This is a genomic window from Microscilla marina ATCC 23134, from assembly GCF_000169175.1.
Classification (GTDB): Bacteria; Bacteroidota; Bacteroidia; order Cytophagales; family Microscillaceae; genus Microscilla; species Microscilla marina.
In genome coordinates, this window is the sequence record NZ_AAWS01000026.1 from 57,672 (window position 1) to 115,342 (window position 57,671).

Annotated in this window: 40 protein-coding genes (2 of these 40 cut by a window edge); 22 read left to right on the plus strand and 18 right to left on the minus strand. The window is 41.2% G+C overall.

Annotated elements, in window-relative coordinates; translation table 11 throughout:
• Window positions 1-514, minus strand: partial view of a 3-deoxy-manno-octulosonate cytidylyltransferase gene (gene kdsB / locus M23134_RS22055; RefSeq protein ID WP_004156197.1) — the 5' portion only. The gene continues 227 nt to the left of window position 1, outside the view; only the first 514 of its 741 coding nucleotides appear in the window; the start codon lies at window positions 512-514; its stop codon lies off the left edge, out of view.
• Between the two features lie 153 nt (window positions 515-667).
• Window positions 668-1,411, minus strand: coding sequence for an SDR family oxidoreductase (locus tag M23134_RS22060; RefSeq protein ID WP_004156199.1), 744 nt, complete (start codon window positions 1,409-1,411; stop codon window positions 668-670).
• Window positions 1,412-1,800: 389 nt separating this feature from the next.
• On the opposite strand from M23134_RS22060, the gene M23134_RS22065 reads away from it, so the two are divergent.
• The 5 genes from M23134_RS22065 (at window position 1,801) to M23134_RS22085 (ending at window position 18,591) form a co-directional block, all read left to right on the plus strand.
• Window positions 1,801-3,336, plus strand: coding sequence for a S41 family peptidase (locus M23134_RS22065; RefSeq protein WP_004156203.1), 1,536 nt, complete (start codon window positions 1,801-1,803; stop codon window positions 3,334-3,336).
• 466 nt (window positions 3,337-3,802) lie between these two features.
• Window positions 3,803-14,176: an Ig-like domain-containing protein gene (locus M23134_RS22070; protein WP_198145072.1), complete on the plus strand. Its 10,374-nt coding sequence runs from the start codon at window positions 3,803-3,805 to the stop codon at window positions 14,174-14,176.
• A 173-nt stretch (window positions 14,177-14,349) separates the two neighbouring features.
• Window positions 14,350-16,995, plus strand: coding sequence for a S8 family serine peptidase (locus M23134_RS22075; protein WP_045114097.1), 2,646 nt, complete (start codon window positions 14,350-14,352; stop codon window positions 16,993-16,995).
• 133 nt (window positions 16,996-17,128) lie between these two features.
• Window positions 17,129-18,016 carry an ankyrin repeat domain-containing protein gene (locus M23134_RS22080; RefSeq protein ID WP_004156208.1) on the plus strand — a complete coding sequence of 296 codons (888 nt, stop codon included), beginning with the start codon at window positions 17,129-17,131 and terminating at the stop codon, window positions 18,014-18,016.
• A 374-nt stretch (window positions 18,017-18,390) separates the two neighbouring features.
• Complete coding sequence (locus M23134_RS22085; protein WP_004156210.1) at window positions 18,391-18,591, plus strand: hypothetical protein; 201 nt, start codon at window positions 18,391-18,393, stop codon at window positions 18,589-18,591.
• Between the two features lie 109 nt (window positions 18,592-18,700).
• On the opposite strand, the gene M23134_RS22090 is transcribed toward M23134_RS22085, so the two are convergent.
• The 3 genes from M23134_RS22090 to M23134_RS22100 are packed head-to-tail and all read right to left on the minus strand — an operon-like array spanning window position 18,701 to window position 21,195.
• Window positions 18,701-19,483 (minus strand): ABC transporter permease, encoded by a 783-nt coding sequence (locus M23134_RS22090; protein WP_004156212.1) that lies wholly within the window; start codon window positions 19,481-19,483, stop codon window positions 18,701-18,703.
• Between the two features lie 13 nt (window positions 19,484-19,496).
• Complete coding sequence (locus M23134_RS22095) at window positions 19,497-20,279, minus strand: ABC transporter permease (RefSeq protein ID WP_004156214.1); 783 nt, start codon at window positions 20,277-20,279, stop codon at window positions 19,497-19,499.
• Window position 20,280: 1 nt separating this feature from the next.
• Window positions 20,281-21,195 (minus strand): ABC transporter ATP-binding protein, encoded by a 915-nt coding sequence (locus M23134_RS22100; RefSeq protein WP_004156217.1) that lies wholly within the window; start codon window positions 21,193-21,195, stop codon window positions 20,281-20,283.
• A gap of 543 nt (window positions 21,196-21,738) precedes the next feature.
• Between M23134_RS22100 and M23134_RS22105 the strand changes: the two genes are divergently transcribed.
• Complete coding sequence (locus tag M23134_RS22105; RefSeq protein WP_157558588.1) at window positions 21,739-22,815, plus strand: sensor histidine kinase; 1,077 nt, start codon at window positions 21,739-21,741, stop codon at window positions 22,813-22,815.
• Window positions 22,816-23,127: 312 nt separating this feature from the next.
• Here the strand turns inward: M23134_RS22105 and M23134_RS22110 are convergent, their stop codons facing one another.
• The 3 genes from M23134_RS22110 to M23134_RS22120 form a co-directional block, all read right to left on the minus strand.
• Window positions 23,128-25,164 (minus strand): tetratricopeptide repeat protein, encoded by a 2,037-nt coding sequence (locus tag M23134_RS22110; RefSeq protein ID WP_045114098.1) that lies wholly within the window; start codon window positions 25,162-25,164, stop codon window positions 23,128-23,130.
• Window positions 25,165-25,346: 182 nt separating this feature from the next.
• Window positions 25,347-26,834, minus strand: a complete 1,488-nt coding sequence (locus M23134_RS22115; protein WP_045114099.1) for a M28 family peptidase — start codon at window positions 26,832-26,834, stop codon at window positions 25,347-25,349.
• Between the two features lie 106 nt (window positions 26,835-26,940).
• Window positions 26,941-28,056, minus strand: coding sequence for a glycosyltransferase family 4 protein (locus M23134_RS22120; protein WP_004156224.1), 1,116 nt, complete (start codon window positions 28,054-28,056; stop codon window positions 26,941-26,943).
• A gap of 138 nt (window positions 28,057-28,194) precedes the next feature.
• Between M23134_RS22120 and M23134_RS22125 the strand changes: the two genes are divergently transcribed.
• A complete protein-coding gene (locus M23134_RS22125; protein WP_004156225.1) occupies window positions 28,195-29,241 on the plus strand; it encodes a hypothetical protein in 1,047 nt (348 codons plus the stop codon).
• Between the two features lie 51 nt (window positions 29,242-29,292).
• Here the strand turns inward: M23134_RS22125 and M23134_RS22130 are convergent, their stop codons facing one another.
• Window positions 29,293-30,132 carry a glycosyltransferase family 17 protein gene (locus M23134_RS22130; protein WP_004156226.1) on the minus strand — a complete coding sequence of 280 codons (840 nt, stop codon included), beginning with the start codon at window positions 30,130-30,132 and terminating at the stop codon, window positions 29,293-29,295.
• A 145-nt stretch (window positions 30,133-30,277) separates the two neighbouring features.
• Between M23134_RS22130 and M23134_RS22135 the strand changes: the two genes are divergently transcribed.
• Entirely contained in the window at window positions 30,278-31,039 is a 762-nt protein-coding gene (locus M23134_RS22135; protein ID WP_004156228.1) for an FkbM family methyltransferase, read from the plus strand.
• Window positions 31,040-31,094: 55 nt separating this feature from the next.
• Here M23134_RS22135 and M23134_RS22140 read toward each other — a convergent pair whose 3' ends face one another.
• From M23134_RS22140 to M23134_RS22155, 4 genes are read right to left on the minus strand one after another with little or no spacing between them, the layout of a single operon-like run.
• The gene (locus tag M23134_RS22140; RefSeq protein WP_004156229.1) at window positions 31,095-32,171 is read right to left on the minus strand and encodes a glycosyltransferase family 4 protein; all 1,077 of its coding nucleotides are present in this window, start codon (window positions 32,169-32,171) and stop codon (window positions 31,095-31,097) included.
• A 27-nt stretch (window positions 32,172-32,198) separates the two neighbouring features.
• Window positions 32,199-33,215 carry a glycosyltransferase family 9 protein gene (locus M23134_RS22145; protein ID WP_004156231.1) on the minus strand — a complete coding sequence of 339 codons (1,017 nt, stop codon included), beginning with the start codon at window positions 33,213-33,215 and terminating at the stop codon, window positions 32,199-32,201.
• A gap of 42 nt (window positions 33,216-33,257) precedes the next feature.
• Window positions 33,258-34,277, minus strand: coding sequence for a glycosyltransferase family 9 protein (locus M23134_RS22150; RefSeq protein WP_004156232.1), 1,020 nt, complete (start codon window positions 34,275-34,277; stop codon window positions 33,258-33,260).
• Between the two features lie 48 nt (window positions 34,278-34,325).
• Window positions 34,326-35,090: a glycosyltransferase family 2 protein gene (locus M23134_RS22155; RefSeq protein WP_004156233.1), complete on the minus strand. Its 765-nt coding sequence runs from the start codon at window positions 35,088-35,090 to the stop codon at window positions 34,326-34,328.
• A gap of 200 nt (window positions 35,091-35,290) precedes the next feature.
• Here M23134_RS22155 and M23134_RS22160 point away from each other — a divergent pair, with 200 nt between their 5' ends.
• The 4 genes from M23134_RS22160 (at window position 35,291) to nadD (ending at window position 37,781) form a co-directional block, all read left to right on the plus strand.
• The gene (locus tag M23134_RS22160) at window positions 35,291-35,893 is read left to right on the plus strand and encodes a sigma-70 family RNA polymerase sigma factor (RefSeq protein WP_045114100.1); all 603 of its coding nucleotides are present in this window, start codon (window positions 35,291-35,293) and stop codon (window positions 35,891-35,893) included.
• Between the two features lie 122 nt (window positions 35,894-36,015).
• On the plus strand, window positions 36,016-36,312 hold the full coding sequence (locus tag M23134_RS22165; RefSeq protein ID WP_045114101.1) for a hypothetical protein: 297 nt from the start codon (window positions 36,016-36,018) through the stop codon (window positions 36,310-36,312).
• Between the two features lie 54 nt (window positions 36,313-36,366).
• Window positions 36,367-36,999, plus strand: coding sequence for a guanylate kinase (gmk, locus tag M23134_RS22170; protein ID WP_004156236.1), 633 nt, complete (start codon window positions 36,367-36,369; stop codon window positions 36,997-36,999).
• A gap of 209 nt (window positions 37,000-37,208) precedes the next feature.
• A complete protein-coding gene (gene nadD, locus M23134_RS22175) occupies window positions 37,209-37,781 on the plus strand; it encodes a nicotinate (nicotinamide) nucleotide adenylyltransferase (RefSeq protein WP_004156241.1) in 573 nt (190 codons plus the stop codon).
• Window positions 37,782-37,870: 89 nt separating this feature from the next.
• On the opposite strand, the gene M23134_RS22180 is transcribed toward nadD, so the two are convergent.
• Complete coding sequence (locus M23134_RS22180; protein WP_004156243.1) at window positions 37,871-38,107, minus strand: hypothetical protein; 237 nt, start codon at window positions 38,105-38,107, stop codon at window positions 37,871-37,873.
• Window positions 38,108-38,148: 41 nt separating this feature from the next.
• On the minus strand, window positions 38,149-38,358 hold the full coding sequence (locus tag M23134_RS22185) for a hypothetical protein (RefSeq protein WP_004156244.1): 210 nt from the start codon (window positions 38,356-38,358) through the stop codon (window positions 38,149-38,151).
• 295 nt (window positions 38,359-38,653) lie between these two features.
• On the opposite strand from M23134_RS22185, the gene carA reads away from it, so the two are divergent.
• A complete protein-coding gene (carA, locus tag M23134_RS22190; protein WP_045114113.1) occupies window positions 38,654-39,787 on the plus strand; it encodes a glutamine-hydrolyzing carbamoyl-phosphate synthase small subunit in 1,134 nt (377 codons plus the stop codon).
• A gap of 265 nt (window positions 39,788-40,052) precedes the next feature.
• On the opposite strand, the gene M23134_RS22195 is transcribed toward carA, so the two are convergent.
• The 3 genes from M23134_RS22195 to fusA all read right to left on the minus strand — a co-directional run bounded on the left by M23134_RS22195 (window position 40,053) and on the right by fusA (window position 45,341).
• Window positions 40,053-41,702: an IS1634 family transposase gene (locus tag M23134_RS22195; protein ID WP_002695583.1), complete on the minus strand. Its 1,650-nt coding sequence runs from the start codon at window positions 41,700-41,702 to the stop codon at window positions 40,053-40,055.
• Between the two features lie 140 nt (window positions 41,703-41,842).
• The gene (locus M23134_RS22200) at window positions 41,843-42,904 is read right to left on the minus strand and encodes a Fic family protein (RefSeq protein WP_004156252.1); all 1,062 of its coding nucleotides are present in this window, start codon (window positions 42,902-42,904) and stop codon (window positions 41,843-41,845) included.
• A gap of 343 nt (window positions 42,905-43,247) precedes the next feature.
• A complete protein-coding gene (gene fusA, locus M23134_RS22205) occupies window positions 43,248-45,341 on the minus strand; it encodes an elongation factor G (RefSeq protein WP_004156254.1) in 2,094 nt (697 codons plus the stop codon).
• Window positions 45,342-46,211: 870 nt separating this feature from the next.
• On the opposite strand from fusA, the gene M23134_RS22210 reads away from it, so the two are divergent.
• The 9 genes from M23134_RS22210 to M23134_RS22250 all read left to right on the plus strand — a co-directional run.
• The gene (locus tag M23134_RS22210) at window positions 46,212-46,613 is read left to right on the plus strand and encodes a hypothetical protein (RefSeq protein ID WP_045114102.1); all 402 of its coding nucleotides are present in this window, start codon (window positions 46,212-46,214) and stop codon (window positions 46,611-46,613) included.
• Between the two features lie 96 nt (window positions 46,614-46,709).
• A complete protein-coding gene (locus M23134_RS22215) occupies window positions 46,710-47,336 on the plus strand; it encodes a DUF1684 domain-containing protein (protein WP_004156258.1) in 627 nt (208 codons plus the stop codon).
• A gap of 107 nt (window positions 47,337-47,443) precedes the next feature.
• On the plus strand, window positions 47,444-48,328 hold the full coding sequence (locus M23134_RS22220) for a hypothetical protein (protein WP_004156262.1): 885 nt from the start codon (window positions 47,444-47,446) through the stop codon (window positions 48,326-48,328).
• A gap of 252 nt (window positions 48,329-48,580) precedes the next feature.
• On the plus strand, window positions 48,581-49,657 hold the full coding sequence (locus M23134_RS22225; RefSeq protein ID WP_004156264.1) for an NAD(P)/FAD-dependent oxidoreductase: 1,077 nt from the start codon (window positions 48,581-48,583) through the stop codon (window positions 49,655-49,657).
• Between the two features lie 103 nt (window positions 49,658-49,760).
• Entirely contained in the window at window positions 49,761-53,018 is a 3,258-nt protein-coding gene (locus M23134_RS22230) for a PD40 domain-containing protein (protein ID WP_157558589.1), read from the plus strand.
• 226 nt (window positions 53,019-53,244) lie between these two features.
• Window positions 53,245-53,775 carry an RNA methyltransferase gene (locus tag M23134_RS22235; RefSeq protein WP_004156276.1) on the plus strand — a complete coding sequence of 177 codons (531 nt, stop codon included), beginning with the start codon at window positions 53,245-53,247 and terminating at the stop codon, window positions 53,773-53,775.
• Between the two features lie 238 nt (window positions 53,776-54,013).
• Window positions 54,014-55,378 (plus strand): NADP-specific glutamate dehydrogenase, encoded by a 1,365-nt coding sequence (gdhA, locus tag M23134_RS22240; protein WP_004156280.1) that lies wholly within the window; start codon window positions 54,014-54,016, stop codon window positions 55,376-55,378.
• A 645-nt stretch (window positions 55,379-56,023) separates the two neighbouring features.
• Window positions 56,024-57,101, plus strand: a protein-coding gene (gene prfB / locus M23134_RS22245; protein ID WP_157558590.1) for a peptide chain release factor 2 whose coding sequence is annotated in 2 segments (ribosomal slippage) — window positions 56,024-56,083 and window positions 56,085-57,101 — 1,077 coding nt in all. Because the reading frame shifts where the segments join, the coding sequence is not laid out codon by codon here.
• Between the two features lie 481 nt (window positions 57,102-57,582).
• On the plus strand, window positions 57,583-57,671 hold the beginning of the coding sequence (locus tag M23134_RS22250) for a hypothetical protein (RefSeq protein ID WP_004156282.1). The gene runs 406 nt beyond the window's last position; 89 of the gene's 495 nt are visible here — the first part of the coding sequence; the start codon lies at window positions 57,583-57,585; the stop codon falls past the right edge of the window.

Consider the following 57,671-nt stretch of genomic DNA (forward strand, 5'->3'; position numbering starts at 1 on the left):
GAGGTTGAATCTTATCCTTATAATAAGGAATAGGGCTTCGGCTGATATACATTGCCTCAAAAGTTTTGGCATTAAATACTACCTTTGCTTCTTTGTGGTCAAACAACTCGTCATAGTCTTCAATTCGACTTATCAAAGTTCCAATCTCGGTTTTAGGGTCACTGAACAAGCGCGCCAATTCATCTATTTGGTCTGGATTGATAAATGGCTCATCTCCTTGAATGTTGATACACACATCGTATTCTTTCTGAAACCTGAGCGCAACCTCAGCACATCGGTCAGTGCCCGTAGGGTGGTTGTGTGAGGTCATAATGGCTTCGCCTCCGAAGTCTTTTACATGCGTAAAAATTCGCTCGTCATCGGTGGCTACTATCACCTTGTCAAGTTTTTGTGCTTTGCTTGCTTGCTCAAAAACCCTTTGTACCATTGTTTTGCCGCCTATATCTATCAAAGCCTTGCCGCGCAGACGTTGCGATCCATAACGGGAAGGAATAATTCCTAGTATTTTTGTCATGTAAAACTATTATTTTTGATCTTTTTTAAAAATGGATAAACCCTGTTTGTTGGTTTTGTAAGTTGTTAAAAACCAGTGTTTTACGAAGTATTTAATGACTTTTAAAACAACTGTATACTTGTTACTTGTAGCTAAAAGCTTGAGGCTGCTTACCTACATCAGTCCGTTGGCAGTCCATCCCCCATCTACATTAATATCTTGTCCAGTGATGTATACCGAAGCATCAGATGCTAGAAATATGGCAGCCCCGGCTAGGTCTTCAGGGGTTCCCCAACGCTTGATCATCATGTGGGCTTCACGGGCTTTACGTTTTTCGGGGTCGTTAAAGCTACCAATGGTCATTTCTGTTTTGATGTATCCAGGGGCTATATTGTTGGCTCTTACCCCATACTTACCCAAGTCACGGGCAAAAGCTTTGGTCATTAAACGAATACCTCCTTTAGACGCTACATATGCTGGGTTGGCAGGAAACCCCAAGCTTGCGCCTAAACTACTAATGCTTATAATGCTACCCCGTTCCATTTTTTTCATGTGCTCGGCTGCTTCTCTGGTCCAGCCAAAGGCAGCTGTAAGGTTTACCTCAATGGTTTTGTCCCAGGCATCACGTGGATACTTGCCCTCTTCTACATGGGTAACTCCGGCATTGTTTACCAAAATAGGTGTTTTTTCGCAGTTGGCGTAAGCCTTGGCGCATACCTCTTCCTGAAGTTTTTCATCGGTTACATCACCTACTATTTGATGGAAACCTTCTGCTTCTACGTTCTCTTTATGTTGTAAATCTATGCTGTATATTTCAGCACCAAATTTGTGTAACCCTTTAGCTATTCCGAAACCATTACCTCGACCAGCACCAGTTACAATGGCAACACAACCTTTTAAACTAAATAAGTCTTGCATATTTCTATGGGTATGTTTGATTTAGAGTATGTTTAAAAATTAGTTTATTGGTTTATTTTCAAAGGTGAAACAGAGCTCGCTTGCTGCTCGGTTATAATCTGGGCTAAAAAATGATTTTTATGCGTTGGCTTCGTCGATTTTAGCCGTTGGCAGAGCCCCGAATCAAGTTCGGTTTACAACTCCGAGCTTGTTCTCGGAGGATTAGAAACTCAGCACAGCTGTAGTTATCAGTTCACTTAAAAACGCAACTGCCAGCACAAAAACCGAAGCCCAAAGGGTGAGCGTTGCCTTTTCAGCTAAACTCATCATTTTTAACTCCGAAAATAAAATATAAACACGCTCTTGTTGTAAAAATGGCAATTACGTGAATTTCAAATTCTTTTGCTTGTATGATTCGCACAAAATTATCTAAAGTATTCGTATATAGGCTTTTTTGGGCTGTTATACATATCAATAGTTGTTTACTCATTGCAGGTTTTGCTCCATTATGGGCGCAAAACGAAGAGACTTACGATGTGGCTCACCGCTATAGTGTGGCAGAGCTCAAAGAAGACTTTAAGTTGGTGCGTAAAGTATTGCAACAAGCCCATCCTGGAGTGTATTGGTATACCAAACCTGAGATTTTTAAGCAAAAGTTTGACAGCACATACCTTCAGCTCAACCAGGCGATGACCGAAGTAGAGTTTTATCGTTTTCTTTCGCCTTTGGTGGCCCTTGCCAACTGTGGGCATACCGTGCTCGACCCTTCAGAAGAGTACCAAAATCAAGGTAAACGCTTTCCGCTGGATATTAAGTTTGTAGACGATAAAGTATATTTGTTGTATAATTATAGCGAAGATTCCACTTTGCAGATGGGGTCGGAGCTATTGGAGATTGAAGGACAACCCATCAAGAAAATTGTAGCGAAACTATTGCCTGCGATCAGCTCTGACGCCCACAATGAAATATTTAAGTATGGTACCCTGGAAGAAGATTTTCAAAACTATTATGACTTGTTTATTGGGAAGCCAGACACTTTTTTATTGAAGTGTCGTTCGCCGCAAGGCAAAATATTTACTACCAAAGTAGCTGCTTCTGACGATCCTATGCTGAAACGCTACCACAAACGCTCAGCTATAGAGGTAGGAACCTACCCATTACGTTACAAAGAAATAGACTCGTTGAGCACTGCTGTAATGAAAATCACCTCATTTTATCCTACCGAAATCAAAGAAGGTGGACAGCGTTTTTCGCGCTACCTCAGGCGTAGTTTTAAGAAAATACACCGCCACAAAATTCAAAACCTGGTGATAGACCTAAGAAACAATGCAGGAGGAGAGATGTTGTATGCCAACGGTTTGTTTGCCTACTTGTATGGTGAACCTTACATGTTTCTTGACCGCATAGAGGTAGCCACCAATAAGCCGTTAGATTTTTTGAAGTATACCAATTGGGATAAGATTGATATTCATGATACCAAATATTTAGAAGAGCAAGCGCAAGACTCAACAATAAAAAAAGACGGGGTAAATTATGTAGTAAAGACCAACTATTATGATTTTCTTGAGATTCAGTATCCACGACGCAAACGGGTGTTTAAGGGCAATGTGTATGTATTGATGAACCGCAAAAGTTATTCGGCTACTTGTTTGTTTGCGTCACTGTTGTACTCTACCGAAAGGGCTACCTTTATTGGGGAAGAAGCAGGAGGGGGTGCACAAGGGTTGAACGGGGGGACATTCTTGGATGTAACCCTGCCTCATACTTACCTCAACCTGGTGGTACCTCTGGAAAAATGGGTAAAGATTCCCCAAAACTATCCTCACCTAAACCGGGGAATTATTCCGCATTATGTGGTGCAGCCTTCTATTATGGAGAGAGTAAACAAAGAAGACAAGGTGATGGAGTTTACCTTGCAAAAAATAGCCAAAAGCCCCAAAAAATAAGAGGAGTAGATTTACACGGTTGGTTTTTAGCAAAAAAAAGAAGCCTTAAGACAACTTTTTTACTCCCAAACCTGTCAGGACATAGTATAAAGGTGCATTTTATACCTTATTATATATTAAGTTTTCAAGCCCGTCATCAACACTTACCTTTTACACACAAAGCAAATAAACACCTGTAATTTTTATAAAAACATCACTGGAAAAAGACTGCCTATAAGTGAACGAGTTTTTTAGCTAAAAACTACAATTGCAAATCGCTACAGAAAAGTACATATATAAAGAGTACAAAGTGGCAAAAAAAGTCTTTTATAAGCTATAGGGATAGATTATTTCCTTACATACACACAATCTTACATAAACACACATTGGGCGCATTGGCTCACTTTGATGAGTCATATTTGCAATCTTGGAAAAATCATTACGAATGAATGCCATGTTTACAACAATACCGAAAATTAAGCAATCGATGCTACGAACTATACTCTCTCTTGTGCTGATGCTCTCCACGTTGGGAGTTTGGGCACAGCCTACCTTTAATAGCGCCGAAGTACAAGCCAATTTCCCCAACTGGGTAGATGTAACTTTTAATACCAGCAATGATATGGTGACAGGCGATGGAGGCACTGGTTTTACCATTAGGGTAAACGGAGCTGCTTCTGCCATTGCTGAGGTACGTTATACTGCTGCGCAGGGTGTACCTAGCAATCAATTATGGTTTAGGTTGGCAGTTCCTGTAAAAGCTGGACAAACAGTAACCATTGAATACAACGATATAGGGGATACTGGAGAAGCAATTGGGGGGCAACTGGCGTCTTTTGGTGCACAGGCAATCACCAATAATGTGACAGCCGTAACGCTTAGCCCTACTCATAATACTACCAATGTAAACCCCAATGCTAACTTTACGCTTAACTTTAATGGTACCAATGTACAGGCAAATGCCGGAGACATTACAATTCGTCCGTTGAGCCCGGCAGGTACTGATATAACCATTGCAGTGGGCGATGCCCAAGTAAGTATCGTAAACGATGTGGTGACCATTAACCCTACGGCAGACTTAAGCCCTGGCACTCAATATGAAATATTCTTTGCTGATGACGTGTTCCGAACTACTTCAAGTGGACAATTGGCAGGCATTGCCTCGGGCACTTGGCAGTTTACTACAGGGGGAGCCACAATTACAGGTTTTTCGCCAACCGATGGGGCTACTGGTATTTCGGTTTTTGACAACCTTCAGGTCACCTTTTCGGACAATGTAACCGCCAATACCGGGAATATTGTGATTAGAAACACGACCGATGGAGTTGATGAACACACTATTAGCATTACCGATGGTACCCAAATAAGCATTACCAATAATGTATTGACGATTGACCCTGCAACTGACTTGAATCCAAGCAAAGTCTATGAAGTGACAATGGCAGCAGGTACATTGCTCAAAACTGCTGACGGTATGAATGCCGCAGGAATAGCTACTACTGACTGGAACTTTACCACTGCTGTGTTGCCTGCCTTTGCCACTACTGCATTTAGCCCCGTAGATGGAGCTACTGATGTGGCAAAAAACACCAACATTACGATTAGCTACAATGCTTCTATAGTGGCCAATACCGGGAATATAGTCATAAGAAATACTACTGACGGGGTAGACGAGCACACCATTAGTATATTGGATGGTACTCAGGTAAGCATATCAGGCAATGTGCTGACGATTGACCCTGCTGCTGACCTAAATGCTAACAAAAATTATGAAGTAACGATGGTTGCTGATGTGGTGCGCAGGGCATCAGACAATACTGCGGCTCCTGCCTTGGTCAGTGGAGACTTGAATTTTGGTACAGCAATCACCATTGTGAGCATCAGTCCAACCAATGGCAGTACTGACATCGCCACCAATGCTTCTTTTGTGATTACCTTTGATGCAGATGTAACCGCAGGTAGTGGCAACATCAGCTTGGCAGACCTTACCAATGGTGGTACCACCAATATCAACGTAGGTGCATTGGTGTTTGCTGGAAACACGGTAACAATCACGCCTACTTTAAATCCTAACACTCAGTATGAACTACGCTGGACAGCGGGTAAAATCAATGCCAGTGGAGGGGCAGGAGCTACAGTGCCAGTAGTATCTACGGGTGAATGGGTGTTTACTACAATATCGGGCATCGCCCCCAACACCTTGAACCCAACAAATAATGCGGTAAATATAACTCCTGGTGCTACCAACCTGAGCCTTACCTATTCGGGCAATGTACAGGCGGGTACAGGTAATATGGTATTGACTAATGTGACTGATGGAAGTTCTGAAAACATTGATGTAACAGGAGGTAATGTAAGCATTACTGGAGCTGCTGTTACCATTACTCCTCCTAGTGGGCTTACTGCTAATAAACTGTATCAGGTAACAATTCCCGCAGGTGGATTTGCCGCAGCGACTGGTGCCAATGCTCCAGTGCCTGAGCTTACCGCAGGCAACTGGCGTTTTACTACCAGTTCGGCAGTAAGCGTGAATACCTTGGCTCCCACACATAATGGAAGCAATGTAGCTACTTTAGCCAATTTGACCATTAATTTTTCGGGCAATGTACAAGCAGGGACAGGCAACATTGTGGTTACACCAATTACCCCAGCTGGTACTGCACAAAACTTTGACGTGAACACGTTGGTGACCATTGCTGGAGCAACAGTGACTGTGCCCAACGTAAACTTAAATGCCAATACATTATATGAAGTAACTTTTGCGAATGGTGTATTGCAAGATGCTATTGCTCCAAACAGTGATGTGACAGGGATTACTACTGGCAATTGGCGTTTTACTACTATGCCAGGCATTACAAATACTCCTACTACGCCTGCCGACAATGCCAATAATGTGGCTTTGAACACGAATCCTTTGATTACCTACTCGGCTGACATTCAGAAAAATACTACAGGTAATGTAACCATTACTCCAATTAACCCAGCAGCAGCAGCCACTGTTTTGCCTATTACAGACGGAAGTATTACTATACAAAATGGCAATGAATTGTTGATCACTTTGCCTGATTTTAATCCCAACACCGAGTATCAAATCACTATTGATGATGGAGCACTCAAAGCTGCCAATCAGGCGCAAGCCGAAATAGCTGGAGTAACCGCTGGCAACTGGACATTTACCACTGTGGGTGGGGTAAGTATTACTTCCCCTACAGTAAACGCCTGTGTGGGAGGTGGTTTTGTCGACATTGATCCTATTGTAATCACTGAGGGGTCAGCTTCTTCGTTTGCCACAGGCACCACCCAAACTTTGGTTTTAACTGTGCCTTCTAACTATACAATGCAAGTAGGGGTAGGTTCGGTGATTGTAACTGGAGCAGAAATAAGTAATGCAAGTGTAAATGTAGCTGCCAACCTGATTACGGTGCAATATGACATAACGGGAGGTGCCAACATCAACTCAATTGTAATCAATGGCTTAAAAATAAGGGCTGACAATGCAGGTGCAGGCAATATCACCAATAATGGAACGGGCTCAGCAGTGCAACAAGGCAATGCGAGTGGAACCGTTCATGCGGTATTAAACTCTCCGAATCGCCCTTCAGCACCTACTTTAAGCAATACTGCCTTTACTTTTTGCCAAAATACCAATATCAATGCACAAACGGTTACGGCAAGTGGGGGAGGCACCTATACCTGGTACGACAATGCGGCTTTGACTAATGTGTTGTATACTGGAGCTACGCCAAATTTGGTTACGAACCTGGGTGCGTCTAGTGCCACTGTAGGAACCACTACCTACTATGTTACGCGTAATGATGGTACCTGTGAGAGTACATCTGCTACAGTAACCGTTACTATTGATGCCGAACCTGCAGTATCATTGGTAAGTAGTGATGCTGACAATGTAATATGCGAAGGCGAAACAGTGATTTTTACCGCTATATCAACCCCTAGTGCGGGGGCTAATTATCATTTCAAAAATGGAACTACTACCTTGCAAAACTCAGGTAGTAATACTTATTCAAGTAATACGCTTACCTCTGGAAATATTACCGTAGAGGTGACAGTCAATGGTTGTACCGCGACTTCTTCAGCCATAGCTCTTACTGTCAATGGGTTACCAGATGTGGGGTATATTGAATCTGTTAATAGTAGTTTTCCTAATGACCAGACGGATGCAGTGCCTTTAAGCGATGGAGATGCTACTACGCCTACGTATGGGGGAACAGTAGGAGGAACCATAGTAGCTACTACAGTAGGCACTTACTCAGGACCTGGCGTAGTAGGGACTAATTTTTACCCCGATGTAGCAGGTGATGGTGACCACTTGATTACCTATACTTACACTGACCCCGCGACAGGTTGTACCAATAGTACTACTTTTAATTACAATGTATTTAACCCAAATGGGGCAATTGTAGGTTTGAACAGCTCTTATTGTGTGGGCGATGCTCAAACTGGCAACCTTACCCCAAGCTCCAATACAGCTATTTTTCCTAATACTATAGTTAAAAAACTCAAAATATTTGGTAATACTATCAAGTCTACTTATACCAAAACAACTTCTTTTACTATCTCAGGGACAGGCATTGTAGGTGGACCTCCTTATCAGTTCAACCCGAATACAGATGGTTTTCGTAATGTCACTATAAAGGTGCGTTATGATTATACCTCCGGAGATGGTCCTTTGTGGGGACCGTTTATTGAGAAAAAGGTTCCTGTAGGGGTGACCGTTTCGCCCTTACCTACTTTGGTGCTTGGCGGGTTGGAGAGCCAGTACTGTACAGATGTAGCGTCGGTAAACCTTGATTTGAGAGCCAACGGTAACAGTGTAACCAATAACTTTATAGTAAAATATAAGAAAAATGGCAGTGGTACGGTCAATTCCTTTGCCGCCAATGTAAAGATCTTTAACCCAGCCACTTTGGGGGCGGGTAGTTATGAAATGTTTTTTGATTATACCGATCCCTCTACTGGTTGCTCCAATACTTCGGCATCTTCATTTTTTAATATTTATGATGTGCCTGTTCCTTCTTTTCTTTTTCCCTCAAATGATGCTACTCATTGTGTCGATGTTACCAGTATTTCATTGACTCCAAGAGATGGAGGGGCAACGATTACAGGAGCCAATTTGGGTGGAGTAGTGTTTGAAGTGCAGAAAAATCAGACGGGAGCGTACAGCCAATTAGGAGCAGGAGAAACTAATCTGAATCCGGCAACTTATGGGGTGGGAGATCATAACGTAAGAATGAGGTATACCAATGCCAATGGGTGTTCGGTTACTACAGGTAACCAGGTGCTCACAGTATATGTGTTACCTGTTCCTTCTTTTACTTTTGGGGGAGGGGTGACCAGCTATTGTGTAGATGTAACCACGGTTACGCTGGCACCTCGCGATGGAGGGGTGAACATTGCTGGTGCTAACCTAGCTAATGTAATATTTGCTATAGATCAAAACTCTACTGGAGCATTTGTAAATCAAACCGCTGGCGATGTAACCTTTGATCCCAATGCATTGGGAGTAGGTACTCACCAAATTCGTTTTACTTATACAAACACCAATGGTTGTGTGGCTACCTCAGCGGTAAGCACTGTTACGGTATTGCCTTTGCCCGATCCTAACTTTGCTGAGTCTAACCTGGTGTATTGTGCCGATGTTACCAGTGCTGTCCTGACTTTAAGAGATGGTACCAATAACCTGATTACTACACAGCTAAATAATGCGAGTATAGAAATTGATAAAAACTCTTCAGGTACTTTTGCCTCACCACCACCTGGAAGCATTATCAAAAATATACCTACTTCCAGTATAACGCTCAATCCTAGTGTACTGGGGGCTTCTTTAGTGGGCAACCCACACTTGATTCGTTTTACTTATACCGACGGCAACAATTGTCAGAAAACTTCTGCTACACTAAGTGTTACAGTCAATGCTTTGCCTGCCCCTAACTTTACATTGGCAAGCGGATCGGCTCCTTTTATTTATTGTATAGATGCTACCCAGCAAGAGCTGGTGATACGCGATGCTACCGCTACACTAAGCGCAACAGAGCTTGCCAATGCAGTGTTTGAAGTAGACAAGGGCACTGGTTATACAGCCAATAATGGAGAAGTGAATGTTGATTTGACCAATGGGAAAGCTTACATCGTTCCTGGTATATTGGGTGTTTCGACTGGCCCTCCTCACAAAATACGGTTTACTTATACCAATGCCAATGGATGTAAACTTACCTCTACTCACTTAAATGTTACGGTTAACCCCTTGCCCCAGCCCAACATTACTGGAGTAGTGACCACTGGCTATTGTGTAGATTTGACTACTGCTACTATCAACTTACGAGACAATTTAACTGCCTTGACTGCGGCTCAGTTAAGCGGAGGCAGGGTCACTTTTGAGATTAAAAAGAACTCGGGTAGTTTTGCTGCACCCACCAACGGCGAAGTAAGCATTGCCGGAGCAGCGGTATCTATTCACCCTGATAAAATAGGAGTAGGTAACCATGAGTTACGCTTTACTTATACCGATGATAATACTTGTGTGCAAACGTCGGTTGAAGTGCCCATTGTAGTACACGCCTTGCCTGACCCTAATTTTACCGGGTTAAGCGCCGAATACTGTATGGACAATGGCTTGGTTACTTTTGTGCCCAGAAATGGTACCACTGTTATCAATGCTTTGGGTAATGTAACTTACTCTATTAACACCAACAGTGGCGGCTGGGTAAACAACCCTGGTTCTATCAATGTAAATGTGGGAGCCAACACGGTAACTTTTAACCCTGCCACGGCTGGAGTAGGTATTCACCAAATCCGCTTTACTTATACCGATGGCAATGGTTGTGTGCAAACCTCTACCCCCGAAACCACCGTGGTTCACGCGTTGCCTCAGCCTAACTTTACCATTGCGGGCAATGTCACTACTTATTGTATAGATGCAGCAAGCCCCTTACTTACCCTCAGAGATAATACTACTACCCTTACCTCAGCGCAACTAAACAATGTGACATTTCAGGTTGACAAAGGTCAAACGGGTACTTATGTAGCCAATAGCGGAGAAATAAGTGTAGATGTTGCCAACAACCAGGTGTTGCTTAACCTCGCAGCGCTGGGGGTAGGTACTCACAACATTCGATATGTATATACAGATGGCAACACTTGTGTAGAAACATCGGCATTTATGGCAATTACTATTAACCCCTTGCCTCAACCCAACATTACTGGGGTAGTAACCACTGGCTACTGTGTAGATTTAACTACTGCCACCATTAATCTAAGAGATAACCTCACCGCTTTGACTGCGGCTCAGTTGAGCGGAGGCAGAGTTACTTTTGAGGTTAAAAAGAACTCAGGTAGTTTTGCTGCACCCACCAACGGAGAAGTGAGTATTGCCGGAGCTACGGTATCTATTCACCCTGATAAAATAGGAGTGGGTAACCACGAGTTGCGTTTTACTTATACCGACGATCAAACTTGTGTGCAAACCTCGGCTGAGGTGCCCATTGTAGTACACGCCTTGCCTGATCCTAACTTTACCGGGCTAAGCGCCGAATACTGTATGGACAATGGCTTGGTTACTTTTGTGCCCAGGAATGGTACCACTGTCATCAATGCTTTGGGTAATGTAACTTACTCTATTAACACCAACAGTGGCGGCTGGGTAAACAACCCTGGTTCTATCAATGTAAATGTGGGCGCCAACACGGTGACCTTTAACCCGGCAACGGCTGGAGTAGGTACTCACCTCATCCGTTTTACTTATACCGATGGCAATGGTTGTGTGCAAACCTCTACCCCCGAAACCACCGTGGTTCACGCGTTGCCTCAGCCTAACTTTACCATTGCGGGCAATGTAACGGCATATTGCCGAGATGCGGCAAGCCCAGCACTTACCTTAACTGATGCTACCACCAGTACAACATTGAACAACAATGCCGGAGGAGAGTTAAGTCGGGTGGTTTTTCAGATTGACAAAGGGCAAACGGGCACTTATACCAACAATAATGGAGATGTAAGCATTTTGCCTGCTACTAACCAGGTGTTGCTTAACCCGGCAGTGTTGGGCGTAGGTACCCATAACATTCGCTATGTATACACCAATGCCAATACTTGCGTGGCTACGTCTAATACCCTGGCGATCACTATTCATGAATTGCCCTCGCCAGTAATTAATGGCATAGATGCTACTGGGTATTGTGAAAGTGAAACTACCGCTACTATTACCTTAAAAGATGGAAGTACTGACATTAACATAAGTGCTACCAATGTGGTGTTTACGGTAGACTTAAACCAGTCAGGAACATTTGCTGCGCCTCCTGCCGGAGGAATTACGCCAAATATTGGGGGCAATACAGTTACTTTGAATCCCAATTTATTTCCGGTAGGTGTTCATAAAATAAAGTATACTTATACCGATGGCAACAGCTGCGTGACTACCTCAAGCACACTTGTTACTTTTGAGATACTTAAACTTCCTACCCTTACTTTTACTGGATTGGATGCCACTTATTGTAATGATATAAACTCAGTACAATTAAGGGCGTTTAACAATGGTTCTGTGTTGGCGCCACCCAGTGGGGCTTTTAAAATAAGCACTGATGATGTCAACTTTTCGGCCAACTCAGCCATTGACCCTAATACCCATATTTTAGACCCCACCAAACTTACCCCTGGAGTTTACTGGATTCGCTATGACTATACCGATGGTTTGGCTTGTGCCAACATTTCTGGATCACAAAGGTTTGAAGTCTTTTTCTCTCCCAGTGACCTGGATTTTACCTTCAATAACACCTGTTTTGGTGATGATGTAACGTTCAGTGCCACTGCTACCGGGATTACTACGGGTTGGAAGTGGGCATGGACATTTGGTGATGGGGGGATTGCTAACATTCAAAACCCTAGCCATAAATATCCTACTTTTGCTGGTTTTCAGGTAACCCTGACTGCCACCAACCAACATGGCTGTCAGTTTACTGTGACCAAAACGGTGACAGTGACACCAGTACCTACGGCAGATTTTGGTTCGGCTGGTTTTTGTTTGGGAGGCATTACTCAATTTACCGATCAGTCTACGGTGTCGCAACCGGGCAACATTGTAAAATGGAATTGGGACTTTGGCGATGGTACCACCTCTACTTTACAAAACCCTACCCACATGTATGCTGCAGCAGGTACTTATGTGGTTACTTTAAGAGTGGAAACTCAGGGGAGTGTAAGTAGTTGTGTTGATCAGATCACCAAAACAGTGTATATTTTCCCTTATGTAAACGTGTCTAACACCCAAAACTATTTTGAAACTTTTGACACAGGCAACGGGGGCTGGATTCCTGCCGGAACTAACTCAAGTTGGCAACATGGTACACCTTCAGGTAGTACCTTTGACGCTACCAGTGGTGGGGTTTGGGCTACCAACCTGAGTGGAGCTTATAACAACAATGAAGTGTCTTATGTAGAAAGCCCTTGTTTCAATATTGATCAGATGTTGCGCCCAGTGATCAACCTTAGGTATTGGGTCAATACAGATGTTAACTTTGATGGAGCAGTGTTGCTTGCTACGCTTGACGATGGCGTAACCTGGGAAGTGGTAGGCAAGGTGGGGTCGGGCATTGCCTGGTACAATAAAACAGGGATTTTGGGCAACCCTGGAGTGCAAAGTGCTGCCCAGTCAAGCTGGAACGGTAATATTATAGGTTGGGCGGGCGATACCGATACTACCTGGAGCGTGGCTAAATTTCCTTTGGACGAATTAAAAGCCCGCCTTGACGCCAGTGCTACTGATAATTTAAAAACTATTCGTTTCCGCATAGCTTTTGGTAGCGACGCCAGCAACCCAATTGGGTCTAATTTAGATGGTTTTGCTTTTGACAATGTGTTGATTGGTGAAAGAAACCGGGTAGCTCTGTTAGAACACTTTACCAATAGCTCTAACGCTGCTGCCAATACCGAAAATGACTTTATCAACACTTTTACTGAGGGACGCACCCCCGAAGTAGTCAATATTCAGTACCACACCAAATTTCCGGGTGACGACCCATTGAATAATGACAATAATGCAGCACCCAGTGCGCGTGCTTTGTATTATGGGTTGGCAGTTACACCAAGAACCGCATTAGATGGTTCTACCCGCGACTCGGTGTTTTCGCTGTATGGACAAGACGATTATAGCCGACGTACCCTAGAGGCAGCTCCGTTTAGCATTAACCTTGACTTTAGTGGAAGTACTCCTACCAGCTTAAGTGTACAAGCTACTATAAATGCGCTCAATACTGTAGAGCGTCCATTGATCGTGCAAGTGGCAGTGATAGAAAGAGAAATTGCAGGCGTGGGAAGCACTGGGCTAGTGTTTAAAAATGTGGTGAAGAAAATGTTGCCAAGTGCTGCAGGTACCCTGATAGATTGGACTGCAGGTAAAACCAGCGAAGTGATTAGTCAGCGCTGGGAACTTGCCAATGTGTATGACAACCAACAGATAGGAGTAGTAGTGTTTGTGCAAGACGATGAAACCAAGGAAGTGTATCAGGCTGCTATTGGCGATCCATCAAGTTTGCTCAGAACCAACGGTGGCAACCAAAGCAATGACGACAAGCAAGTCACTGGCATTGCCGATGACCAAAAACACGACTTTGTGGTATATCCCAACCCAGCCGTTACCCAGGTATATGTAGGGTATAAATCATTGAGTTTTACTGAACATACCCCCTATATAGTCTATGATCAGTTGGGCAAAGTAGTGGCTTCGGGCACTGTAGTTCAAGGCAAACAAGGTGTAGTGATTGATACCCGCCAATGGTCAGAAGGGGCATACTATGTAGAGCTGACTTCGTCTGATGGCACCTCCTTGAAAAGCAAACTGGTAAAACATTAAATTTACTTTCTAACAAATAATTGAGCCTTTGTCTTTGAAACGACAAGGGCTTTTTTATTGGTGCTTATACCAATTGGTGATTGCTAAAATCCAAAAAGGTGACCTACGCTTTAGCTAAATTTTAGTAGATTAGCATAAAATTATATTACACAAGCACTTAAAAATAGATTAAAATGTATAGGAACCAACACCTGCTATTAAGGTTAATCATACTATTGACCCTCATCCCGTTTGTTACCTTAGCCCAACAACCGCCTGATAGACTTGCCAAGACAGCTGGGGCTACCACAAAAAAAATGGCCTTTAAGGTAGACAATTACTCCCGGTTTGTACAAGATATGCAAGCTTACCAGGCTGTAATAAGCATTGTAGACTATAATAAAGCAACTCAAACGGTAACTGTCAAAGCCAGCCCTCAGGCTTTCAAAAAGTACATTCAGTCTAATCGTCAGGTGCGCTCTTTTCAGGAAATACCTCTAAATGTAGCACGCACCAAAAGTACACAAAAGGAGCATGATTTTACTGTCAACCAAATCAATCGTTTGCAAAATGAGTTTCCAGCCTTGACAGGCGAAGGAATGTTGGTGTCGTTGCACGAGCCGTTGTTTAATACCAATGACATAGACCTGCGGGGGAGGTTTATATCTAAGGGTACAGAAGCTATATATGATTTTGCCAAGGCAGACCATCCTACCAATATGGCTACTTTTATTGCGGGGGCGGGCAACTCATCATCAAGGGGCAAAGGAGTAGCCTGGAAGGCCAACCTGACCTCATCGAACAATGCGGACACTTTGCCCGAAAGCGACACTTATTACCAAAATACGGGCATTATAGCACAAAACCATTCTTATGGGTTGAAGGGGCAGGTAAACAACGTGTATGACGATAAGGCTCGTGCTTTTGACCTAAGTGCCAACAACAACGATCAGTTGTTACATGTGGTATCGTCGGGAAATGATGGAACAATAGGCCCTACCGAAGGCAACTACAAAGGAGTGGTGGGGTATGCCAACTTATCAGGAAGTTTTAAGATGGCAAAAAATATTTTACACGTGGGAGCTATATCTGCCAACAAACAACTTTTACCTTTTAGCTCTAAAGGTCCCGCTTACGATGGCAGGATAAAGCCAGAGTTGGTAGCTTATGGAGGAAATGGAGGCGATTTTAGTGGAACTTCTAATGCTGCGGCTATTACTACCGGGATGGTTACTTTGTTACAGCAAGCCTATCAACAGCAAAAGGGGCAGTTTCCTTCGGCAACGTTGCTAAGGGCAGTGCTGATAAACAGCGCAGAAGATGTAGCCACTACAGGGGTAGACTTTAAGACTGGCTATGGCAATATAAACGTATACAGGGCACACCAAAACCTAATCGCAGAGCAATATGTAACTGGTACTGCTACCCAAGGCAATACCGCCAGTTTTGATATGAATGTGCCTGCCAATGCGACCCATCTAAAAATAACCTTGGTTTGGAATGATCCGGCGGCAGCAGTAAATGCCAGTAAAGCCTTGGTCAATGACTTGGACCTAAGCGTGACCCAAGCCACCAACACCTGGCTGCCTTGGGTGCTCAAAACTGCTGCAGATACCAATGTGTTGGCTTTGCCTGCTACTCGTGGCGAAGACCACCTGAACACCATAGAACAAGTCACCGTAGAAAACCCTGTGGCGGGCACTTATACTATTCGGGTAAAGGGGCACAACCTGGCAGTGGGCAATCAAGATTTTTATGTGGCTTACCAGTGGGAGGAGAAGGATAAATTTGTCTGGACTTTTCCTACAGCCAGCGATAATATGCACTCCCAGAGCGAAAATATCGACTATTTCAGGTGGGAGTCCACCTTTGCGGCTGGACAAACGGGCAAACTTGAACTAAGTCTGGACAACGGGCAAACCTGGGAAGTAATCGCGGCAAGTGTAGACCTGAGTCAGGAGGCGTATCGGTGGGAAGAGGCAAAAGATACTTTTGCATTGGCAATGGCACGTATGACAATCAATACACAAGCATTTGCCACCGAAACTTTTACTTTGTCTAAACCCCTGGAGGTGTCAGTAGGGTTTAATTGTGGCGACTCGGTCATGATTCAATGGGAAAAAGCACCCAATATTCAATCTTATACTGTATATGCTCCTGGTGCCAGGTTTTTGAGAAAACTGACCGAAACCACTGATACTGTTTTTATTTTTTATAAAAACCAGTTGGCAGATACATCGTTTACTATTGTACCTAATTTTAACGCCAACAAAAGCGGTATTCAAGCCATAGGTTATGACTATCGCAACAAAGTAGCTTGTTATATCGAGGGCTTTTTTGCCCAATCAAAGGTAGATACAGGCATTGTACTGAACCTTACACTTGCCACCACCTATGGAATAAAATCAATTGTGTATGAAAGAAAAAACGGAAGTGTATATGAGGCAATAGCTACGGTGGTGCCTGGTAGTACAGCCAAATTGACCCAAATCGACTTTACCCCTTTTCCGCGTTTAAATTCTTACCGTGCCCGTATTCTGTTTAACAATGGACAGGAAGTTTTGACAGAAGTAGCGCAGATACACTACCTGGATAAAGAACAGTTTATCTTTTTTCCAAACCCAGTTACCCGCAATCAGCCTTTAAATATATTCAGTAAAAACTTTCAGGATCAACGCATTTATTTCAAGCTGTACAATGCTCAAGGCAAAGTGGTATACAGTGATGCCTACAGCTCCGATCGTTTTTCGGTAGACCTTTCTAAGTACCCTTCGGGCTTGTATTATTATAGAATTACTACAGAAGGTGCACAAAAAACCGGGAAGCTTATACTTGAGTAATGATCAGTAAGTTTTTCTAAATGACTTCTAAAGCGCGTATATACCTAATATCGCGCTTTTTTTACGTCGATACTACTTCAGTTTTTGCCCATAACTTTGTAAGTTATAGTATTCACACCATCCAATCAAAACAATGTTTATGATTACGAACAAACACTTTCAGAGAACAAAAGTAAGGATACGTCAATTTACTTTTATATTTATTGGCTTTCTACTCTATGCTTGTAGTGGCAATACTCCAGGCGATAAACTACTAAAGGCGGCTGCCAGTGGAGATATAGAGGCAGTGAAAAAATGCTTGGATCAGGGAGCAGATATCAACTATCAAAGCTCAGGTATATTGTCACTGGAGCAAACCCCTTTGATGAAAGCGGCTAAAAATGGGCACTTAGATGCCGTAAAGTTTTTGATAGAAAAGGGCGCCAACATTAGCAAAGGTAATAGTGGCAAAGAAAACCCCATTACACTTGCTGCCAAGAAAAACCACTCCGAAATAGTACTCTATTTGATAGAAAAAGGCGAGAAGGTAAATTATAGAGAAACCAACTATGGCATGACAGCCTTGCACCATGCAGCACTTAATGGCAATCTAGAGCTGGTAAAAAAGCTGATGGCAAAAGGGGCAGATATGAAAATTCAAAACAAAGAAGAGGAAACCCCTTTTGCGGTAGCAGTATTTTACAAAAACCTTGGAGTTGCCAAGTATTTTTTGAGTAAGGGCGCCAACCCTAATCAATTGGGACGATACAAAAAACCTGTAATCATGCATGCGGCTGCCACCACTCGGCGCAACCGCCACATACTCCCCCCAGATGTAGAAGCAATGGTTAATCTGTTGCTTGCTTCGGGTGCAGACATCAACCAACAAGACATGGTAGGCAATACCGCATTAATTATGGCAGCCACCAAGGGCAGGGTAGGAGTGATGGATTTTTTGATAAAAAAAGGAGCAGATCAAAGCATTACCAACAACCAGGGGGCTACGGCACGGTCGGTGTTTGGGTCAAGGGCAAAGAAGTAATGTTTTTGTATAAGGTTTTGATTTTCAGTAAATTAACCTCTATTTTTGCTTGAATATTGTCATTGTTTTAGCTATATTTACTCTATCTTTTTATGGTAAAAAGATAGCCCAAGAGGTCTAAGTTTGGAGACTTCCCTCAAGGGCTTTTAGCTAAATTAAAATAATTTAACAATGCAAGTTAGTAATGGTTGAAAAATAAAGTCTCCATTTGGAGATAGAGATTTGCTACTGAGGCGAGGCATTTTTTGCGCTCGTAGCAGCGCTACGGGCAATAAAAATAACGAAGCATCAGGAGTAAAGGTCATTTCCTAAATCGAAAGGTTATTTTTTGTCCATTACTTAAGAAATTAAAATCGAGTAGTCAATCGCAGGTATTGGCAGGTGTAAATGTTGAGTTGTTCGAGAAGGGGTTTCAAACCAGGTTAGAGGCCTTTGCTTTAGACGCTAACGACTCGCTTGATTATTACCAAAGTCAAAACTTAGAAGCCCTGGAAGCTTTTCTGGAGTTAGCCGCCTACAAGGTGCAGCATTTGCGCAATGAGCTTGGGCTTATCAAAGCACTCAAAACTCAATAAAGTGATCTTATTTATGAAAGATCACAAACCAAACCCCCGATTCAATATTTTGAGTCGGGGGTTTTACTTTTGTATCTGACTGCTTCTGGTTTATGGTGAACCTAAAGAATTACACTACATCCCGCCGTTTGGCGTCCCAAAAGCCCATGAGCCAAATGGTCATGCCCCAACCTAAGCCCAGCCATACTTCTTGAGTAAACACCGTGGTTGAAGTTACTTTGCGTGGATCGCCGCCTACGTTCTGACCAGGCAAGGCATAAGGTGTGTACTTCATCCAATCAAAAAAATCACCGATAATTTCTACTGAAATCAAAGCAATGATGCCAATGCCAACAGACAGGGCAAAGTTACGGTACCTAAACGTAATCCATTGATGAATGCTCCAGATGCCCAAGGTAGAGATAAACGCCTTGGTGAGTAGCTTTATACTGTGTGAAAACTCCATAGGGTAGTTACCCATCTTTAAGTCAGGGTGCATGGCGTTCAATAACATGCCCGATAAAGGTTGCATCAATGAAAATACAAGCATAGCAAACAGTAGTGCCCCTATGCTAAACAGGCTCTTATGGAAATATACCGCCCAACGGGGTTGTGCTATAGCGTATAAATGTTTCCAGGAGTTACTTTTGTGCTCAATATTGTTGAGGAGGCTATTGATGATGGCCACAAACAAGATGATAAAAACCCCCGTAAGCAGGCTAAAGTTAATATTATAGATGGCTATCCAAGGGTTCATGCCTTTACGAATGATTCGCCCCGTGCCTGCTTCTTCATGGATGATAAGCACCACCAGTATATTAAGCGCCAGCGGACAAAGCAACAATAGCCAATAGACTATAGTGCGGTGAGTTTTGAGGTATTCGGCCCGTAAGCCTCTTAGAAGATAATTCATAGTTTTAATATTTTTAAGCCTTTACTTTGCGTCGTTGTACTTCCCAAAAACTAATTACCCAGACAACCGATCCAGAAATAATACTAAGCAATACTGGATGAGTAAACAGCGTGTGCATGTTTTTGGCATCTATTACACTTACTATAGGCAAGGCATACAAAAAATACTGGACGTGTTTCCAGCCCTGCAGCATCAACCCTGCACTTACTACCCCCAGCAGGGCTACTCCTATGTTGAGCCCAAAGTTGCTAAAGCGACGTGCCAGCCAATTGTGCAATACCCAAATAGAAAAAGAAGCTAAAAATATTTTGAGCGCCATCAATAAATTGAAAGCAATCATGGGGTTGTAATCCATAAAGTTCATGTGGGGCTTGATCAACGATATAATATAGCCCGACAAAAAAATGTATAGGGCAAAAATCAAGACTGTGGTAAAGTTGATCAACAAGCTAAATATATTTTTGCTTAGCTCTATGCTCCAGCCTGGTATGGGCAGTGTATAAAGATGTTTCCATGTATTGTGGCGGTGTTCGCGGGCGTAAATCATTCCATTGACCATCGCTATATATAGCGGCAAAAAGAATATACCAAGTACACGGTAGTGTACTGTGATAAATACCTCCCAGGGGTTTTTACCTTTAGCCACCGCGTTTGCCACCAATTTGCTGGTGCCCATGCTCATTCCTAAAAACAACAAAAACGCAATGGCAAAAGGGCAAAGAATCATGAGCCAGTATACCAAGGTGCCCCGGTATTTGATAAATTCGGCTTTGAGCTCTCTTATTAAATGTAGCATACTATCGAGGGTTTTGGGTAATGTCCATGAATAAATCTTCAAGCGATGACTCCTGCGGAGAAAGTTGGTATACTTCGAGCCCAGCCTTGAGCAAACTACTGTTTACCTGATGAATGACTGCATGTTCGTGGGCTTCTATCTTAAGCGTGCCATTTTGCCGCCCTATGATTGGTATATGCTGATCGGTCAATATTTCTGCTGCTTTGTCGCTGTCGTTTACCTCTAGCAGGGTAGAAGGTTTTTGTTGCTCGCGTAGCTCACCAATGCTGCCCTCAAAATGTAGTTTACCCTGGTGAATAATGCCCACGTGCGTGGCTACTTTCTCTACTTCGCTCAGTAGGTGACTCGACACAAATATGGTTTTCTGAAACTCTTGGTTGAGCCTGATAATCAATTCTCTGATTTCTTTGATTCCATTGGGGTCAAGCCCGTTGGTAGGCTCATCTAAAATGAGCAAATCGGGGTCGTTCAAAAAACTAAGCGCTAACCCCAGGCGTTGCTTCATGCCCAGTGAGTATTGCTTTACTCTGCGGTGAGCGTCATTGCTCAAACCTACAATCTCAAGCACTTCATCTATTCTTTTTTTGTCAATATTGCCAATAAGTGTACGGGTAATCTCCAGGTTTTTGCGTCCGCTTAAGTGTGGATATAAAGAAGGCATTTCGACCAAAGCCCCAATTTTGCGTAAAATCTCTACCCGGTGGTTGTTCAAATCTTGGTTAAATAGTGATACCTTGCCTTTGGTGGTTTTGATCAAACCAAGTAAAATTCTGATGGTTGTAGTTTTACCAGCCCCATTGGGTCCTAAAAAACCGTAAATACTGGCCTGGGGAACCTTTAGGCTCAAGTTGTGTAGTACTTTAAACTTGCCAAAGCTAAAGTCCAGCTGGTGGGTTTCTATAATATTTTTTTGCATAAATTTATCAATCGGTTATATGAATATTAATTAATCGTTATTGCACAGTACTATGCAATACAATGTATTAGTAGCAAAGGTAATAGTTTTCTTACAAGTCAAAGGTAAAAACTGAAAAGTATTTGTTAGAGGCATTATACCAAAGCCACTGTTTTACCTGCCGATGGGTATTTAAGGCTTAGTCGGTAAAATTACTCATTTAGTCTATGCTTTATCCTTTCAGGTATATTTCAAGTAGGTTTTACTTTATTTTGAGAGATATTTGTAATGTGTAAGAACTTGGTGGTACTCTACCCTACTATTTTTCGCCCTAATTTGTGTCTTCACAACCGAGTTTACGAGTCCTTAGATGCCGATGAATATCGGTGCTCAGCAAAGCTAAATCAACCTAACCATACGCCTAAAAACGACTTATTTTAGGGTTTCGACCGGTTGATGAAGACACACAACCGAGGCGAGGACGGTACTGAGATATTTGTAATGTGTAAAAACTTGGTGGCAAGCCTCCTACAGTTAAACTTTTTGCAAAAGTTATTTCATAAAATGACATTGGAAACATTTAAAGTAAAAAATGCGGGTAAAACCGCTAATATTACCCTTCACTTACTCTTTTGGGGCGTGCTTATTATTTTGTTGCTATTTCGCGACTACCAGTACTACGACCGATTTAAGAGCTATAGCATGGGGTATATGTTGCTGGGCTCATTTACTCATCTGGCAGTGGTTATGACTATGTTCTATGTCAACTACAAGTACATAGTTGCCCGTCATTTCAGAGCGCGTAGATTCAAAAAATTTGCCTTGTATATTTTTTTACTTTGGATGGTTGGCATTGTATGTCTTCTGGTAGACAGCTACTTATGGTATGCAGGTTTGAACTTTACCATGGGCGATAAACACCGCCCCTGGACTACCAAGATATGGACTAACCGTATCATTGGTGCCACATTTATCAGCTTTTTTTACCTGTGGTCGAGCACCCAAATTCGCATTATGATAGATTGGTTTCGCAGTGCCGAAGTACAAAAAGAGCTGGAAAATCAACGCCTCAAGGCAGAGTTGTCTATGCTCAAACTACAGGTAAGCCCCCATTTTTTGTTCAATACCCTCAATAATATCTACGCCCTTGCCTTTCAGCAACGTCCTCAGGCACCCGAAGCCATTCTTAAGCTGTCAGACATTATGCGTTATATGTTGTATGAAGCCAACGCTGAAAAAGTATCTTTGCAAAAAGAGATTACCTACATCCAAAACTTCATAGACCTTAACAAGCTACGCCTGCGTCATACCGAAGTTCACTTTAACCTTTGTGGCGATTATATAGGCAAGCAAATCGCACCTATGTTGCTGTTGCCACTGGTAGAAAATGCCTTTAAATATGGTGTAAGCGCCAAAAACCCTTCAGTGATTGACATTGACTTGAAAGTGGCAGATAACCAATTAATTTTTAGTACCCAAAACCAAATCTTCCAGCAAAACAGTGTGAAACGCCCCGAAGAAGGAGGAATAGGCTTAAATAATACCCGCAAGCGCCTTGAGTTCATGTATCCAGGGCAATATGAGTTTGACACGGTGGCTGATAATGGGGTATACTATACCTTACTGAAAGTGCGTTTGTAGAGGGGAGTATTCAGTTGCTGCTCGTGCCAAATACCATATATTACTTTATGCTAGTGCACTGAGGATTAAATAAATGCACTATTTATTCGAGGGTATTTTGTTTGCTGACGCACTTCAAAAAGTGCGCAGAGTTAGTTTACAATTCCGATGTATATCGGAACCGGAGCTACGCAAACTTTTTTAAGTAAAGTCAGCGAGCTAAAGACTCCGAATAACCGAGCCTATTTCTAAATCCCGATTCATTTCATCGGGGCAGCTATGCTGTGGCGAGCTCTGCGAAGCTAATGTGGTAGGAATTTAGTTTCCAGTGCACTAGAGTTTAAAACCCAAAATAGTAATGTCATCGCGTTGTTCAGCACCTTTTTGATACGTTTCTAGCGTATGCTCCAGCACCTCTTTTTGGTCGGAAAGAGACAGGTGGACATTACTTTCAATGAGCTTAAACAAGCGACGACTACTAAAAGACTCACGTGCGCGGTTGGGCGTGTCGGCAAAACCATCAGAAGTGAGGTAAAGCTGCTCCCCTTTGGCAAGAATCACTTCATTTTCTTTAAATGGACGGGGGGCGTAGTGAGAGAAATACCCCCCAATAAACTGTTTATCGCTCTTTACTTTTATCAATTTGTCTCCTTGAGTATAATACAATGGTCTACGCGACCCTGCATAAATTACTTTAAAGCGAGGGCAAGTTTCTTCGTTTTCCTCTATATCGGTTATTTTACAGAGAATAATGTCCATGCCCGCTTGATTTTTAGTGACTTCTTGCCGCAAAGAAGCTGTGAGCATAGTATTGAGTTCTTCCAGCATCAAGGCAGGGTTACTTATCTTTTTATTGACTATTTCGTTGAGCAAGGCGTAGCCCAACATAGACATCAAAGATCCCGCTACCCCGTGTCCTGTGCAATCGGCTACAGCCACATAACGCACCTTGCCTATTTGATACATCCAATAAAAATCGCCCGAAACAATGTCTTTAGGCAGGTATAACAAAAAGTGCTCACCCAATATGTCTTGCATCCTCTTGTCAAAAGGCAATATGGCCGACTGAATCAACTTTGCCGCCCTTATACTATTGGTTACTTGTTGGTTACGCAGTGTCAACATTTCGGTTTTGGTGAGTAGTTTTTCCCGGCTACGTACCAGTAAACGGTTAACTTCATTGATTTCTGCCGACTGTTGCCCCATCAGTTTTCGTGCCTTTCGATCTTTGCGACTACTGCGGTAAAGCACAAAAGCCAGTAAAAGCATTAGTCCCAACCCAATGATAGTACTATAAGAAATAATTTTATGTCGACGAATAGTCGCTTTTTTTAAGTCTAGGTCTTTCTCGAGCAACACCCGTTCTTTTCTTTCGGTTACCATTTCAAACTGGTGCTGTAGTGCCGCTATTTGTACACTCGCATTTACACTCATCAAACTGTCGCGGAGCCTGGTGTATAACAAATGATATTCAAGCGCTTCTTTGTGTTTTTTTTGTTTGGCAGCCAGCGCATACAAACTTTCGTAAGTTTCTATAATACGCATATTTGCTCCAGCATCTTGCGCTATTTTTAGCGCCCTATCGTACAAAGCCTTTGCTTTAGTAGGTTGTCCCTTTTCTGCCAGTAAGTCGCCCATATTGTCTAAGGTAGCTGCTTTCATGTGTTTTATCTCAGCATCTTTTTGGTTGATGATGAGCGATTTTTCATACCATTTCAAGGCTTCTGCATACTTTTTCATTCTTGCAAACACCAGCCCCATATTATTGTAAGAAGCCACCAACCCTTTGGTAAGTTGAAGCTCTTCTCTGTGTTGTATAGAGTTGCCAAAATACTGCAAGGCTTTGTCATAGTCTTTGGTATAAAAATACGCTACCCCAATGTTGTTATAAGCCAAGGCAATTTCTTCTTTGAAGCCAAATTTTTCGGCCAGGTCAAGTGCCAGGTCAGAGTATTGATGAGTTTTGGACGTATTTAGTTGCCGGCGATACAACAGGGCAATGTAGTTGTAGGTATGGGTTATGCCCAGCCAGTTGTTAAGTTGTTGATAAATGCTCAATTGTTTGAGGAAGTGATCCAGTGCGCGCTCGTGCACTGTTTGTGCCATCAATGCTTGCCCCATTAGCCCATGGGCTTTAGCTTGTGCTGGAAGGTCTTTTTTTTGATAAGCAATGCGTAGCGCACTTTGAGCGAGTTGCTTGGCTTGGTCAGGGCTACTGTCCAGCAATTGTTGTCCTTGGGTAAGCAGTTGTTTTATGTTTGATTGAGAGGTTTTGGGGGTTGTGGTAGTATCTTGGGCATATAACATCGCAGTTCCTGCCAAAAACCATAGCATAATGGTTAAAAACCTGAAGTATTGCCTGATGTCCATATACATTGTTGGATAGATAAAAAATACATGTCAGCGCAACAAACGCCTGCACAGTTGTTTTGAATATTTAATATAACCATTCTTACGAAGAATCATAGGTACTACGTCCCTAAAAAACCATTTAATAAATTTTCAGGCTTATCAAATGGTTTTTCAAAATGCTACGCTGCTTATTTTAACTTTTATTTATCTACTACCAGGCGTTTATCACGGTTGGCCACCTTCCATGCAGTATGAAAAATCAATCGGGTAATTTTTTCCATCTTAGGAAAATGAATTTTGTCTACAGTATCAGTAGGGCGGTGGTAGTCGACATGGGTACCGTTGAAATAAAAAATTACAGGAATACGGTTTTTGGCAAAGTTGTAATGGTCTGAGCGGTAGTAAAAACGATTGGGGTCGTTCTTGTCATTGTAGGTGTAGTCTAGTTTCAGGCGGGTGTATGTTTTGTTAGCTACTTCACTCAGCTGATGTAGTTCAGTAGATAGTTTATCGGCGCCTATCAAATAAATATAGTCAGGGTCGGTTTTGTAGCGGGTGTCAATACGCCCTATCATGTCAATGTTTAGATTGGCTACCGTATTTTTTAGCGGAAATACCGGGTCTACATCAGTATAAAACTGAGAACCATACAACCCTATTTCTTCACCTGCCACCGTAATAAACAAAATGCTGCGACGTGGGCCTTTTCCTGCTTGTTTTGCTTTGGCAAATGCTTCGGCAAGCTCCATTACAGCCACGGTGCCCGAACCATCGTCGTCTGCGCCATTGTTTATTTTGCCATTACTACCCAGGCCTATATGGTCATAATGTGCCGAAATTACCAATATTTCATCTTTCTTATCAGTACCTTCCAGCAAACCCAATACATTCTCTGACTTGAGCGTTATTTTTTGTTGTTGTGTAGCTTTGGCCGTGATTGCTTTGCCCGATGTGCCTATAGGTAGCTTTTTACCAATCAGGGTTGCTTCGTCGGTGTTGAGCAAAGCAGTGGCTAAAGCAGGCGATACATAAAACACCATTTTGCTAGTTTCATCAGGTTTACTCAAGTGAGGCCCTACCCAACGTTTGAGGTAATAGGCATTGAAGTTTACCAACTCCTTAAAATCGGCTTGAGTATTGGCACGTAGTACAAACAATGCTTTTGCCCCTAAGTTGAGCGCTACCTCTCCCTTTTTCATAGCTTCTGCATGGTTTTTAGCAAAAAACACCACTCCTTTGCCTGGCACATTGGCTTGTTTCATTTCTTGAGCTGTGCCCTCACCAGCATACACCGCCTGGCAGGTAAACGGGCTTTTTTGGGTTGATATACCTATGGCAAACACATCTCGAAGAAACTGGTATTTTTTACCGTTGGCTTCTACCGACACATCTTTCCATTTGGTACTTTTCATGGCAAACTTCTGGAAGTAACTCATCCCAGCAGACGTTTTTACCGGAGCTTGTAATCCTAGTTTTTTAAAGTGGCTGGCAATGTATTTGGCGGCTTTTTTTTGCCCACGGGTTCCAGTACGTCGCCCTTCCATGCTATCGGCAGCCACTATGTGCAAGTGCCGCGATAAGTCTTCTTGAGTAATGGTTTGGGCAAACTTTACTGCGGAGACATCTTTTTGTGCCCATCCAGTGGCTGAAAGCACCCCCAGCCCCATCATTATTATTAGTTTTCTCATCATAGTTTGTCTTTAGTTGGGAAGCAATTATCTGGTTATTAACGCATACATTGCACATTGTGGTTAACCAAAAGCCTTGATAAAATTACTTTATCTCGTATGCTGCTTATAAATGCTCAAACAACGCTTCTATTTTGGTACATTGTGTTGTGTGGGAGTAGTTTTCTTTGGCACGTTTTCGACCAATCTCAATGAGCTGTTCACGTAATTGATGGTCATGATAGATTTTTTTCAATGCTTCCGCCATGGCTTGTTCGTTTTCGGGGGGAATCAAGATACCCGCTTTGCCATAGTCGAGCAGTTCGGTAGTACCGCCAGCATCTGTACCAATCACAGGTAAGCCCGACGCCATCGCCTCTACCGTTACCATGCCAAAAGGCTCAGAGCGCGACGCCATGACAAACACGTCTAATGCCGCAAAAGCCTTGGGAGCATCATCTACAAATGGCCTAAAGTGAATCAAATCCATCAAATGTCGTTCTACTGCCATTTTTTCAAGATAACGCAAATGTCCCTTCTCACCACCTACTGTTTCGGCGCCTATGCACAAACCATATATGTGCAAGTCTTGGTGTTCTAGTATCTCTACGGCTTTTATCAGGTACTCTTGCCCTTTTTCTTTGTCTATACGTCCAATAATACCTGCCACAAAAGCATTGGGTGGAATCTTAAATGCCTTGCGTGACTCTTCCCGGTGTTTCATTGCATCGGCAAAACGACCTACCTCTATAGTAAGCGGTATTACGTGTACTTTTTGTTCTGCAATACCTGTGTTCTGTAGCAATTGTTTTTTGAGCAAATCAAGCGGTACTATCCAGGCATCCAGGCGTTTATAAAAATACCTGTGGTACAAATCTCGCTTGCGGTGTTTCATCTGCATTTGCTGCAAATACACTGCTTTGAGGGGTTGTTGTGAGTAGCGCTTGCTCATAATGCCTATATAAAAGTGCTCGTAGTGCCCTATGAGCAACGTAGGTATTTGTGCCTTGTCGAGCAAACGTGCCAAACGTCGTGCTGCCCCAAATTTGAAATGTTTGCCTTTACATACATAATGGTGCGTTGTTACACCTGCTTCTTTGGCTTTGTTGGAAATGGTAGAGCCATCACGGCAAAAAATACTGATTTGATGCCCGCGTTCAGTAAGCCACTTTGCCAAATTTAAAATATTGATCTCTAACCCTCCCCAGGCATCAGAACTACATAAAATCCCTGTTTTTATCATATCTTTTCCCCTTGTTCAGTACAGCAAATTAGAGCGCAAAATTATATGAAATCATAAAAAAAGATGGTTACTTTGTCGTTTTATTTTCATATTTCTTAAGCCTTTAGCTAAGGCTATCAGCAAACAAGATTGTAGACAATGAGGTTATTTGGGTTTTCGCTTTTGCGTAATGGAGTCAAGTATGATTATAGTTTTCACGAGAGTTTGACTTCTTTGAGTGGCATCACAGAAAAAATATACCTGGCGTTGGGTGAGGGAGAAGACAACACCGAAGAAGTGCTGCAACAGTATGATTTTTTGCACATTATATCTACTGTATGGGACCATAATATACGTAAAAGCGGGCTTATTTTGTCGCAACAAACCAACATCGCCCTAGATGCTTTGCGTAAAGATTTTGACCAGGAACCTGGCACCTGGGGGGTTTACCTACAGGCTGATGAAGTGATCAATGAAGAAGATTATGAAAAAATGAAACGTGACATTGCGTATGCCAACGAGCATGGCTACGACGCAGTGCGTTTTCGTTACCTTCACTTTTGGTCTAGTCACAACAAAATAGCCATTGACTTTCAGTGGTACCCACAAGAGATAAGAGCTGTACGCTTAAAGAGTAGCATAAAAAGTTGTTTGGATGCCCAAGGCTTCGAAGGGTTTAAAAAAGTGTACGACAGCGATGCTTTTATTTATCATTATGGGCACGCCCGCAGCGATGAGGGGTACGAAGAAAAATACAAAGAATTTCATAAATGGTGGCATACATCTGAAAAAGCCATTGCCCGCTCAAAACGAAAATTTGAAAAACGCACCAGTGAGCGCACCCTGAAGTTATTACCTTACTTTGGCACGCATCCTTCTTTGATGAAAAAACGCATTGAAGAAGCAAACGATGTATTTGAGCAGGCTCCTGTAAAAGCAGTATATATATTGGCAGACAAAAGCTTGTTTTCAGACGAGTTTATTGCCAAAATAAACGCAGAGCAAGTACATTGGGTCACTGAAGGCAATTACAAAAAAGCACCTAAAGATCAATTGGTGATTTTACGCCCTGGTTTTTGGCAAAAGTTGCGTTATAAGTCTGAAGTTCCGCTCAAAACCCATTCAGATCTTGCCCGCCCCTGGACTGTCGAGACCATTTTGACCCTGAAACTTGCCGAGAAAGACATTGGGTTGAAAAAGATCTAAGCCAAAACACAGGGTGGTGTTGTCGCAACCCTACACCATTGCTACCAAAAGTTATTTTTTGATCAAATGTGGGTATTTATTGGGGTTGCTTTGAATGTACTGGGGCATTGTATCATCTAAATCAATAAATTTAAACGAGGTGTTGGTGTCAAACAAATCTTTGCCTTTAGATATAATCTCTTCTACCCTTTTTTCATCTTTATAATAACTGGCGTTAAATTCGGCGTGGGCATAAGCTTCTAGTTTTTGAATGATTTTTTGGGTGCCTCCCAAATAGCTAAAGTGCCAACCCCCATCCTCTATTACTGTAGTGTGGGCGTTTTCAAATTCACGCCACAAGCGAGCTTTCTTCACTGTTTTCAACGCTTTGTAATGACACATCACTGTGCCTCGCCAGTAACCTAAGCCATTTTTGTTGGGCTGAGCTATTCGGGGTTTGTCACCTGTATCGTAATAGGTACATAAGCCGTTGAGGTAATAAAAAAACAGCCTTTGCTCAAATACTTTAATACCTGATGTGTCTTTATAAGCGGCTACTTTTGCCGGATGAGGTATTTCATCTATGTCAGATATAATGACCACATCGTTGGGTTGGCAATTGACCAAGCCTTGCTTGATTTGTTCTCGTTGGTAGTTTTCGTAGTCCCAAGTGGTAGGCACCCTGAATTTGGCAAAAAAACCAGGGTATTGATCCACCACAATGTGAATAATTTTATCTAAAAAAGGCGCAAAACGCGCTTTATTTTGCTCAAAATGCAATGGTTTTTCTTTTTTCTGAAAAGTTCGTGTGGCTTCTACCAATACAAATTTATCTACAACATCATTCAACTCATTCAGCCTGATTTCCAACAAATCTAGTTCATTGAAAAACACAAAACAATCATAAACCATAAGCTTATTATCCTCATTTTTTCTATAAAACTAAGTATATGGCACAAAGATATTATAAACTATAAAAAAGTAGTAGTTTTGGCATCTCAAAATAATTCAAACAGACCTGAAGGTCATCTGTTTGCTCAACATTTGGTTTTAGATTATGAAGAAGTATGTCAATTTGATTAGGTTTACTAAAAACTGGCCTAATTATTTTTATGCTAAATACTTAGACAAAAAACAGGAGCCTATTCATTTTGTGGGAAAAAACAATGTACAGCTGGAAGTGCCCCGCGAAATTATTGCCATTTTTAAGGAAATATATATGGAAGATTTGTACCGCTTATCTTTCTTGAAAGAACACCTACCCAAAGACCCTAAAATTGTAGATATTGGGGCAAACGTGGGCTTTTTTGCTACTTTTATGGCAGATCATTTTCCCCAGTCAAGCATCTATGCTTTTGAGCCTTTACTTACCAATTTTACCCAACTTAAGCAAAACTGTGCGCTGAACCCAGACCGACAAATGGTGGCTAAAAACCAAGCCGTTTCGGGCAAACCAGGGTCTATCACTTTGTACTACAACCCCGACAAAACACTTACGCCCTTAGCGTCTACCTCAGCATCTTTTGATAACAAAAATGTGCAAAAAACAGAAGTAGAGGCAGTGACAGTAGAACAAATCATGGATGAGTACAACTTAGACAAGATTGATTTACTTAAACTGGATTGCGAAGGAGCAGAGTACGATATTTTGTATAACATGCCCACCCATTTATTTGACAAAATAGGAATGATGACAATGGAGGTGCACAATGGTGATGTACCTCGTGAAAACTTAAATGATTTGAAAAAGTTTTTAACCGAGTTGGGCTACCAAATTCGCACCAGAGGCGATGATTTTGTGTGGGCTTGGCGTGCATAAGTAGCAAGCAGTTAGCCACAAGCGACAAGTGTCTGTGCTTGTCGCTTGTAATTCATCAAATATTAGCCACTTGCTGATATACATCCAGTGTTTGGGCTGCACAGCGTTGCCAGGTAAAGTCATTGTAACGGGCTTGCCCCTGATCAATCAGCGACTGGCGCAAGGTTTCATCATCAATCAAATGGGTCATTGCTTCGGCAATGGCTTCAGGTTGGTAAGGGTTGGTATGCAGGGCGGCGTCACCGCTTACTTCCAATGTAGCTCCCAAGTTGCTGGTAATCACCGGACACCGCTTTTGCATGGCCTCTAGTATAGGAATACCAAACCCCTCGTATGCCGACGGAAACACAAAACTAAATGCGTGTTTGTACAACGAGGCAAGAGTAAGGTTGTCTACAAACCCTAAATACAAAATTTGAGCACTTGCCGGGCTGTTTTGCATATAATCAATCAGTTCATGGGCAAATTCCTGATTGCCTCCTTTGCCTCCCACAATCACCAACCTAAAGTCAGGGTATTGTTCGTGTATTTGTTCAAAAGCCTGTACCAATTGCCACACATTTTTGCGTTTTTCGAGGCTACCCACTGACAAAAAATAAGGAAAGTCATAAATTGCTCCCTTATCGTCGGTATTCAGATGATCTACCCCATGATAAATGCTGGTAACCCTGCCTTCAAATCTGGGGTAATACTTTAGAAACTCTTCTTTGGCAAACTCCGACACAGTAATTACATGATCGGGTTGGCCTTCGTACACCATTTTGTCAAACCTTGCCTTGCCCCAAGCCGCAAATTCAGGCGTCACAATACCCTCTTGAAACACAATCATGTCGTGTACTGTTACCACCTTTTTTATTTTTTTGAGGGCAGGTATTGTAAAATCGGGACCGTGAAAAACATCACATTTTTTGAGCCAGGTAAACTGTTTTAGCGGCAAGTAAGGCTCAAGGGCTATGCCTGGAATATGTTGACGCATAAAATGGGTTTTTCTAAACCGTGAAGCCTTGTATGCTCCTGTCAAGCAGAGTTGCTCTTGTTTGAGCAATTGCTTTGATAAGTTTTTGATATACACCCCTATACCAGTAATCTCGGCATAGTCTATTGTAGACAAATCTAGTTTTACGTTCAGCACAACAGTATCTTTAAAAAAAGGAAGTAATTAATGGTTTAGAAAGCCTTCAATAGTTTGTTTTACCTGATCGACACTAATAGCCCTGACACAAGCACAAACATTGCTTTTGCGACAATCATTACATTTTTTATCCAGCCCAAGGTAATGTGCCTGCTTGCCTACCGGTTGCCATCTGCCAGGGTGCATAGGGCGTATGGGAGGGTAAATGCCCAAGGTATGAATACCCATGGCAGAGGCTATATGCAAAGGACCAGTACTACCTGCCAAAAAGCCATTGGCCTTGCTGGTCAGTGCTACCAGTTCAGGCAGGCTCAACTTACCAGTAAGGTCGTGTACATGAGGAAAATTAAAAATATCGGGCGCTTGTTGTTTGATAAGGTCACCTTCAGCTTTGATACCTGTAATCAATACCTGAAACTTGTTGGCAGGCAATGCCTCGACCAATTGTGTATAATTAGCGAGCCCCCATTCTTTGGCGCTACCCTTCGACTTAGGGTGAATGATCAGGTTAAATCTATCAGGCGAAAGCCATCGAATAAAATCATTGTCAGGTGTTGCCTTTGGGTCAGGTTCCAGCCCATACCATTGCTTTATTTGTTCCAGAGTCGGGTTAGTAAGCAGTCCTAGCGGAGCAAACAGCTTAAAATTGAGTTGTGCTTCGTGCAGCTCAGATTGCTTGCGGGTAAAGTTTACTTTTTGGTTGCAATAAAGCCAATGATACCATCGATGACTTGTGCCAACCCTTAGAGGTATACGGGCTTGTTTGGCGGCTTTGGCTACTTCTTTGTCGGGAGCGGCAAACACAATGGCCTGTGCCTGTAAGTTTGCCAGAATGGTAGAATCTTGTGCCACGCTTTCTTTGTCAATGAACTGGTCGACAAACTTACTGGATTCGATGACTGCACGGGTATAAGATTTACCCAAAAAATACACTTTAGTAGTAGGAGCAATTGATTTGATATATCCTGTCATAGGGAGCGTAAGCATTACGTCTCCCAGGTTATCGGTACGGCTAATGATAATACTTTCGGGCAGCTTTTTCAATGATGAACAAATTATACTGATACCATTCTTTTGCTTGTTCCCTTATTTAGGGTCAGAGGTATACACCTCAGGCAATTCAAAGTTAAATTTAATGTCTTGCATACATTTAAAGTGTCCCTTGGGGCAATGGCTTTTGCCAGATTTTGAGCAAGGGCGGCAATTGAGATCATTGTTTTCTAAAATAACATGAGGGGTGTCATACGGGTAAAACCCCAAGGTAGAGGTTCCACCATAAACGGCATAAATTTGTTTTTGAAAAGCGGCTGCGATATGGGTAAGCCCAGTGTCTTGCCCAAAAACAAGTTCAGCTTGTTTTACTATAGAAGCCGACTGACTAATGCTTAGTTGATTACAGGCATTAAATATAGCCAGGTTACCAGCAGGTTTATTGGCAAAATGAGCAACTATTTTATCTCCGGTTATTTGATCTTCTTTGCCTCCAATAAGTACCAAAGGGCGGTTAATTTTTTCGCATAATTCCAGCATGCGGTTTAAGGGTAATATTTTGGTAAACTGGCTGGCGCCAATCACAAAAGCCACATATCCTTTGTGGTGGGTGGCAGGCAAAAATTGTTGAATATCAACTTCTTGCTCTTTAGGTATAAAAAAATCTAATCCTTTGCCGTCATACTGTACACCCAATGGTTGAATGGTTTGCAAATAACGATCTGCCACATGCAAGTTGGGCATTGTTTTTACCTTAAATTTTACAAATAACCAACGGCGTAAGGTGAATTTATGATAACTATAGGTTTTACGTCGAAGTTGCAGACGCATTAAACGTGTGCGCACATTTTTGTGTAAGTCGATGATGATATCAAACTTTTCTTTTTTGAGGTCAGACACCAGCTCACTGAGGCTATCTTTTAAAAAATGTAGTTGGTCTATATAGGGGTTAGCTATCACCATTTCTCTATACACATACTTGGTACAGAAGTGTATTTCAGCATTAGGAAGTTGTTGTTTGAGTACACGCACCACAGGTGATGTCCACACAATATCACCAATTGCTGAAAACCTGATGATTAATATTTTTTGTTTCTTATTTTTTGTAATACTCATATTTGAATAGGCGTCCGTTTCCTCAATATTAATTCTTTTCAAAAAAGCTTATTTATTTTTTTGCTGTTGTTGATATTCCCTCAGTTTTACATATTTCAGAAAAGTAGTTTGGGCATCCATGATACCAATAACAAAACCATAATAACCACTCAAAAAGCCACGCTTTAATAGATAAGCTTTTAAAAAAGCAACCAAAGGTTTGGTCACAATCAAAAATACATTGGAACGCTTGCCTTTGTCGTAATAACTTTTGGCAGAAATAGATGAGAATTTATTCATTTGACTTATGTGCCCCTCTACCGAATAGTAACTGTAGTGGAGTAGGTTGCCCTTAAGGTGAACTATTTTGGCACCTTCTTCCATCATAAACTCGTCGTGTGGATTCAAACCTCCCCAAGCTCCTTTGTGGCTTTTCCATAAACGCAACTTAGTATCAGGGTACCATCCTCCGTACCACATCCATTTGCCACAATAATTGGTTACCCGATTCATCTTATAACCATCCGCCGTCCAGTTTTCTTTCACAGCCAAAATAGATTGGCGTAATTCATCGTCCAGCGCCTCGTCTGCATCCAGCGACAACACACAGGGGTGAGTAGCTTGGGTAATGGCATAGTTTTTTTGTTCTATGTGCCCTTCAAATTTGTGTTGTACAAACTTTACTCCTCGCTTAAGACATATAGCTTCTGTACCATCAGTAGAAAAAGAATCTACAATCACAATTTCATCTGCTACACCTTGCAATGAGTCAATGCAGCGTCCAATGTTTTGTTCTTCATTATAAGTAATAATAACTGCGCTTATTTGAGGCATAAAAGATTTATCTCAGACATTGGGAAATTTACAAACAGCCACAAAGTTAAACATTATTCATAAGAATTTACCCTATTCATTCACTGCTTGTTGTAGCACCCGTGACAGATGGCAAAACATCGCCTTGTTTATTGCATAAATCAAGAATAAAGCATTAGTTTTGTTTGATAGTTTACAGGAAGATAACCCCAGGTTTGGCAATGGAAACAACACCTCAAAAATATTCGGAACAAGAAAAAGAAAATATATTTAATCTGGAGTTTATGCCTCATATTGATGCGGCGTACAACTACGCTTTTCATTTAACCTTAAATGAAGACAACGCCAAAGATCTTGTGCAAGATACCTATTTGCGTGCATTTCGTTTTATAGAATCTTTTCAGAAAGGAACTAATGCCAAAGCGTGGTTGTTCAGAATATTGAAAAATAACTTTATTAATAACTTCCGTAAAAAAGTAAAAGAACCTGCCAAAGTTGATTATCAGGAAGTTGAAAGTATCTACAACTCTGAAGATACCGAGCTCAATGTTACTGCAGATCTGCGGGTAGAAGTGCTCCAGAGTATGATAGGCGACGAAATAGCCAACGCGCTCAATGCGCTGGCAGTAGACTTTCGTACAGTAATTATTCTCTGCGATATAGAAGGATTTACTTATGAAGAAATGTCTAAAATACTGGATATTCCTATAGGTACGGTACGCTCCAGACTACACCGGGCTCGAAATCTTTTAAAAGAAAAATTAAAAGATTATGCCGAAAAAATGGGTTATGAGGACAAGCGCAAGTCAAAAAATAATGCTTAGTATGCCTTTAGCTTATAACTAACTGCACCAATATGTATGGGTAATTAAGGACTTATCGTGACTTATAACTTCTAAAAGCACCTTTTTAATTAAAAATTTAAACCTTTATTTCTGTTATTGATATGTGGTCATCAATAAAAAAACTATTTACGTTCGGAGGAAGCAAGTCCGACTGTGGGTCAAAATGTAAAGATCCTCAAATATGCCTGGATAAACTACAGTTAGTGGTAGACAACGAAACTGATCCTGAAAAAGCAGCCCAGATTCTGGAGCAAATAAAAGACTGTAAAATGTGTACTGATTGCTACGAGCAAAACAGTTGCCTGAAAGATTTATTGCATAATAAAATAGAGCGCAAAGCAGTCCCACAAGATTTGATTGATTGTATCAAGTCGAAACTTAAAGAAGAAGGCAGTTAAAACATCATTCTCTGTTTTGTTTTGTATTTTGTAGTTTAGTGCGCATTTTTGTGCATGGAAAACAATTTTTCGGAACAAAAGCACGCCACACCAACTCCTACCCAAGGAAAGGTGATTATATTTTCAGCACCGTCTGGCTCTGGAAAGACCACTATAGTACAACATTTATTAAAAAATCAAGCACAATTCGGTTTTTCTGTATCTGCCTGCACCCGTAACAAACGCGTACATGAAACCCATGGAAAAGATTATTACTTTTTGACTGTGGAAGAGTTTAAACAAAAAATAGATGCACAGGAATTTGTAGAGTGGGAGGAGGTGTACAAAGACAATTTTTATGGCACACTCAAGGCAGAAGTAGAAAAAATTCGTAATACTGGAAAACACGTATTGTTTGACGTAGATGTAAAAGGAGGCATTAACCTTAAAAGTTATTACCAAAACGATGCATTGTCTATTTTTGTGAAAGTACCCTCTTTAGAAGTCTTAGAAAAACGTTTGCGTGCCCGTAATACCGAAACTGAAGAAAGTTTACAGCGCCGATTGGCGAAAGTAAAAAAAGAACTACAAGATCAGGACAAGTTTGATATTATTGTAGTAAATGAAACCCTAAAAGACACTTTGGTAAATGTAGATGAGATTATTCAAGACTTTATAAGCCCCAAATCAATCAATCAAATTACTTAGGAACATGTTCAAAATAAGTGTCGAGATTGAGGGCATATATTCAAGACTGACTGAGGCACTTTTATAGCTACGGCGAAAACCGATGGCTGCAGCCCTGCTGCGCCGGGCTCTGCCAAAGGCTAAAAGTAACGAAAGTCAGTAAAGAGGATTTGTTCTAAATCGGACAGTTATTGCGATCACGTTCCTTAAACTAACTAATTTCACAATCAATGAAAATAGGTTTGTTTTTCGGTTCCTTCAACCCCATCCATATCGGACACTTGATTATAGCCAATACAATGGCAGAAAACACCCACCTCGAAGAAGTGTGGTTTGTGGTTTCGCCGCAAAATCCTTTTAAGAAACAAAAGTCATTGTTGCACGAGTTTGACCGCCTAGATATGGTAGAAAAAGCCATCCAGGATAATTATAAGCTCAAAACCTGCGATGTAGAGTTTCATTTGCCTCGTCCCAGTTACACCATCGATACGCTCACAGTGCTACAGGAAAAACACCCAGATCATGAGTTTGGTTTGATCATGGGGGGTGACAACCTGAGTCACTTTCATAAATGGAAAAACTACGAGCAAATTCTTGAGTACTTTAGATTATATGTATACCCGCGCCCCGATTCGCGCCCCAGCGATTTAGACAAACACCCCAAGGTTAGTTTTGTAGAGTCACCTTTAATGAGTATCTCTGCCACTTTTATTCGCAAAAGTATCAAAGCACAAAAATCTATCAGATACCTGGTACCCGAATCGGTAGATTTGTACATCAAAGAAAAGAGGTTTTATCTATAGCATTTCTTATGTTGCGGAATATAAAAAAGCGTTGCCAATGATTTTATAATCATTGGCAACGCTTTTTTTGTTTACCTGTGGGTGATTGATTATTTATTTCTGCTAATATAGATTTTACGTCCACGGTCATTCAAATAATAAATGCCTTTGTTGTTTTTGCTAAACTTTCGCCCAATAAAAGGTTTCTGAGCATTTGCTTGGAGGTGTCTTACTGTAGGCTTGGCACCCGACCAGTAGATTTGTTGTTTGCTACCTCTACGCGATGGTTTGTACACATAGTTGCGGGTGTTTACTGCTATTCGGCTTTTAATCAGGTGACTTTTCAATACATACCCCTCGTATTCCCCTTCGCCTTTGAGTTTTACATTTACATACGCCCAAATACTGTTAGACGATTTTCAAGGCTTACCAAGTCTACCTTCATTACCTCACAACCAGCGTGCAACACTGCTTGAACATCGGAAGATACTGCGGGTTTTTCAAACAAATTGGAATTACTTACTTTAATGTAAGCCGTTTGAGCCATGGCAAAAGAAGTGATCAGTAAAGCCATGTAAGTAATGATAATTTTTTTCATTGATATTTAATTTAACTACGCGGTTCGTATTTTAATAATGCAAATATCTATAATTATATTAAGTAATCAAATACTAAATTGTACTTAGCTAAGCAAATTTTTTTGCAGTTTTTACTATAAAAACTTTAACTTTCTGTATTTGAGTAGGTTTATGGTATTTGTAAGCAATGCCTTGTTTCTAAAAAAAATGACAAATGAAATAGTCTTGTGTGTACAAACTATGCTGAATGGTGGGAGTGAGAGGAAGGGGCAGAGAAGAAAAACAAAAAAATACAGCGCAAAAATTATAATATCAATGCACAAGCTACTAACTTGCGCATCTAAAAGTGAAGATATAAATTATTATATGGAGGCTGTTTTACTTTTAGAAGATCAGACCATTTTTCGAGGCAAAGCCTTGGGCAAAATTGGTACTACTACAGGCGAGTTGTGTTTTAATACTGGTATGACCGGATACCAGGAGATATACACCGACCCATCTTATTTTGGGCAAATCGTCATCAATACCACCTCACACATTGGTAACTACGGAACCATCGACGAAGACAATGAGTCGAGCAGTGTGAAAATAAACGGAATGGTATGCAATTATTTCTCACCCATTTATTCCCGCAAAACTGCTGATAGTTCGCTCCAAGATTACCTGGAAGCTGCCAACTTGGTAGGCATAAGCGATATAGATACCAGAGCATTGGTAAAGCATATTCGGCACAAGGGAGCAATGAACGCAGTTATTTCTTCAGAAAATACTGACCTTGAATTTTTGAAAACTAAATTGGCTGAAACTCCTTCAATGGATGGTCTGGAGCTTGCCTCTAAGGTAACTACTACGGAACCTTACTTTGTGGGCAGTGAAGGTGCCAGGTTTAGGGTGGCAGTGCTTGATCTAGGGATCAAAACCAACATTCTGAACAATTTCCACGAGCGTGATTGTTACTGTAAGGTGTTTCCTGCAAAAGCTTCTTTGGAAGAAATGCAAGAATTTCAACCTCACGGCTACTTTATTTCTAATGGACCTGGCGATCCGGCATCTATGCCTTATGCAGTTGAAACAGTGAAAGAAATGCTGGCAACCAATACTCCAGTATTTGGTATTTGTTTGGGGCACCAGGTAATTGCCTTGGCAATGGGGGTAAAAACCTATAAAATGCATAATGGGCACCGTGGCTTGAATCACCCTGTCAAAAACCTCATTACAGGTAAGAGTGAAATTACTTCGCAAAACCACGGTTTTGGTGTAGACCGCAAATCGGTTGAGGGCAACAAGGACATCATTGTTACTCATGTAAACCTCAACGATGATACGGTAGCAGGCATTAAGATTAAAGGCAAGAAAGCATTCTCGGTACAATACCACCCTGAGTCTTCGCCGGGTCCGCACGACTCTCGTTATTTGTTCGACGAGTTTATTCGCCTCATGGCAGATTAAAATACATCATTTATCAAAAGCTTCCCTATTTGAATTAGGAAGTATTCAATAAGTTTTTGTCCCACACCTAAAGCGGCTATTAAGCAGGCTTTAGGTGTTTTTTTATTTACTCCCGAAGCCTGTTGGTTTGATCAAATGCAAATACATGTAGAGTGGATAGAAAGACAAGGATATTTGTTGTATCAAACTAAGGCACATATACCCGACTTTCCGCACCTGTGTAGCTAAAACCGAGTAATTTATTAAACCACTGTTTATGAGGCGTTTATTCAAGGAGATAGTATTTCCTAACTTCTTGCCCCAGTAACCTAATGACCTTTGTATGCATCTCATTCATATTAAGAATGAGCATAGGTTGTTCTTGATTAACCCACAAGCAGTGAATGCCTCTAAAAAACTCGAAAATCCATTTCATTGTGGGTTTTTGAGTTTCTTTTTTAGTTTGATCCAGGACAAACTCCTTTTCCTGCTGCAGGTTTTTTCTTAATTCTCTCTCCAAAGCTGCATACACCATCAGCGACAATGCCATAATCATGAGTATAGCTTCAAGTCTCTCTGGCTTTTTTACAAAGAAGCTATCAGCAAGGAAAGCTTTATCTTTCAAAAACCTAAAACCTTTCTCGACATTAGATTGTCCTTTGTAAGCCAGTAGTTTATGTCCATTCCCCCACCTTTGTGCTGTATCATTGGAAGCAATCACAAACTTGCCCTGTTTTTGTCTTAGTTGTTCATAGTGTGTGAGTTTGGTTAGTGGACACCCTGTAATACGATACCCTATGGTCTGTTTTTGAGCTCCTTTGGGAGGTTTACCTGGTTTTTTAAACCCCTTGACTTGTTGAAAATTCAGGTCTTCTATTGACAAGTACTGGCACTTTTTTGAAAATTGTTCCCAGGCTTTTTCTGCATCCTGTTTACAGCTAAAAACCTTTTTGCAAAGCTTGATAAAGTCTTGGTGCTCTTCACTGCTTTTTTTTAGGTAACGTTTTTTCAAACTATGAACATCTCGCTTATAACCTGCCTCAGAAAAGACAACCATCCATTCTTGTCTTACACCTCCATAGCTGTTGCATACTTTCTGGTAGCGGTAGTTTTTCAATTTTTCTTCTGTGAAGAATTGCATATGCTCTGGCTGTACCTGTAGGAGTAATTCTTGAACAGCAGTAAGCTTGGAAGGAACACGGGTGATCCAATAATGCCGACCTGAGATTTTACCGATGGTTTCCTCAGTGTATAAGGCACTATCTGCCACCCAACATATAGGCTGACCATTATTCTGCAAACGTTCTACATAATCATCAATGGTTTGACCAAAGCTTGTTTGGTCACTTGTATTGCCATGCAAACCTTCCATAAGCAAAGGTATGCCTGAGGAGTTTTCTACTACCAAGTTAAGCATTACCTGATTTAGGTCAGGGCGGTGATCCCGGCTGTAACCTTGGGTGATGTGAAGGCAAGAAACCTCTGCTTCGTTAAGTTCACTATTATATTGCCCTTCCAACCCAAAACTGGTCGCATCCAAGTGGCGAAACTCTGAGTCTACTTCTTCTGACAAACCCAGTATTTCATAACTCTGTGCAGCCAAATGGCTGAATAACTCACTTACACCAAAGGCATACAAATCATCCAAGCAACGACCAAGACGATCATCATTGAACATTTCTGCGCTTAGATTTTCTCCTAATAAGTGAGCAACAGGCTTATCAGAAAAAAAATGAGGACTCAGGTATAAGCGACGCTCGGCAAAACCTAAACCATTTAAAATCAAGGCTTTGACGCAAGTACCTGTGCTTACTTGATGAAGCCCATTGGTGTTAGGTAAAAGCTCATCTATTTTAGAGCTCAAGTTTAAACGATCACACATGCCACTTACCAACCCTAAGTGGTCAAGGTTTTTACTTATGGGAAATGATTGCATACCAAAAAGTAAAACTTTTGGTCGACATAAAAAAATAATGCTTTTGCAATCAAGTGATTACATCAATTATTTGTTTTCCCGAACATACGTGCGGAAAGTCGGATATACCACAAATGTGTGATTGGTTGATAGTATAAATTTTAAAGTAGCAATATATTGTATAAGCGTTCATTTATGTAATAATTAGCTTGCCCTAGTTTGGCTTTCTTAAGAAAACCATCATTAGCTAAAGTATTTAAATAATTGGCTGCAGTCTTTCGTGAAACACCTAAGTCTTTTTCCATAAATTCAATTTTTGTATATGGGTGTTTAAATAAGTTATTTAATAAATCCTGACTATAAAATTTTTTATACTGTGCTCTAATTGAATGTTTGTACTCAGACATTAATTGTTGTATATTTTTTACTACTTGAATTGTTTCGTTAGCAATGTTTTCTACGCCTGTTATAATGTAGAGAAGCCAAGGTTCCCAGTTGTTTGTTTCTCTTACATCTTGCAACAATCTATAGTATTCAGTCTTATTTGCAATAATGTAACGGCTCAGGTATAAAATGGGTAATTCGAGTAAGTCTTTAATTACTAGGTAAAGCACATTAATAATACGTCCAGTCCGTCCATTGCCATCATAAAAAGGGTGAATACTTTCAAATTGATGATGTATTATAGCCATTTTTATTAATGGATCTAAATCTGATAAGTCGTCATCATTAATAAACCTCTCTAGGTTTGTCATCAATTCTTGTATTTCTTGGGCGTTTTGTGGTGGCGTATATACTACCTGACCTGTAGTAGCATTTGTGAGCGTAGTCCCAGGGTTTGCTCTGAGCCCAGCATTATTTTTTTCAAGAGTTTCCTGTATTTTTTGTATTTGATTAACTGTTAAAACCTTGTGTGTAGATATTAAATCAAATCCATGTTTTAGTGCCGCAATATAATTCTGAACTTCTTTTGCTTCTAGTGATTTAATACCTTCTAAACTTAATTCGGCTTTGTATAAATCGTCGTGTGTAGTGATAATGTTTTCTATAGCACTACTATCTTTTGCCTCCTGCAGTACCAATGCATTAATTAAAATAGCTGCATTAGGGATACTAGATACTACTCCTTTTAATTCAGCTAGTGCTTTGTTTGCAGTATTTACTTTTTTTAATACTTGTTTAGTTTCTAAGTCGTATGGTAATGGTAGTTTTTGAATACTCATATTAGAATAAAAGTGGAAATTTTACTCAAAGGAAAATAGATATGGGAAGAAAATCAAAAAATCTACCCAAAGGAAAATAGATATGGGAAGAAAATCAAAAAATCTACCCAAAAGAAAGTAGATAGAGAAAATGTATACTAAGATGAAAGTGATTACCTGCGGTGAGCTCGTCATAGCAAGCTGTAGACTCGACTTTTAGGATTTACAGGATTGATTAATGTTGGTATTCAGGCAATTAGTCAAAATCCATCCTCAAAACCATTTTTGTTTAAGTATAATAATGAATTTGTAGCCTCACCACAAAAAATAACCCCGTTCCTTGTACAAGAAACGAGGTTTGTATCTATGCCAGTATATTTAACTGTTCCAACACCTTGTTTTCAAGTTGTTTAGGAACTTTGGCATATTGCAAAAAGCTCAAACTGGCAGACGCACGCCCCGAAGATAAACCACGGATGGCGGGTACATAGCCAAAAAGTTCACTCAAGGGGACTTCTGCTTTGACAATCTGCGATCCGGCTTTGGTTTCCAAGCCTACAATCATACCCCGGCGGCGGTTAATGTCGCCATTAATCACCCCAGTGTATTCTTCAGGAGTGGTAGCCTCTACCATCATTACAGGTTCAAGCAAACAAGGTTTTGCCATGGGAGCTGCCTCTTTGAATCCTTCCAGTGCTGCTTGTTCAAAATCTTGTGCAGTAGAGTCATTCTCATGAATACCACCATCAAACAAACGTACTTGCATCGATTCTATCGGATACCCCGCCAATATACCCTGCTGCATACCGAGTTCGAAGCCTTTTCTCACTGAAGGAATAAACTCTTGAGGAATTGCCCCTCCTTTGATGTTGCTTATAAACTCTAGCCCAGGTTTACCATCTTCGCGTGGCGATAATTCAAAGGCTATTTTGGCATAACTACCACTGCCACCGTTTTGTCGCTTAAGCAAATATGTATGTTTTACCGACTGAGTAAGTACTTCTTTATAAGCTACTTGAGGAGCCCCTTTTCGGATACTAAGTTCAAAATCGTTTTGCATACGATCTATCACTACCTCAAGGTGCAACTCGCCCATACCACGCAGTATAGTTTGCCCGGTTTGGTGGTTTACCTCCAGTTTTATCGAAGGGTCTTCCTCTTTTACTTTTTCAAGCGCTTTGCCCAGTTTATCGGCTTCTTTTTGGTTTTGAGCTTCTATAGCATATCCAATGACTGGCTCAGGAAACTGCATGGCTTCCAACACTATAGGTTGTCCTTGGGCAGTTAAAGTATCCCCAGTACGGGCATCTTTGAGTCCCACGACGGCACAAATATCACCAGCCGAAGCTTGGTCGATGCCTTCATATTTATCAGACAAAATTTGCCGCAAACGACTTGCCCTGACTTTTTGCCCAGTACGCATATTGTTTACAAAATCGCCCCGGTTAAGCACCCCAGAGTATACCCTGACCAGCGCCATTTTACCCACAAACTTGTCTACCAACACCTTGAAAACCAGCCCCGAAAATGGCGCATTAACGGTTGTTTGACGCACTTCTTCCTGTTCGGTTTCAGGGTTTATACCCACTACTTCGCTTTTGTCTTGAGGCGAAGGCAAGTAGTCAATGACAGCATCAAGTAAGGGTTGTACCCCTTTGTTTTTATATGCCGAACCACCCAATACAGGAGTGATGTGCATTTGCAAAGCAGCTTGCCTGATGGCACGCATAAGGTCGGCTACTGTGATGCTTTCAGCGTTTTCTACATACTTGCTTAACAACACCGGGTCATACTCAGCTACTTGTTCTAGCAAATGTTCACGCCAATGCAACGCTTCTGCCTGCCACTCTTCAGGAACCGGAAGTCGTTGGAAGGTTTGCCCTACATCGTCATCGTTCCAGACAATAAAATTCATGTTTAATAAATCAATTACGCCCCTAAAATCGTCTTCAGCCCCCACTGGAAGCTGCAAAGGCACAGCATTCGTTTTCAAACGTTGCTTCATTTCAGCCACTACTCTCAAAAAATTAGCTCCTTTGCGATCCATTTTATTCACAAAAGCCAATCTTGGTACTCCATAACGGTCGGCTTGTCGCCATACAGTTTCTGATTGAGGCTCTACTCCCGAAGCAGCACAAAACAACATGACTGCTCCATCGAGTACTCGCAGTGAGCGTTCTACCTCTACGGTAAAGTCTACGTGCCCTGGAGTGTCTATCAGGTTGAACTGATATTTTTGCCCCTGATGTTGCCAAAAGGTAGTAATAGCGGCAGAAGAAATAGTAATGCCTCGTTTTTCTTCTTGTGGGTCGCTGTCCATGGTAGTGTTACCGTGGTGCACTTCGCCCATTTTATGAATCATTCCAGTGTAGTACAATATGCGTTCAGTAGTGGTAGTTTTTCCAGCGTCTACATGCGCCATTATACCCAGGTTACGAAGGTTACTTAACTTTTTCATAAGATAATTGATTTTAAAAATTGAACTAAAATTTAATAGCAAAGCTGATGAAAGGACACAAAAAAAGCCTCCCTAAGAATAGAGAGGCTCTTGACAATGACTTACAGGTGTGTTGAATCACCAGTTCAGCATCGACAATAGGCATCTGTTCTTAGAGGGTAAATCCCTAAGAGGCAAAGTCATGAAAAGTAATTTGCTTATCTGAATAAGCGTTTGAACAGATTGTCGATACATCATTTTATACAGTATTTTTATGCGTTTTACGGCAGTAATAAACTACAAGTAAAACTGACTCAATCATCATCAGTTAACTTTACTAGCTTGATTTTTTACATAAAAAAAGCCTTTCCCAAAAAAGGAAAGGCTTCAATAGTGTGTGTGTTGTTTTTATATCTATTGATTTGAACCTTACAATTTTAGGCATAATCGGAGTGCATCATTATCTATCCAGATAATGCGTACCGAAGCAATGGCTTCTATGCGATTATGTATGTAAGGGTTTGACATTTCTAATTTAAACTTCTTCTTTCAAAACTACGATAAACGCAATGAAAGGTTTCATTAATGCAAAGGTAATGATATTTTTTTAACAAAAAAAGCCTACATATTCTTGATAAACTGAAGAGTTTTAATTGTAATTAAACAAAGATTTGTGCTTTTGCTGATTTATAGTTTCAGCAAAAATATCATGGCATTCGTTTTTACCCTTTTAATGAACCTTTTATATTCATAACTCACCATCGGCTTATCCAATAACCTCCTTTTTTGTGCTTTTAAAGCAGTTTTTTGGCAACAACGTTCACGTTATTTTCGTTTTTGTTGTCATCTTGTCACACTAAAAACCTTAAAGTATTTAAACACACACAAACAATGAAAAAGCTACTTGATGAACACTATGTACTTGTACAATTAGATGAAGAATATAATATAATTGAAGTGATCTGGAGAAAGTTTGCTATGAGCAGACAATATCGCCAAACTATAGAGACCGCGTATCAGGCTATTGTAGAATATAATGTGACTGGTTGGTTGTCGGATATGACCCATGCAAGTGTGGTAGCAATGGAAGACCAGCATTGGATGAAAAATGTGATGATCCCAAAAGGGATAGCAGCAGGGATTGCCAAGGCAGCGATTGTAAAGTCGGAAGATATTAATAGCCAAAAGTTTGTCAGAAGCGTTGAGTCTGGTATGAGGAGCTTTTCTAGTGGGCATTTCGCCTCTATTGAAGAAGCCCGTGAGTGGCTTAAGAAAGAAACTGTATTGAATTAAGGAAGGTTTAATATAAACACCATCTGCTTGATATTTATCAGGAATGAGTTGATATTGAACCTGAATAGATTCAATATCAACTCATTTTTTCGTGCAATGAAGCGTAAGTTATTATTTGTATTCACCTTATTGCTAAGTTTTCAGGTATATAGCCAGGCGCAAGGTGATTTTAACCCCAAAAAATACAAAAAGACGATTAAGTGTGAGCGAAAGACCAAGGACAAAGAAATGAAAAAAGGGGAGCAATTAAGCAAGGTTGATCGGCGTAAGTTTAAACGGCTCAAATACTACAAGGTAGACATTACTTATCGAGTGCTTGCCAAAATGAAGTTGACGCCTAACACTGATTTTTTTGATATGGTGACTTCCAGTGGTCAAAAGCAAAAGTATCGTCAATATGGAATTTTGCACTTTGAGCTACAAGGCAAAAAACTCACCTTACCTGTATATCAAAGTCGGCGTTTGATGCGATTACCCCAATACAAAACTCATCTTTTTATGCCTTTTACCGACCTTACCAATGGCAAGTATATCTATGATGCCGGGCGTTACCTTGACCTGCGAATTCCTCCTCAAAATACCTCCGGTTTTATCATCGATTTTAACAAAGCTTACAACCCTTATTGTGCTTATAACCCTAGTTATTCCTGCCCTATTCCACCCCCTGCCAACCATTTGAACATGGCTATAAAAGCAGGAGAGAAGAAGTTTAAAAAGCATTAACGCTAAGTTCGTGCGTGTCATTTTTCGAAAAAAGGAGTTGCCAGGAGGGTTTCTGATGGGATTGTTGTACCTTAATTTTGATTATAATTATCAAAAACTTACATACAATGATTCAGAACCAAATGAATGACCAACCAAACAATAAGGCAGGTGACGAAAAAATGAAAAAGGCGTATAAACTTGCCAAAAGTTTGCTCAAAGACCGCCTGGACAACGAAGAAAAAGAGTTGCTCGAAAATATAGACCAATCAGATGTGGTGGTAGTCAGTGGTACCTACGATCATATTCACCTTGTACTTACTCACCTCAATTTGCCTTTTATAGAAGTAAACCATTCACAGTTTTTGGAACTACGCCTCAAAGGAGATCAAACTGTATTTGTAAACTGTGCGGCAGATTTTCCGCCAGAAGGCGCTCGTAAACTGGCTACTTTTGTGGCAAAAGGAGGACAATTGATTACCACCGACTGGGCACTTAAAAACGTGCTGGAGGTGGGGTTTCCTAACACGGTAGCTTACAATGGCAAACCCACAGGCGACGAAGTAGTACGCATTGAGTTGTTAGATCGTGAAGATCCCGTGATTGCAGGTTTTTTGGATGAAGAAACCGAGCCAGTATGGTGGCTGGAGGGGTCGTCTTACCCTATCAAGATACTGGACAAAGAAAAGGTAAAAGTGTTGATGAAGTCGAAAGAGTTAGGCGAGAAATACGGCGATGATCCGGTAATTGTACGCTTTAACCACGGTGATGGGGTAGTGTACCATATGTTGTCTCATTTTTATTTGCAACGTACCGAAACCCGCGAAGCCAAACAAACAGGGTCTGCATCAACTTACGCAATGTCGAAAGGTGCTACCTCTGAGACCATGGCACAGTACAACAACGAAGGCGAAGGGGTGAATTATGGCGAAGTACAATCGGCAAGTACCTCGGCAGAGTTTGTGTCGAGAGCTATACTTAGGCAAAAAAAGAAGTGGAACCCCAAAAAATGAAACCAACGGAAATAGAGTCAGGCAAATAGAGTCAAACAAAACAGTATTTTTGTTAGCCTGGCAAGTTGCCAGCGTTTTATACAATAGGGGTAACCTTGTTTTAATTAATCTTGTGATTGCTGTCAACTCACTCTATTTATTGTACTTTTGTTGACCGAACGAAAACTTGTACTGACATACACCCATTGATGGCGGAATTGTAGCAATAAGTTTTAAACTTTTTACAACATCGTGTAGTTTTTTGAAAATATAATGAAGGTAGATTATTTGATTGTAGGGCAGGGCATTGCAGGTACGGCACTTTCGTACACCTTGCTACAGCAAGGCAAAAAGGTGTTGGTAACTGATATGCCTTATGCGGGGAGCTCTTCGAGAGTAGCAGGGGGTGTTTGCAATCCGATTACGGGCAGAAAACTAGTAAAGACCTGGAAAGCCGATGAGCTTTTTCCTTTTTTAAAAGCTTTTTATCAAAGCTTGGAAAAGACATTAAACACACAGTTTTTTTATCCCCGACAAATCTATCGTACATTTAAATCGGTAGAGCAACGTGACCAATTGCTTGAGAAAAGTGTTCAGAACGAGTGGGAGCATTTTTTTGATACCAAGGTAAACGACCAACTTTACGAGCCTTTTTTAGATGCCCCAATGGGAGGTTGGCAAACCAAACAAGGAGGCTGGCTTGATACATCGAAGCTGTTAGATGCGTATTGTCAGTATTTACAAACCCTGGGGAGTTATCGAAAGGTGGAACTGGTGTATGATGATGTACAAGTAACACCCCACAAAGTGCTATGGAAGGATGTGGAGGCAACACACCTTATTTTTTGTCAAGGCATGCAAGGTAAGCATAACCCTTATTTTGCCCAAATGCCTTTTAGGTTGGTCAAAGGTGAGCTGTTGCATATCAAAATAGACCAACAACCACCCCTGGAAAATGTCATTAGTCAGGGAGTATTTATGTTGCCATTGTCAGACGCGCCTGGTGAATATTTGGTGGGGGCAACTTACGAATGGAGAGACTTGAGCACTGTACCCACCGAAAAAGCCAAGGCACAGTTGCAAGAAAAACTGAATAAATGGCTTAAATTGCCCTACGAGATTTTGGGACAAAAAGCAGGAGTTCGCCCCGCTACACTAGACCGTCGTCCTTTGGTGGGTTTGCACCCCGATTATCCAGCCATTGGTTTTTTTAATGGCTTAGGCACCAAAGGTGTGTCATTAGCGCCTTATTTTGCCCGTCACTTGGTGGGGCATATCGAGCAAGGGGCACCGTTAAACGAAGAAGTAGACTTGATGCGTTATTGGGAGCACCCAATTGATAAATCTTGATAGTATACAACCTGACTGACCATATAGAATAATAAAAACTGGTTTTATAGTATTATCAAAAAGAAATAACTCTTTCACACACTTTCATTTTCATTGCTAACTTATGAAAGATTACTTAAAACGAATACAATGCCTACCCATATTAATGCTTATCGGGCTGCTTGGCCTGTGGGCACCACAAAGTTATGCGCAAAACTCTAAAGTAACTTTTGGTAAAAACCGTGTGCAGTATAAGGCGTTTCGCTGGAGGGTGTTGAGCACTGCTAACTTTAATGTGTATTATTATGACAACGGTGCGCGTATGGCAAACTTTGCGGCGTTGTTTTTGGAAGATCAGTTTGATCGTATTACTGATTTGTTGGGGTATACGCCCTATGCCAAAACTAAAGTTTTTGTGTATAATTCGGTCACCGACTTGCAGCAAAGCAATGTAGGGCTTGATAAAGACTTTGTGGGCAATGGAGGAAAAACCAATTTTTTTAAGGCGCAGGTAGAAGTACCCTATACGGGGAACGAAACCAGGTTTAAGCGAGAGCTAAAGCTGGGGATTTCGCAAATGTTTATCAATGAAATGATGTTTGGCGGAAGCCTGAAAGATATGTTGCAAAGCTCTTATATAGGGAGTTTCCCTGAGTGGTTTTTGGAAGGAGCCGCCGCCTATGTTGCCGAGGGGTGGAGCGAAGACATGGACAACTACATGCGTGACTTATTTATTCATCGCAAGCGTCGCAATCCTAACATTACCTCTGGGCAGGAAGCCATTTATGTGGGGCAGTCGGTATGGAACTTTATTGCCGAAAAATACAGCAAAACAAACATTTCTAACATTTTAAATCTTGCCCGTATTATCAGAAATGAAAAGAACAGCATCTCCAGTTCGTTGGGGGTGCGTTATCGTCAGTTTATGCGTGCCTGGCGCAACTATTATCGCGACTTGTCGAACCTTGCCAAAGAAGGAACCGAAGAAGCCCCTAAAGATTTTTCGGTGCGCAGGCGCAACCCCAAGAAGTACCTATATAATCACGTCAAAATAAGCCCTGATGGTAAGTTTATCGCTTACTCTGAAAATAGAAACGGGAAATTTTGTGTGATAGTGAAAGACTTGACTACCAAAAAAAGGAAGATCATTTATAAGGGAGGCTACCACGCCATTTATCAGCGTTTTGATAACAACATTCCATTGATAGGCTGGCAAGATGAGCGCCGTTTGGCCATAGTATATGCGCACAAAGGTGAAACCAAACTCACGGTATATGACGTTTTGCGCAAGAAACGTACCTTTGAGCGGGTATGGTTTTTCTTTAATCATATTACAAGCTTTGATATTTCGCGCGATGGCAAACATTTGGTCATGAGTGCTGATCGTAAAAATGATGTAAAGATTAAAGCGGGACAAAATGATTTGTATACGTTTGATCTGGACAACTCTATCTTAAAAAAACTGACTGATGATTGGTACGACGATATGAACCCGACTTTTGTGGGGAATTCAAACAAAAAAATATTGTTCTCTTCTAACCGCCCTTCTGATTCATTGAAAAGAGTAACGGCACAGCAAACCGGAAACTTTGACATGAACACCGAAAATTTTGACATTTTTATATATGACCCAACCGTAAGCAAACAAGCCTTACAAAGGGTGACTTACACGCCCGATAAAGAAGTTGAGCCTACCTTACTAAACCGGAATACTTTGCTTTATCTCAATGACGAAACAGGGATTTACCAATTGTATAAGCACAACCTACGCACTGGCAAAGTAACCCAGCTGACCAACTATAGTCAAAGCATCGAAGCGTTTGATGTCAATAACTTTACCAAAGGGTTGGGCTTTTTGACGTTGCGTAAAGGAAGGTACTATGTCAATTATAAAAGCAATTTTGACTTTAACCAAACCCCCTCCAATGTGTTTCAGACTTTGCGCAAAGAAATGTTGAATAAGCGCTACTCTACAAACAACATCAACAATAAAACAAAATTTCCTGTCATCAATATTAACAACAACACCTCTGATACTACCAAAAACATTGGCTATGCCGATGATGAGGTAAACACTGATGACTACCAGTTTGACCCTGAGGTAATCAAAGAAATACAAAAGAAGGCAGGAATTATTGACAAAATTGTAAACAAGGCAACAGACACAACAAATAAAAAAGAAAAGAAAGTAAAGGTAAAAGGTCCCTATGACTATGAACCCCGTTTTCGCACCGAGAATGTAACTTCTACTGTAGAGATTGACCCGCTAAGGGGGTGGGGGGTAGTATTAAAAATTGCCATGTCTGATATGTTGGAAAACCACAAAATTAATGCAGGGCTGTTATTTATTACTGATTTGCGCAGTAGTACATTTTTTGGCGAGTATCAATACCTGGGGGGGCGATTTGACTATAAGTTTCGCTACGAAAAAGCCAATATATTTATCAATCAAGACCCTGTGTCGCAACGTTATACCAGAAATAACCTGGAAGCCACAATAGCCTACCCTTTTACTAACTTGAGTCGCATTAGTGTAACTCCTTTGTATACGGTTACTCAATTTACCAACCTAAGACCCCAGGCAAGCGCTCTGGCCCAACCAGAGGTCAATGTAAATTATGGTGGATTGCGCATGGAGTATGTGTTTGACAATACCGTATCGCGTGGATTGAATATGTTGATGGGTACCCGTATCAAGGCAAAGTTTGAAAACTTTTTCGGAGTAGGAGCTGCACTCGAAAGTTTCAACAAGTTTACGGTGGAGTTTAGACGTTATACCCAAATTCACCGCGACTTGATCTTTGCCACGCGTATTTCTTATGGACAATTTGGGGGCAATGCTCCTAAGAGTTTTTTGCTGGGTGGTATGGATAACTGGATTTTTAACCAAACCGATGGGGGAGGAGCGGATAACCCACTGGCAGTAACCTCTAGTGAACAAAACAACAGTGATTTATTATTTACTGAGTTTGTAACAAGCATGCGAGGGTTTAATTACAACAAATTGTCGGGAACCAACTATATCTTAGGTAACTTCGAGTTACGTTTGCCTATAGTAAAATATTTATTTGGTAAGCGCATTACTTCTAACTTCTTCAAAAATCTACAGTTTATTGGTTTCTTTGATGTAGGCTCTGCCTGGACAGGCCCTAGCCCGCTCAATGAAGAGAACAGCTTGAACACCCGAAATATAGGAGGACCACAAAGTCCATTTAAAGCCACCGTAACCGACTTTAAAGACCCATTTATCAGTAGTTATGGAGTAGGAGTACGCACCATGTTACTTGGCTATTATGCCAAGCTCGATGTAGCCTGGGGCATAGAAGATGGACTGGTAGCACCCAAGCCTAAGTTTTACATTACTTTTGGCAACGATTTTTAAGCCAAGAGCTTACATTGCTGACAGCTTCAAGTGAGACCTGTTTAACTGCGTCGAACCCATCAGAGCATCAACCCCTGGGACATGATACCTTTAAGCGATCAATAGTAGGCTTTATCTACCGTTGATCGCTTTTTTATTTAGTTTGGGGCGAGCCTTATCATTTGGTTTGCAACTTCTGACCTAAGCTTGTAACTTGCTGTTTTTTTACTTTGAAGCTAAATGCAATATGCGCAAACTCCAAAACGAAGAACTAGACCGCTTGTCGGTAGAAGACTTTAAAGAAACTCCCAAAAAACCAGTAGTGATAGTGTTAGACAACATCAGAAGCATGCACAATGTAGGGTCGTCTTTTAGAACCAGTGATGCTTTTTTGGTAGAGAAAATTTACCTCTGCGGTATTACCGCAAAACCTCCCCACCGCGAAATTCAAAAAACTGCTTTAGGAGCTACCGAGTCAGTTGCCTGGCAGCACGTAGCAACTACTGAAGAAGCCCTGGCTACCTTAAAACAAGAAGGGTGGACTATAGTGGCTATCGAACAAGTAGACAAGAGTGTGTCGTTGGAAAAGTTTAACTTTGAGGCAGACAAAAAATATGCTTTCGTATTTGGCAACGAAGTATTTGGGGTAGACGAAGAAGTAGTAAAGCAAGCCGACGTGTGTATAGAAATTCCGCAGTTTGGTACGAAGCATTCGCTCAATATTTCGGTGAGTATGGGGGTTGTTATCTGGGACTACTTTAGTAAAATGCAAAGGTAAAACTTCTTGTTTGGTGGAAGTGAAATGAATGTTTGCATACCTTTTGAACCTACGGGTTAATTTTTACCTTATACAATAGCATAAATAAAAGAATAAATGTTGTTTTGCAGTGTATTAGGTGTTGTTTTTGATTACCTCACCTTTCTAAGAACTTTTAGCGATAAATCTCTGTTTGGTTTTTTTATAAAAAGGAAACCTTTACTTTGTACTTGATATTCAAACTTTTACTAACACACGTATGAGTAAACAATTCAAACATTATGACAGTTATGTTGCCTTTATGGATGTAATAAAGGCAAAGAATCCACATGAACCCGAATTTATTCAGGCTGTTGACGAAGTAGCCCGCGATATATTACCATTTGAAGAAGAAAACCCTGCATATAAAGGAGAAAAGTTTTTTACTCGGATGATTGAACCAGAAAGGGTATTTATTTTCCGTGTTCCCTGGACCGATGATAAGGGGAATTTCCATATTAACCGTGGCTTTAGGGTACAAATGAACAGTGCCATTGGCCCCTACAAAGGTGGTTTACGTTTTCACCCTTCGGTTAACCTAAGCATCCTGAAGTTCCTTGCTTTTGAGCAGGTATTTAAGAACAGCCTTACTACATTGCCATTGGGTGGCGGTAAAGGTGGTGCCGACTTTGACCCTAAGGGGAAGTCTGACAACGAGGTCATGAGGTTTTGCCAGAGTTTTATGACCGAACTGGCAAAATATATTGGGTCTAACGCCGATGTACCTGCTGGAGATATAGGAGTAGGTAGCCGCGAAATTGGTTATTTGTTTGGTCAGTATAAGCGTATCAAAGGCGAATATACTGGCGTACTTACAGGCAAGGGCTTGAGTTATGGTGGTAGTCTTATTCGTTCAGAAGCTACGGGCTACGGCAATGTGTATTTCTCTTTGAATATGCTGGAACGCAACAAAATAGAGGTTGAAGGCAAAGTATGTACTGTGTCGGGGTCTGGAAACGTAGCGCAGTATACTGCTCAAAAACTGATAGAGCTAGGGGCAAAAGTAGTCACCTTGTCTGATTCGGGAGGAACCATTTATGATAAAGATGGAATCGATGAAGAGAAGCTGGCTTATGTAATGGAGGTCAAAAATGAGCGTCGAGGTAGAATTAAAGAATATATAGACAAGTACCCAAGTGCAGAGTTTAGAGCTGGTGCCCGCCCCTGGGAGGTAGCCTGTGACTTGGCTTACCCATCGGCTACTCAAAACGAGTTGGATGGTAAAGATGCGGCTGTTTTGGTAAAAAATGGTTGTAAAGGGGTATTTGAAGGAGCCAATATGCCTTGTACTCCTGAAGCCATTGATATATTCAGAGACAATAAATTATTGTATGCACCCGGTAAAGCTTCTAATGCAGGTGGGGTGGCTACTTCTGGGCTTGAAATGTCACAAAACTCGTTGCGTATGTCCTGGACACGCGAAGAGGTAGACGATCGTTTGAAGGTAATTATGGGTAATATCCACGAACAATGCGTAATTTATGGCAAAGATGGAAATGATGGTTACATCGATTACCTCAAAGGTGCCAACATTGCGGGCTTTGTGAAAGTAGCAGATGCTATGATGGCTCAAGGCTTGGTGTAAAAAATAAGAGCGGTAAGCAACCAGCCTCAAGTAGTTGGTATTTGAGCATGTGTTTAGTGATCTGGAAAAAATAAGATGTGCCAATTTAAGAAAATATATTGTTCTCAGACGATTCAAAAAAAACGGTGCATAGCCAAAGCTATGAGGCTTTTTTTTTGAGAAGAATGAGGGCAATAGATACACTTTAATGGCTCAAATTATTTATGAAAGATCACTTAATAAACCGTGATAGGCAATAGCAATGTCTAAACGGCTTTTATCTGGTGGTAGAAGCCGTTTAGTTTTTTATAACAAACTTTGAAAGTAAGCACAATAGAGATAAGCTTTTATTAGCTTCAGTTTTAGGTTAAAGGAAAGCTTTTCACTTTCGTTCAACGACAAACTTAATACTTGCCCCTATTGGCAGGTATTAGGTCTAAAAACATAAACCAGTAGTAGTTTATTCAATCCCCCATCCAACTTTTATAAGTTAAATCTCCAAATCCTCCCATTTTTTTTCGCCTCATAGAGGGTAATATTACTTGAACAAAGACGCAAACTACTAATGAACCCTATTGTTCACAGTACAAAGGCTTGCACATCCTCCGAAAAATCCCCAAATTTGTGTATAGTGATTTTTAACATAAACTTATAATAGCAACTATTATGACTTCAGATCAATTGAAGGATGTAAAAGGCCGGGTATCGGACTTGAGGAGGTATCTTTGACTATGATCAGCGAATAGCGACCATAGCTGAAAAAGAAAAAGTGACCCATCAACCGGAGTTTTGGGATGACCCCAAAGCTGCCGAAAAAGTGCTCAAAGAAATAAAGAGCATCAAAATATGGACAGAACGGTTTGACAAGGTGCAAAACCTTTGGGATGAACTGGAAATTCTCAACGAGTTTCTCGAAGCAGGTGAAGGCTCAGAAACCGAAGTAACCAACTTGTTTAGCAAACTCGAAAAAGCCCTGGATGAACTAGAATTCCAGAAAATGCTCAGCGATGAAGAAGACCCATTAAATGCCCTGATTGAGATTAATCCTGGGGCAGGTGGCACCGAAAGCATGGACTGGGCAGGTATGCTGATGCGCATGTACATTATGTGGGGCGAAAAAAACAACTATAAAGTACGCGAAGTAAACTACCAGGCAGGTGAAGCCGCCGGAGTAAAATCGGTTACCCTTGAGATAGAAGGTGACTTTGCCTATGGGCACCTCAAGGCCGAGATTGGTGTACACCGTTTGGTGCGTATATCCCCTTTCGACTCAGGTGGGCGACGCCACACTTCTTTTGCTTCAGTATTTGCTTATCCGGTAGTAGACGATACCATCGAGATAGAGATAAGCCCTGCCGATATTGAGTGGGACACCTTTAGAGCAGGTGGTGCTGGTGGACAAAATGTAAACAAGGTAGAAACCGCCGTACGGCTAAAACATAAGCCTTCGGGCATTATTGTAGAGTGCCAACAAGAGCGATCGCAACTACAAAACAAAGACAAAGCAATGAAAATGCTTCGTTCGCGCCTGTATCAGGTAGAAATGGAGAAGAAAAATGAAGCTAGAGCCAAAGTAGAAGGCTCGAAAAAACGCATTGACTTTGGCTCGCAAATTCGTAGTTATGTACTACATCCCTACAAAATGGTCAAAGACCTACGTACTGGACACGAGCGCTCTGACGTGCAAAACGTGCTAGACGGTGACCTGAGTGATTACATGAAGGCATTTTTGATGCAAGCATAATATTTTGATACAACATTCGTGGGTGTGGCATGCCAGGCTCATGAATGTTGATTTCTTTCTGTTATACTTAAACAAAAATGGTTTTGAGGATGGATTTTGACTAATTGTCTGAATACCAACATTAATAAATCCTAAAACCGAGTCTACAGCTTGCTGTGACGAGCTCACCGCAGGTAATCACTTTAATCCTAGTATAAAATAAATTGTCTAGGTGAGGTTGCTTGTCCACAAACCCCTACCCCATAGCGAGCGATAGCCTTGGTTGGCAGCCTTTTTAATTTTGGCCAATCATAGATTGCCTGTTCATCCATTCACTTATCCATCAAACAGGGCATTTCTTGTAATATAAAAGCCGATGATCTAATAAGCAGCTGACTTGAGCAACTTATCTGCTTGAAATTCAATACTTTTTTGCGTAATTTGTAGTATTGGACTTTGCTGAACTCTACTTTTTAACTGACACCAAACTTTATACAAAAAAATGTGGATACAGGCAGTAATGCTATTAGGTATAAGCGCAGTGATTACTTTTTATTTTTTAAACCAATATGAGCAAAGCAAAAAACTACC

Coding starts and splice junctions, on each gene's coding strand:
- M23134_RS22130 (WP_004156226.1), bottom strand. CDS start 30,132: ATGGTTTATGATTGTTTTGTGTTTTTCAATGAACTAGATTTGTTGGAA.
- gmk (WP_004156236.1), top strand. CDS start 36,367: ATGGAAAACAATTTTTCGGAACAAAAGCACGCCACACCAACTCCTACC.
- M23134_RS22200 (WP_004156252.1), bottom strand. CDS start 42,904: ATGAGTATTCAAAAACTACCATTACCATACGACTTAGAAACTAAACAA.
- M23134_RS22135 (WP_004156228.1), top strand. CDS start 30,278: ATGAAGAAGTATGTCAATTTGATTAGGTTTACTAAAAACTGGCCTAAT.
- fusA (WP_004156254.1), bottom strand. CDS start 45,341: ATGAAAAAGTTAAGTAACCTTCGTAACCTGGGTATAATGGCGCATGTA.
- carA (WP_045114113.1), top strand. CDS start 38,654: ATGCACAAGCTACTAACTTGCGCATCTAAAAGTGAAGATATAAATTAT.
- M23134_RS22080 (WP_004156208.1), top strand. CDS start 17,129: ATGTTTATGATTACGAACAAACACTTTCAGAGAACAAAAGTAAGGATA.
- M23134_RS22235 (WP_004156276.1), top strand. CDS start 53,245: ATGCGCAAACTCCAAAACGAAGAACTAGACCGCTTGTCGGTAGAAGAC.
- M23134_RS22220 (WP_004156262.1), top strand. CDS start 47,444: ATGATTCAGAACCAAATGAATGACCAACCAAACAATAAGGCAGGTGAC.
- M23134_RS22120 (WP_004156224.1), bottom strand. CDS start 28,056: ATGATAAAAACAGGGATTTTATGTAGTTCTGATGCCTGGGGAGGGTTA.
- M23134_RS22155 (WP_004156233.1), bottom strand. CDS start 35,090: ATGCCTCAAATAAGCGCAGTTATTATTACTTATAATGAAGAACAAAAC.
- M23134_RS22150 (WP_004156232.1), bottom strand. CDS start 34,277: ATGAGTATTACAAAAAATAAGAAACAAAAAATATTAATCATCAGGTTT.
- M23134_RS22215 (WP_004156258.1), top strand. CDS start 46,710: ATGAAGCGTAAGTTATTATTTGTATTCACCTTATTGCTAAGTTTTCAG.
- M23134_RS22105 (WP_157558588.1), top strand. CDS start 21,739: ATGACATTGGAAACATTTAAAGTAAAAAATGCGGGTAAAACCGCTAAT.
- nadD (WP_004156241.1), top strand. CDS start 37,209: ATGAAAATAGGTTTGTTTTTCGGTTCCTTCAACCCCATCCATATCGGA.
- M23134_RS22090 (WP_004156212.1), bottom strand. CDS start 19,483: ATGAATTATCTTCTAAGAGGCTTACGGGCCGAATACCTCAAAACTCAC.
- M23134_RS22230 (WP_157558589.1), top strand. CDS start 49,761: ATGAAAGATTACTTAAAACGAATACAATGCCTACCCATATTAATGCTT.
- gdhA (WP_004156280.1), top strand. CDS start 54,014: ATGAGTAAACAATTCAAACATTATGACAGTTATGTTGCCTTTATGGAT.
- M23134_RS22100 (WP_004156217.1), bottom strand. CDS start 21,195: ATGCAAAAAAATATTATAGAAACCCACCAGCTGGACTTTAGCTTTGGC.
- M23134_RS22075 (WP_045114097.1), top strand. CDS start 14,350: ATGTATAGGAACCAACACCTGCTATTAAGGTTAATCATACTATTGACC.
- M23134_RS22195 (WP_002695583.1), bottom strand. CDS start 41,702: ATGCAATCATTTCCCATAAGTAAAAACCTTGACCACTTAGGGTTGGTA.
- M23134_RS22210 (WP_045114102.1), top strand. CDS start 46,212: ATGAAAAAGCTACTTGATGAACACTATGTACTTGTACAATTAGATGAA.
- M23134_RS22115 (WP_045114099.1), bottom strand. CDS start 26,834: ATGAGAAAACTAATAATAATGATGGGGCTGGGGGTGCTTTCAGCCACT.
- M23134_RS22225 (WP_004156264.1), top strand. CDS start 48,581: ATGAAGGTAGATTATTTGATTGTAGGGCAGGGCATTGCAGGTACGGCA.
- M23134_RS22065 (WP_004156203.1), top strand. CDS start 1,801: ATGATTCGCACAAAATTATCTAAAGTATTCGTATATAGGCTTTTTTGG.
- M23134_RS22160 (WP_045114100.1), top strand. CDS start 35,291: ATGGAAACAACACCTCAAAAATATTCGGAACAAGAAAAAGAAAATATA.
- M23134_RS22125 (WP_004156225.1), top strand. CDS start 28,195: ATGAGGTTATTTGGGTTTTCGCTTTTGCGTAATGGAGTCAAGTATGAT.
- M23134_RS22110 (WP_045114098.1), bottom strand. CDS start 25,164: ATGGACATCAGGCAATACTTCAGGTTTTTAACCATTATGCTATGGTTT.
- M23134_RS22060 (WP_004156199.1), bottom strand. CDS start 1,411: ATGCAAGACTTATTTAGTTTAAAAGGTTGTGTTGCCATTGTAACTGGT.
- M23134_RS22070 (WP_198145072.1), top strand. CDS start 3,803: ATGCTACGAACTATACTCTCTCTTGTGCTGATGCTCTCCACGTTGGGA.
- M23134_RS22165 (WP_045114101.1), top strand. CDS start 36,016: ATGTGGTCATCAATAAAAAAACTATTTACGTTCGGAGGAAGCAAGTCC.
- M23134_RS22185 (WP_004156244.1), bottom strand. CDS start 38,358: ATGAAAAAAATTATCATTACTTACATGGCTTTACTGATCACTTCTTTT.
- M23134_RS22095 (WP_004156214.1), bottom strand. CDS start 20,279: ATGCTACATTTAATAAGAGAGCTCAAAGCCGAATTTATCAAATACCGG.